Source organism: Tsukamurella sp. 8F (assembly GCF_029167375.1).
GTDB lineage: Bacteria > Actinomycetota > Actinomycetes > Mycobacteriales > Mycobacteriaceae > Tsukamurella.
Map to the genome: position 1 here is coordinate 1 of NZ_JARFTP010000027.1, position 55,836 is coordinate 55,836.

General features: G+C 69.2%; 55 protein-coding genes, 1 tRNA gene and 1 pseudogene (1 of these 57 only partly in view). 29 read left to right on the plus strand and 28 right to left on the minus strand.

What is annotated here, in order from left to right:
• Nucleotides 1-358: pseudogene (locus tag P0W64_RS17485) on the minus strand (4-(cytidine 5'-diphospho)-2-C-methyl-D-erythritol kinase); the annotation flags it as partial.
• Between the two features lie 44 nt (nt 359-402).
• Here P0W64_RS17485 and P0W64_RS17490 point away from each other — a divergent pair.
• Nucleotides 403-1,341, plus strand: a complete 939-nt coding sequence (locus P0W64_RS17490) for a WYL domain-containing protein (RefSeq protein WP_275481445.1) — start codon at nt 403-405, stop codon at nt 1,339-1,341.
• Here the strand turns inward: P0W64_RS17490 and rsmA are convergent.
• The 3 genes from rsmA to P0W64_RS17505 all read right to left on the minus strand — a co-directional run bounded on the left by rsmA (nt 1,326) and on the right by P0W64_RS17505 (nt 4,618).
• The gene (gene rsmA, locus P0W64_RS17495) at nt 1,326-2,255 is read right to left on the minus strand and encodes a 16S rRNA (adenine(1518)-N(6)/adenine(1519)-N(6))-dimethyltransferase RsmA (RefSeq protein WP_275481446.1); all 930 of its coding nucleotides are present in this window, start codon (nt 2,253-2,255) and stop codon (nt 1,326-1,328) included. The genes P0W64_RS17490 and rsmA overlap by 16 nt on opposite strands.
• Nucleotides 2,204-3,673, minus strand: a complete 1,470-nt coding sequence (locus tag P0W64_RS17500; RefSeq protein ID WP_275481447.1) for a resuscitation-promoting factor — start codon at nt 3,671-3,673, stop codon at nt 2,204-2,206. Before P0W64_RS17500 ends, rsmA begins: the two co-directional genes overlap by 52 nt.
• 108 nt (nt 3,674-3,781) lie before the next feature.
• A complete protein-coding gene (locus tag P0W64_RS17505; RefSeq protein WP_275481448.1) occupies nt 3,782-4,618 on the minus strand; it encodes a TatD family hydrolase in 837 nt (278 codons plus the stop codon).
• A 67-nt stretch (nt 4,619-4,685) separates the two neighbouring features.
• On the opposite strand from P0W64_RS17505, the gene P0W64_RS17510 reads away from it, so the two are divergent.
• The 4 genes from P0W64_RS17510 (at nt 4,686) to metG (ending at nt 10,310) form a co-directional block, all read left to right on the plus strand.
• Entirely contained in the window at nt 4,686-6,176 is a 1,491-nt protein-coding gene (locus P0W64_RS17510) for a TIGR03767 family metallophosphoesterase (RefSeq protein WP_275481449.1), read from the plus strand.
• Between the two features lie 79 nt (nt 6,177-6,255).
• Nucleotides 6,256-7,425 (plus strand): hypothetical protein, encoded by a 1,170-nt coding sequence (locus tag P0W64_RS17515; protein WP_275481450.1) that lies wholly within the window; start codon nt 6,256-6,258, stop codon nt 7,423-7,425.
• A gap of 64 nt (nt 7,426-7,489) precedes the next feature.
• Complete coding sequence (locus P0W64_RS17520) at nt 7,490-8,662, plus strand: hypothetical protein (RefSeq protein ID WP_275481451.1); 1,173 nt, start codon at nt 7,490-7,492, stop codon at nt 8,660-8,662.
• 103 nt (nt 8,663-8,765) lie between these two features.
• Nucleotides 8,766-10,310 carry a methionine--tRNA ligase gene (gene metG / locus P0W64_RS17525; protein ID WP_275481452.1) on the plus strand — a complete coding sequence of 515 codons (1,545 nt, stop codon included), beginning with the start codon at nt 8,766-8,768 and terminating at the stop codon, nt 10,308-10,310.
• Between the two features lie 33 nt (nt 10,311-10,343).
• Here metG and P0W64_RS17530 read toward each other — a convergent pair whose 3' ends face one another.
• Nucleotides 10,344-10,829 carry an LppP/LprE family lipoprotein gene (locus P0W64_RS17530; RefSeq protein WP_275481453.1) on the minus strand — a complete coding sequence of 162 codons (486 nt, stop codon included), beginning with the start codon at nt 10,827-10,829 and terminating at the stop codon, nt 10,344-10,346.
• A gap of 70 nt (nt 10,830-10,899) precedes the next feature.
• A complete protein-coding gene (locus tag P0W64_RS17535; protein WP_275481499.1) occupies nt 10,900-12,483 on the minus strand; it encodes an AMP-binding protein in 1,584 nt (527 codons plus the stop codon).
• A 113-nt stretch (nt 12,484-12,596) separates the two neighbouring features.
• Between P0W64_RS17535 and P0W64_RS17540 the strand changes: the two genes are divergently transcribed.
• Together P0W64_RS17540 and P0W64_RS17545 are read left to right on the plus strand one after the other, a co-directional pair.
• Nucleotides 12,597-13,682 (plus strand): aminodeoxychorismate synthase component I, encoded by a 1,086-nt coding sequence (locus P0W64_RS17540; protein ID WP_275481454.1) that lies wholly within the window; start codon nt 12,597-12,599, stop codon nt 13,680-13,682.
• A gap of 88 nt (nt 13,683-13,770) precedes the next feature.
• Entirely contained in the window at nt 13,771-14,277 is a 507-nt protein-coding gene (locus P0W64_RS17545) for a hypothetical protein (protein ID WP_275481455.1), read from the plus strand.
• On the opposite strand, the gene rsmI is transcribed toward P0W64_RS17545, so the two are convergent.
• Nucleotides 14,253-15,107, minus strand: coding sequence for a 16S rRNA (cytidine(1402)-2'-O)-methyltransferase (gene rsmI, locus P0W64_RS17550; protein ID WP_275481456.1), 855 nt, complete (start codon nt 15,105-15,107; stop codon nt 14,253-14,255). The two genes, P0W64_RS17545 and rsmI, sit on opposite strands and share 25 nt — an antisense overlap.
• A 16-nt stretch (nt 15,108-15,123) precedes the next feature.
• Here rsmI and P0W64_RS17555 point away from each other — a divergent pair, with 16 nt between their 5' ends.
• Together P0W64_RS17555 and P0W64_RS17560 are read left to right on the plus strand one after the other, a co-directional pair.
• A complete protein-coding gene (locus P0W64_RS17555; RefSeq protein ID WP_275481457.1) occupies nt 15,124-16,731 on the plus strand; it encodes a phospholipid carrier-dependent glycosyltransferase in 1,608 nt (535 codons plus the stop codon).
• 48 nt (nt 16,732-16,779) lie between these two features.
• The gene (locus P0W64_RS17560; protein ID WP_275481458.1) at nt 16,780-17,466 is read left to right on the plus strand and encodes a hypothetical protein; all 687 of its coding nucleotides are present in this window, start codon (nt 16,780-16,782) and stop codon (nt 17,464-17,466) included.
• A gap of 46 nt (nt 17,467-17,512) precedes the next feature.
• On the opposite strand, the gene P0W64_RS17565 is transcribed toward P0W64_RS17560, so the two are convergent.
• From P0W64_RS17565 to P0W64_RS17580, 4 genes are read right to left on the minus strand one after another with little or no spacing between them, the layout of a single operon-like run.
• A complete protein-coding gene (locus P0W64_RS17565) occupies nt 17,513-18,193 on the minus strand; it encodes a WYL domain-containing protein (protein ID WP_275481459.1) in 681 nt (226 codons plus the stop codon).
• On the minus strand, nt 18,190-19,044 hold the full coding sequence (locus P0W64_RS17570) for an alpha/beta hydrolase fold domain-containing protein (RefSeq protein WP_275481460.1): 855 nt from the start codon (nt 19,042-19,044) through the stop codon (nt 18,190-18,192). Before P0W64_RS17570 ends, P0W64_RS17565 begins: the two co-directional genes overlap by 4 nt.
• Before the next feature lie 52 nt (nt 19,045-19,096).
• Entirely contained in the window at nt 19,097-20,311 is a 1,215-nt protein-coding gene (locus P0W64_RS17575; protein WP_275481461.1) for an MFS transporter, read from the minus strand.
• A complete protein-coding gene (locus P0W64_RS17580; protein WP_275481462.1) occupies nt 20,268-21,545 on the minus strand; it encodes a chloride channel protein in 1,278 nt (425 codons plus the stop codon). The genes P0W64_RS17575 and P0W64_RS17580 overlap by 44 nt, the downstream gene beginning before the upstream one ends.
• A 105-nt stretch (nt 21,546-21,650) precedes the next feature.
• On the opposite strand from P0W64_RS17580, the gene P0W64_RS17585 reads away from it, so the two are divergent.
• From P0W64_RS17585 to P0W64_RS17610, 6 genes are read left to right on the plus strand one after another with little or no spacing between them, the layout of a single operon-like run.
• Complete coding sequence (locus tag P0W64_RS17585) at nt 21,651-21,743, plus strand: potassium-transporting ATPase subunit F (RefSeq protein ID WP_275481463.1); 93 nt, start codon at nt 21,651-21,653, stop codon at nt 21,741-21,743.
• Complete coding sequence (gene kdpA / locus P0W64_RS17590; RefSeq protein WP_275481464.1) at nt 21,740-23,398, plus strand: potassium-transporting ATPase subunit KdpA; 1,659 nt, start codon at nt 21,740-21,742, stop codon at nt 23,396-23,398. Before P0W64_RS17585 ends, kdpA begins: the two co-directional genes overlap by 4 nt.
• 11 nt (nt 23,399-23,409) lie before the next feature.
• Nucleotides 23,410-25,446: a potassium-transporting ATPase subunit KdpB gene (gene kdpB, locus P0W64_RS17595; protein WP_275481500.1), complete on the plus strand. Its 2,037-nt coding sequence runs from the start codon at nt 23,410-23,412 to the stop codon at nt 25,444-25,446.
• A 2-nt stretch (nt 25,447-25,448) separates the two neighbouring features.
• Nucleotides 25,449-26,033, plus strand: a complete 585-nt coding sequence (kdpC, locus tag P0W64_RS17600) for a potassium-transporting ATPase subunit KdpC (RefSeq protein WP_275481465.1) — start codon at nt 25,449-25,451, stop codon at nt 26,031-26,033.
• 27 nt (nt 26,034-26,060) lie between these two features.
• Entirely contained in the window at nt 26,061-28,640 is a 2,580-nt protein-coding gene (locus P0W64_RS17605; protein WP_275481466.1) for an ATP-binding protein, read from the plus strand.
• Entirely contained in the window at nt 28,637-29,311 is a 675-nt protein-coding gene (locus tag P0W64_RS17610) for a response regulator transcription factor (RefSeq protein WP_275481467.1), read from the plus strand. The genes P0W64_RS17605 and P0W64_RS17610 overlap by 4 nt, the downstream gene beginning before the upstream one ends.
• On the opposite strand, the gene P0W64_RS17615 is transcribed toward P0W64_RS17610, so the two are convergent.
• Both P0W64_RS17615 and P0W64_RS17620 read right to left on the minus strand, forming a co-directional pair.
• Nucleotides 29,293-30,579, minus strand: a complete 1,287-nt coding sequence (locus tag P0W64_RS17615) for an aspartate aminotransferase family protein (RefSeq protein WP_275481468.1) — start codon at nt 30,577-30,579, stop codon at nt 29,293-29,295. The genes P0W64_RS17610 and P0W64_RS17615 overlap by 19 nt on opposite strands.
• Nucleotides 30,580-30,670: 91 nt before the next feature.
• Entirely contained in the window at nt 30,671-31,636 is a 966-nt protein-coding gene (locus P0W64_RS17620) for a phosphotransferase (RefSeq protein ID WP_275481469.1), read from the minus strand.
• 36 nt (nt 31,637-31,672) lie between these two features.
• Between P0W64_RS17620 and P0W64_RS17625 the strand changes: the two genes are divergently transcribed.
• Nucleotides 31,673-32,656 (plus strand): glutathione S-transferase C-terminal domain-containing protein, encoded by a 984-nt coding sequence (locus P0W64_RS17625; RefSeq protein ID WP_275481470.1) that lies wholly within the window; start codon nt 31,673-31,675, stop codon nt 32,654-32,656.
• 160 nt (nt 32,657-32,816) lie between these two features.
• Here P0W64_RS17625 and P0W64_RS17630 read toward each other — a convergent pair whose 3' ends face one another.
• The 4 genes from P0W64_RS17630 to P0W64_RS17645 all read right to left on the minus strand — a co-directional run bounded on the left by P0W64_RS17630 (nt 32,817) and on the right by P0W64_RS17645 (nt 36,265).
• Nucleotides 32,817-34,286, minus strand: a complete 1,470-nt coding sequence (locus P0W64_RS17630) for a hypothetical protein (protein ID WP_275481471.1) — start codon at nt 34,284-34,286, stop codon at nt 32,817-32,819.
• A gap of 67 nt (nt 34,287-34,353) precedes the next feature.
• The gene (locus P0W64_RS17635) at nt 34,354-35,112 is read right to left on the minus strand and encodes a lysophospholipid acyltransferase family protein (RefSeq protein ID WP_275481472.1); all 759 of its coding nucleotides are present in this window, start codon (nt 35,110-35,112) and stop codon (nt 34,354-34,356) included.
• A 107-nt stretch (nt 35,113-35,219) separates the two neighbouring features.
• Nucleotides 35,220-35,843 carry an NAD(P)H-binding protein gene (locus P0W64_RS17640; protein ID WP_275481473.1) on the minus strand — a complete coding sequence of 208 codons (624 nt, stop codon included), beginning with the start codon at nt 35,841-35,843 and terminating at the stop codon, nt 35,220-35,222.
• Nucleotides 35,840-36,265: a DoxX family protein gene (locus tag P0W64_RS17645; protein WP_275481474.1), complete on the minus strand. Its 426-nt coding sequence runs from the start codon at nt 36,263-36,265 to the stop codon at nt 35,840-35,842. Before P0W64_RS17645 ends, P0W64_RS17640 begins: the two co-directional genes overlap by 4 nt.
• Before the next feature lie 99 nt (nt 36,266-36,364).
• Here P0W64_RS17645 and P0W64_RS17650 point away from each other — a divergent pair, with 99 nt between their 5' ends.
• On the plus strand, nt 36,365-36,694 hold the full coding sequence (locus tag P0W64_RS17650) for a helix-turn-helix domain-containing protein (protein WP_275481475.1): 330 nt from the start codon (nt 36,365-36,367) through the stop codon (nt 36,692-36,694).
• Nucleotides 36,695-36,718: 24 nt separating this feature from the next.
• On the opposite strand, the gene P0W64_RS17655 is transcribed toward P0W64_RS17650, so the two are convergent.
• Entirely contained in the window at nt 36,719-36,904 is a 186-nt protein-coding gene (locus P0W64_RS17655; RefSeq protein ID WP_275481476.1) for a hypothetical protein, read from the minus strand.
• A gap of 10 nt (nt 36,905-36,914) precedes the next feature.
• A complete protein-coding gene (locus P0W64_RS17660; RefSeq protein ID WP_275481477.1) occupies nt 36,915-37,445 on the minus strand; it encodes an NUDIX hydrolase in 531 nt (176 codons plus the stop codon).
• A gap of 55 nt (nt 37,446-37,500) precedes the next feature.
• On the opposite strand from P0W64_RS17660, the gene P0W64_RS17665 reads away from it, so the two are divergent.
• Entirely contained in the window at nt 37,501-37,629 is a 129-nt protein-coding gene (locus P0W64_RS17665) for a hypothetical protein (RefSeq protein ID WP_275481478.1), read from the plus strand.
• 47 nt (nt 37,630-37,676) lie between these two features.
• Here the strand turns inward: P0W64_RS17665 and P0W64_RS17670 are convergent, their stop codons facing one another.
• Both P0W64_RS17670 and P0W64_RS17675 read right to left on the minus strand, forming a co-directional pair.
• Complete coding sequence (locus P0W64_RS17670; protein ID WP_275481479.1) at nt 37,677-38,948, minus strand: alcohol dehydrogenase catalytic domain-containing protein; 1,272 nt, start codon at nt 38,946-38,948, stop codon at nt 37,677-37,679.
• An 11-nt stretch (nt 38,949-38,959) separates the two neighbouring features.
• Nucleotides 38,960-39,436 carry a DUF2867 domain-containing protein gene (locus P0W64_RS17675; RefSeq protein ID WP_275481480.1) on the minus strand — a complete coding sequence of 159 codons (477 nt, stop codon included), beginning with the start codon at nt 39,434-39,436 and terminating at the stop codon, nt 38,960-38,962.
• A gap of 60 nt (nt 39,437-39,496) precedes the next feature.
• Here P0W64_RS17675 and P0W64_RS17680 point away from each other — a divergent pair, with 60 nt between their 5' ends.
• From P0W64_RS17680 to P0W64_RS17715, 8 genes are all read left to right on the plus strand, one after another.
• A complete protein-coding gene (locus P0W64_RS17680; protein WP_275481481.1) occupies nt 39,497-40,108 on the plus strand; it encodes a TetR/AcrR family transcriptional regulator in 612 nt (203 codons plus the stop codon).
• Complete coding sequence (locus tag P0W64_RS17685) at nt 40,105-40,362, plus strand: hypothetical protein (protein WP_275481482.1); 258 nt, start codon at nt 40,105-40,107, stop codon at nt 40,360-40,362. The genes P0W64_RS17680 and P0W64_RS17685 overlap by 4 nt, the downstream gene beginning before the upstream one ends.
• Before the next feature lie 69 nt (nt 40,363-40,431).
• Nucleotides 40,432-41,283, plus strand: coding sequence for an AraC family transcriptional regulator (locus tag P0W64_RS17690; RefSeq protein ID WP_275481483.1), 852 nt, complete (start codon nt 40,432-40,434; stop codon nt 41,281-41,283).
• Between the two features lie 138 nt (nt 41,284-41,421).
• Entirely contained in the window at nt 41,422-43,182 is a 1,761-nt protein-coding gene (locus P0W64_RS17695; protein ID WP_275481484.1) for an ABC transporter ATP-binding protein, read from the plus strand.
• Complete coding sequence (locus P0W64_RS17700) at nt 43,179-44,933, plus strand: ABC transporter ATP-binding protein (protein WP_275481485.1); 1,755 nt, start codon at nt 43,179-43,181, stop codon at nt 44,931-44,933. The genes P0W64_RS17695 and P0W64_RS17700 overlap by 4 nt, the downstream gene beginning before the upstream one ends.
• Nucleotides 44,930-45,547: an ECF transporter S component gene (locus tag P0W64_RS17705; protein ID WP_275481486.1), complete on the plus strand. Its 618-nt coding sequence runs from the start codon at nt 44,930-44,932 to the stop codon at nt 45,545-45,547. Before P0W64_RS17700 ends, P0W64_RS17705 begins: the two co-directional genes overlap by 4 nt.
• Entirely contained in the window at nt 45,544-47,262 is a 1,719-nt protein-coding gene (locus tag P0W64_RS17710) for an ABC transporter ATP-binding protein (RefSeq protein ID WP_275481487.1), read from the plus strand. The genes P0W64_RS17705 and P0W64_RS17710 overlap by 4 nt, the downstream gene beginning before the upstream one ends.
• On the plus strand, nt 47,259-48,071 hold the full coding sequence (locus P0W64_RS17715; RefSeq protein ID WP_275481488.1) for an energy-coupling factor transporter transmembrane component T: 813 nt from the start codon (nt 47,259-47,261) through the stop codon (nt 48,069-48,071). Before P0W64_RS17710 ends, P0W64_RS17715 begins: the two co-directional genes overlap by 4 nt.
• Nucleotides 48,072-48,156: 85 nt before the next feature.
• Here the strand turns inward: P0W64_RS17715 and P0W64_RS17720 are convergent.
• From P0W64_RS17720 to P0W64_RS17740, 5 genes are all read right to left on the minus strand, one after another.
• Nucleotides 48,157-48,229 (minus strand) — tRNA-Ala (locus P0W64_RS17720).
• Nucleotides 48,230-48,275: 46 nt separating this feature from the next.
• Nucleotides 48,276-49,502: a gephyrin-like molybdotransferase receptor GlpR gene (gene glpR, locus P0W64_RS17725; protein ID WP_275481489.1), complete on the minus strand. Its 1,227-nt coding sequence runs from the start codon at nt 49,500-49,502 to the stop codon at nt 48,276-48,278.
• A gap of 177 nt (nt 49,503-49,679) precedes the next feature.
• Nucleotides 49,680-50,315, minus strand: coding sequence for a GNAT family protein (locus P0W64_RS17730; RefSeq protein ID WP_275481490.1), 636 nt, complete (start codon nt 50,313-50,315; stop codon nt 49,680-49,682).
• Nucleotides 50,315-51,562: a gephyrin-like molybdotransferase Glp gene (gene glp, locus P0W64_RS17735; RefSeq protein WP_275481491.1), complete on the minus strand. Its 1,248-nt coding sequence runs from the start codon at nt 51,560-51,562 to the stop codon at nt 50,315-50,317. Before glp ends, P0W64_RS17730 begins: the two co-directional genes overlap by 1 nt.
• A 73-nt stretch (nt 51,563-51,635) precedes the next feature.
• The gene (locus P0W64_RS17740; RefSeq protein ID WP_275481492.1) at nt 51,636-52,535 is read right to left on the minus strand and encodes a UTP--glucose-1-phosphate uridylyltransferase; all 900 of its coding nucleotides are present in this window, start codon (nt 52,533-52,535) and stop codon (nt 51,636-51,638) included.
• Nucleotides 52,536-52,562: 27 nt separating this feature from the next.
• On the opposite strand from P0W64_RS17740, the gene P0W64_RS17745 reads away from it, so the two are divergent.
• Nucleotides 52,563-53,162 (plus strand): 5-formyltetrahydrofolate cyclo-ligase, encoded by a 600-nt coding sequence (locus P0W64_RS17745; protein ID WP_275481493.1) that lies wholly within the window; start codon nt 52,563-52,565, stop codon nt 53,160-53,162.
• A 36-nt stretch (nt 53,163-53,198) separates the two neighbouring features.
• Here the strand turns inward: P0W64_RS17745 and P0W64_RS17750 are convergent, their stop codons facing one another.
• Nucleotides 53,199-53,786 carry a TetR/AcrR family transcriptional regulator gene (locus P0W64_RS17750; RefSeq protein WP_275481494.1) on the minus strand — a complete coding sequence of 196 codons (588 nt, stop codon included), beginning with the start codon at nt 53,784-53,786 and terminating at the stop codon, nt 53,199-53,201.
• 74 nt (nt 53,787-53,860) lie between these two features.
• On the opposite strand from P0W64_RS17750, the gene P0W64_RS17755 reads away from it, so the two are divergent.
• Nucleotides 53,861-54,145 (plus strand): FmdB family zinc ribbon protein, encoded by a 285-nt coding sequence (locus tag P0W64_RS17755; protein ID WP_275481495.1) that lies wholly within the window; start codon nt 53,861-53,863, stop codon nt 54,143-54,145.
• Between the two features lie 128 nt (nt 54,146-54,273).
• Nucleotides 54,274-54,906 carry an SAF domain-containing protein gene (locus tag P0W64_RS17760; RefSeq protein WP_275481496.1) on the plus strand — a complete coding sequence of 211 codons (633 nt, stop codon included), beginning with the start codon at nt 54,274-54,276 and terminating at the stop codon, nt 54,904-54,906.
• Nucleotides 54,907-54,921: 15 nt separating this feature from the next.
• Here P0W64_RS17760 and P0W64_RS17765 read toward each other — a convergent pair whose 3' ends face one another.
• Nucleotides 54,922-55,836: the 3' portion of a PrsW family intramembrane metalloprotease gene (locus tag P0W64_RS17765; RefSeq protein ID WP_275481497.1), read on the minus strand. Its footprint extends 114 nt past the window's final position; only the last 915 of its 1,029 coding nucleotides appear in the window; its start codon lies beyond the right edge, outside the window; it ends in the stop codon at nt 54,922-54,924.

Sequence of the window (55,836 nt, forward strand, 5' to 3'; positions counted from 1 at the left end):
CGGCCGCCACCAGCGCGGCGGCCGCATCGGCCGAACCGCCTGCCATCCCCCCGGCGACAGGGATACCCTTCGCGATCGTCACGTCGACGTCCGCGCCGACGCCGTGGCGTTCCGCGAGGGCGCGCACCGCACGCGCCGCCAGGTTGGTCGCATCAGCGGGCACGTCGGCCGCGCCCTCGCCTCCCACGGCGACGGCCCCTGCACCCGCCCGCAGTGTCACGTCGTCGTGCAGGGACAGGGACTGGAAGACCGTGGTGAGTTCGTGGTACCCGTCGGCCCGCAGGTCGCCGACAGCCAGGTGGAGGTTCACCTTGGCGTATGCGCGAGCGCTCACGGGCTCGGGGACGACGGACAACACGTGAGCAGCCTACTTGGACCTTTGCGACATGGAAGACTGGCGTCGTGCTCGACGCTTCCGCCCGCCTGCTCCAGCTGCTGTCCCTACTCCAGGTGCGGCGCGAGTGGTCGTCGGCCGACCTCGCCGGACGGCTCGACGTCACCGAGCGGACCGTGCGGCGCGATGTGGAGAAACTGCGCACTCTCGGCTATCCCGTGGATGCGACGCGCGGCGTCGGCGGCGGGTACCGGCTCGGGCGCGGCGCCGAGATGCCGCCGCTCCTGCTCGACGATGCCGAGGCTCTCGCCGTGGCCGTCGCGCTACAGTCCGGCGCGGCGGTCGCGGGCCTAGACGAGGCTTCGGCCAGTGCACTCGCGAAGCTGCGTCAGGTCATGCCGTCGCGGATCCGCCACCGCCTCGACGCGGTGCGCTTCTTCACGCCGGAGCGCCCCGACGACGGTGTCGACGCCGACGTGCTGCGGGCCGTGGGCGGCGCGTGCCGCGCACACGAGCGACTGCGCTTCGACTACATCCGCAACGACGGTGCCGAGGGCCGCCGCGAGTGCGAGCCGCATGCGGTGGTACGTCTCGGGAGGCGTTGGTACCTGGTTGGTTTCGACATAGCACGCGACGACTGGCGCACCTACCGCATCGATCGCATGCGGCCCGTGGTGCCGACGGGGCCGGGTTTCACGCCCCGCGAGCTGCCCGGCGGCTCCGGGGCCGCGGCGCACGTGCAGCGCTCCGTCGACCGGGCGTATCGGCAGGCGGCAGCGCGGATCGAGATCCTCGCACCGCTGGACGAGGTTGCCGAGATGGTCGACGACCGTTGGGGCGCAGTGGAATCCGGTGGCCCCGACTCATGCGTGGTGACGGTATGGTCGGCATCTGTCGAGCGGATCGCTCATGCGCTGTGCTACTTCGGCCTGCCGTTCCGCGTACTCGAACCCGATGAGCTGCGCGTCGCATGCCACCAGATCGGCCGCCGCTATCTCGCATCCTGAGCGGCCCGCGCGATCGCCGCGAAGCCGCCCACGTCGAGCTTCTCTCCGCGCTCCCGTGGATCTATGCCGGCCGCCGTGAGAATCTCCTCGGCGCGGGGCGCCGAACCCGCCCAGGGAGCCAGGGCGGCACGTAAGGTCTTGCGGCGCTGGGCGAATGCCGCGTCGATGACCGACCACAACGCGGCCCGATCGATATCGGCACGCTCGGCCGCGGGGCGCACGTCGATCCGCACCAGCCCGGACTCCACGTTGGGCTCCGGCCAGAAGACGTTGCGGCCCACCGTTCCGGCTTTCCGCACGTCGCCGTAGTAGGCCGCCTTCACCGAGGGCACACCGTATACGCGTGATCCCGGGCCGGCGGCGAGACGGTCTGCCACCTCCAGCTGCACCATTACGAGAACGGTACGGAGGGTGGGGATCTCGGCCAGCAGGTGCAGGAGAACCGGCACGGCCACGTTGTACGGCAGGTTGGCCACGAGCACCGTCGGGCTCCCGGCGGCGGCGACCTCACCCGCCGTCACGGCGAGCGCGTCAGCCTCGATCACGGTGAGATTCGCCGCGAGGTCGGGCGCGCGGTGTTCCGCGGTGACCGGGAGCTGCCGCGCCAGGACGGGATCGATCTCGATCGCGGTCACGGAAGCAGCGATATCGAGCAGCGCGAGGGTCAACGACCCCAGCCCGGGCCCGACCTCGAGAGCGATGTCCTCGGGGCGTACTCCGGCCGCCGCGACGATCTTGCGGACGGTGTTGGCGTCGTGAACGAAGTTCTGCCCCAGCGTCTTCGTGGGCCGAACCGACAACTGCCCGGCCAGACCGCGGATATCCGCGGGGCCGAGCAGTCGTGCGGGTCGGGACTCGCCGATCAGGGCTCCGAGTTCCCGGACAGACCCAGCTTCGACGAGCAGGCCGGCCATGCGGTCCATCCCTGCGCGTGGAGGGTCTTACGGGCGATCTCGATCTGCTCGTCGCGGGTGGCGAGATCGGCGCGCGGCGCGTACTTGCCGCCGCCCCAGCGGAGCCAGGTGCCGTAGTCGAACTGGATGCCGCCGTAGAAACCGTTGCCGGAGTTGATAGCCCAGTTGCCGGTGGACTCGCACTGCGCGAGCTGGTCCCAGACGGACCCCGAGGCGACCGAGGGTGCACCGGCCGCGGTGCCGACCGCGAGGACGCCGGGGGTGCCCTTGTCGGTGACGTTCGAGGAGAGCTTCTTGCGCGAGACCACGTCTCCGTTGCGGGTGGTGACCTCGTAGCGGACCTGCTGCGAACCGGGCTTACCGGGGTTCGTCAGGTTCGTCTTGCCCTTCTGCAGCTTCGGGTCGTCGACGCGCTTCGGCGGGGCCGTGTACTTCTCGGTCGCCGTGACGATCGAGGTACGCAGGCGCGTGACCGTGATGGTCATGTTCGCCTTGATCGGCGAGTTGGCGGCCGGGGTGACGGTGTCCTTCTGCTGCAGCGGCACGCCCATCTTGGCGAGGTACTCGCTGACGGTGCGGCCCGCCGCGTCGGCCTTGACGGTCTTGCCGCCGTCCACGAGCTTGACGGGCTGCGGGGTGACGACCGAGACGGCGCCCCCCTGCGTGGGCACAGGCGCGGTGCCGGGCAGCGAGGTGAAGTTGCGCGCGTCGCCGAGGCCGTTCTGTGCCAATGCACCCTCGACGTTCAGGGATGTCGTGGTGAGGTGACGGACCTTGCCGTCCACGTTGACCGTCAGCGGCCGGGCGTGGTTGACGGTGATGGTGCCGCCCTTGATGCTCGCACCGGCTTCGGGGCTCACCAGGTCGCCCCTGCCGGCGGACACGCCGGCGGCCGAGAGGATGGAGCGTACGGAGGTGCTCATGGTGTCTACGGTGCGCGCCTTGCCGTCCACGATGACCGTGACCGTCTGGTAGAGCGCGATCGCGATGCCGCCGCCGATCATCAGCAGGATCAGCAGCACGGCGAGGACGATACGAACGGTGCGGTTGTGCAGCGCGGCGAGGCGACGGGGCTTCACGGCTACGGGCGTCGCCTCGGCCTCGGTCTCGGCGGCCTCGGCCCGATGCTCGGCGGCGAGGGCGGCATCGCGCTCGGATTCGAGCTCGTGCACCTCGCCCTCGAGCCCGTGCACCTCGTCCTCGAGGTGGTGCAGCTCGGAGCGGAGCTCAGCGACCTCGCCTGCACCATCGGCGGACGCGGCCTCGTCGCCGGCGGAGCCGCCCGCGGCTCGCTCGGCGACCCGCTCGAGGTCGAATTCTGCGGTTCGCTCGGCCCCTACCGTGGGGGTTGCGAAGCGGTTCGAACGCTGCGTCTGGTGCACGTCCTGGTCGGCGTCGAGGGCGTCGAGTTCTGCCACGTCATTACTTCCCGGATCGGCTGCTCGGTAACCGGATGATCACCGCTTAAGTCACAGTACGGTAACGGGAAAGCGAGCTCTTGGCTACCCGTGACGGAAAGACGCAGGTCAGGACGTCACACCATACACTCGGCGGGCATTCTCCGTCGTAGCCGAAGCGAGATGTTCGGGTGTCATGCCGCGCAGGTCCGCAAGGAATCTGGCGGTGTACGGGACGCAATACGATTCATTGGGCGTGCCGCGGTAGGGATGAGGCGTCAGGAAGGGTGCGTCGGTCTCGACGAGGAGCTGCTCATCGGGCACCAGGCGCGCTGCCTCCTGCAGGTCCGTCGCATTATTGAACGTGACCGTGCCGGAGAAGCTGAGGACATACCCGCGGTCGACGCATTCACGCGCCATGGAGGCATCGCCGGAGAAGCAGTGGAAGATCACCACCTCGGGTGCGCCGAACCGGTCGAGGTCGGCGAGAACGTCCGCGTCCGCGTCGCGATTGTGGATCATCAGGGGCTTGCCGAGGCGTTTCGCGAGGTCGATGTGCCAACCGAACGACGTGTGCTGCTGCTCGGGCGTCGCCACGTCGTCCCGCTTGCCCAGCCAGTACCAGTCCAGGCCCGTCTCGCCGATCGCCACGCATCGCGGGTCCGCTGCGAGCGACTCCAGTTCTTCGGCGACGCCGTCGGCCTCGAGCTCGTGCGCCGACGTCGGATGCAGCGCCACCGCAGCCGACACCCGGGTGTCCCACCCCGCGGCATCGATCACGAACCGGGCCTCGCCGATGTCGCAGGCGACCGTCACGATCCGCGCGACGCCCACGGATGCCGCGCGATCGACGATCTCCCGCACCGCCTCGGGAGTCCGCGCGCCGCACGAATCCAAGTGCGTGTGCGCGTCCACGAGGCCCGGCAGCGGCTCCGGTAGCGGGGGCGGCGGCTTCCTCTTACCCATGTAGCCAGTGTTCCAAACCCGTTCACGCCGCCTCCCCTCGCCCGCCATCCACGCAGAGGACCTTGAGATGATGGAGACCCGCGACGACTTCTGCCCCGGTGCACCTGAGCATTCCGCCACCGTCGACGTTCTGCTGTCGGCCGTCCACCTGTCGGACCTGCACGTGTGCGACGCGCAGTCGCCCGCGCGGCTCGAGCTGCTGGACAGATTCGGGGATCCCGACGATCCGGCATACGACGCCGTCGGGCACGTCGGCTCGCACCGCCCGCAGGAGATCCTGACGACACAGGTGGCCACCGCCATGGTGCAGGCCGTCAACGCGATCGCCGCCGGTCCCGCGACGGGCGCGGCGCCGTCGATCGCACTGTCGACCGGCGACAACGTCGACAACGCTCAGCTCAACGAGTTGCAGTGGTATCTCGCAGTCCTCGACGGTGGCGAGGTCGCGCCGGACTCCGGCGATAGAGATCGGTTCGAAGGGGTCGCAGGGTCCGGCGACCCGCACTACTGGCAACCGGAGACCGGCGGCTGCCGGCCCACCTCGCTCTTCGGGCTCCCGACGGTGCCCGGCCTCCTCAGCGCCGCCCGGCGGCCGTTCCGTTCCCCGGGCCTGACGGTGCCGTGGCTGACGACGCATGGGAACCACGACAGGCTCGTGCAGGGCACGCTCGCGCTGCCCGACGGGCTCGGCGCGTTCGCGACGGGTCCACTCAAGCCGGTCGGCTTCCCATCGGACTGGACAGCGGGCGAACGCGTGGCGTTCGCCCTGGCACTGGGCGACCGGCGCCGAACGACAGGCGGCACCGGCTCGCCCCCGCTCGGCGATCTCAGGCGCCTGCGGTCCGTACAGGTGACGCCCGACCTCTCGCGCCGATTCGTCTCGCGCCGAGAGTTCATCGAGATGCACGGGGACGGCCACGGCTTCACGGCCGGCAACCGCGAGTCGGGGAACGCGTATTACGCGCATCCCCTGGACGGTGCCGACGAGATCGTCTTCCTGGTCCTCGACACCGTCAACCCGCACGGCTACTGGCAGGGCTCGATCGACCACGAGCAGTTCGACTGGCTGCGCGCAGAGCTGACCGCCGCCGACGATGCCGGGCGGTACGCCGTGGTCGCCTCGCACCATCCGGCGTCGGCGCTCACCAACGACCGCACATCGGACGAGCGCCGAGTCCTCGGCCCCGAAGTGCTGGCGGAGCTGACCGCGCACCCTTCCGCGGTGCTCTGGCTGAGTGGGCACACACACCGGCACGCCGTACAGGCACACCGCGGGCGCTTCCCGCTGTGGGAGGCCACGGCCGCGTCGCTGATCGACGCGCCGCAACAGGCGCGCACCGTCGAGGTCTCCCGCCGCGCCGACGGGCTGCTCGCGATCGACGTACGCGCGGTCGACCATCTCGGCGAAGCACCCTGGGGCGGTGGCACGGGTGATGTGCTCTCGCTCGCCGGCCTGTCTCGCGAGATCGCCGACCTCGACTGGCAGGAATCCGAGCCCCGACCGTCCGACGGCGAAGTGAACGCGACTCTGCTGCTGCCGGATCCGTTCGCGGGCTGACACGCCGCACGCGCACGGGTAGGTTCACGCGGTGACCGATTCCGCGCCACCCGCGATGCTCTGCCAGAAGGGACGACCGATGAGGAATGCCACGGCGGCGACATTGGCCTCGGTCGCGACGGCGGCGTTGCTCGCCGGCTGCTCCACCACCGTCACGGGGACGGCGACCGGCATCTCCGGGGCCGTGGGACATGGACCGGGAGCCTCGGCCGCGATACCGTCCGGCCTGCAGACCGGGAACTATCCGACGACGCCCCGCACGATCCCGGCCAACTCGAGCAACTCGGCCTGGGTGGCGGAGGGCAACCGGATGGGCGATGCGCTGATCCAGGTCAACGAGGTCGACCCACGCATGACCATCGGCGGGGCGGCCCTGCGTTCCTTCCCGGTACTCCGCGGCATGCAACTCAGTGAGCGCGTGCCCGACGACACGGCGTCGGCCTTCAGCAGCGCCTCGATGCGGGTCGGAATGACGACCACGCGCGGCGACCGCCTGGAGAACCCGACGGTCGCGGTGCGGATCGGCCTGTACCGCTTCGGCACCGACGCGGACGCGAAGAAGGCGGTCGACAGCATCAAGTCCGACAGCGCGGGCAAGCGGCAGATCCCCATCGCTTCGGCGCCGGGAGGCATCGCGACGGAGTTCAAGCCGGGCACCGTCGACAGCTATCTCGCGCGCGGACCCATCGTCATCAATGTGAGCGGTACCGGACCGACGACCGCCGCGGCGACCGGCTTCGTCGATAAGGCGTTCAAGCTGGAGATCCCCAAGCTGGACTCGTTCAAGCCGACTCCGGCGGCCGAGGTGAGCGGCCTACCGGCCGACGAGGACGGGATCATGTCCCGAACCCTGCCGTACGACTCCACCGAGGATCCGAATCCCGAACTGAGCCAGGGGTATCTGTCGTATACGGGACTACTGCACCGGATCCAGGACATCTCGACGGCCGATCGCTACCAGCGCGCGGGAGTCGACCTCGTCGGCCAGGCCGGTAGCGTCGTCTACCGCACCCGCGACGCGGGAGCCGCGAAGGACTTCGCGAAGGGCTTCTATTCCTCGGACAAGTACTCCCCGGCATCGGTACCGAAGCAGCCCGCCATGAGGTGCGCCCGTGAGACGAGCGCGTCCAGCAGCTACGTCTGCGTGGTCGTGGTGCAGCGATACGTGGCGACCGTGCTCGCCGATTCGCTGCCGGACGCGCAGAAGAAGGCCGCCGCCCAGTGGGTGATCCTCACGAAGGCGGGTTGACCGGGCGCCGTCGGGCAAACCCTCGTTAACCATCGGGCAAGCGCGCCCGCGCAGGATGCCCGACATGAGAAGAAGCCTCGGCCTCCCGGCCCTCATCCTGTCCGTCGCCGCTGCGACGGCCCTCGCCGCCTGCAGCACCGAGACCGCAGGCACCGCCACAGGATCGTCCGGCCACAAGTCCGGCTCCACCGCCTCGATCCCTGCGGGCCTCGACACCGGCTCCTACCCGACGACACCGCGTGCGATCCCGGCTTTCAGCAGTGACCAGGCCTGGGTCGCCGAGGGCAACCGGATGGGTGATGCACTGATCCAGGTGAACGAGATCGACTCTCGCATGACGCTGGGCGGCGCCGGGCTGCGTTCCTTCCCAGTGCTTTCCGGGATACAGCTCAGCAGCCGTGTCCCCGACGACACGTCCCTCGTCTTCGAGGCCAACGGGATGAAGGTCGGAATGACGACCACCCGCGGCGATTCGATGGACTCGCCGACGGTCGCGACCCGGATCGGGCTCTATCGGTTTCCGACCGACGCCGCCGCGCAGAAAGCCGTCACCCAGATCCGCGCAAAAGTGTCCGGTAAGGAGCAGGTCTCGATTTCCAGCGCCCCGGGGGCGGTCGCCACGGAGTTCAAACCAGGCACCGTAGACAGCTATCTGGCGCAGGGGCCGATCGTCGTCAACGTCAGCGGTACCGGTCCGACCACGTCGGACGCCGCCGGGTTCGTGACCAAGGCATACCAGCTCGAGATACCCCGGCTGAAATCGTTCACGCCGACTCCGGTCGCCGAGGTGACCAAGCTGCCGTCGGACAGGGACGGGATCATGTCGCGGATCCTCGGATTGAAGCAGTCGTCGTCCACATCCGTCGGAACGGAGCTGGCCACCGGCTACCTCTCGCAGACCGGCCTGTTCCACCGCATCAAAGACATCTCCAAGAAGGGGATCTACGTCACGGCGGGCGTCGACCTGGTCGGTCAATCCGACGGCGTCGTCTACCGCACCCGCGACGCCGGTGCCGCGAAGCAGTTCCTCACCGACCTGTACGCCATCGGCGACAAGAAGCCGGCCGACGCCGCTCCGGGCGTCCCCGGCATGAAATGCGTCCGCGACTACGACGCGACTCTGCTTCGATGCGGTGTCGCGGTGGGCCGCTACGTCGCCGACCTGACCGCGAGTTCGATCGGGGATGCACGCCAGAAGGCCTCCGCCGAGTACGCACTGCTGACCGAGGCGGGGTGAGTCCGACACGCTTTCCGGCGCGTCGTCGAGGTGCGGAACCTGGATTCGTGGCGGAGGTATTGCCTAGGGCCTTCCGGGCTCCACCGATAAGCTGGCCCCCATCATGGGCTCAGACAAGACCTTCTACATCACGACGGCGATCGCATACCCCAACGGTGCGCCGCATATCGGGCACGCCTACGAGTACATCGCGACGGACACCATCGCACGATTCAAGCGCCTCGACGGGTTCGACGTCTTCTACCTGACCGGGACCGACGAGCACGGCCTGAAGATGCAGCAGACCGCGGCGAAGGAGGGCATCGAGACCAAGGCTCTCGCGGATCGCAACGCCGCCGCCTTCGAGGCGATGCAGCGCGCGGTCGGCGCCACGTTCGACCGGTTCATCCGCACCACCGATCTCGACCACTACGCCGCCTCGCAGGCGATCTGGAAGAAGATGGCCGCGCGCGGCGACATCTACCTGGACACGTTCGCGGGCTGGTACTCGGTACGCGACGAGGCCTACTACGCCGAGAACGAGACGACGCTCCTCGAGGACGGCACCCGGGCAGCCATCGCGACCGGAACGCCGGTCGAGTGGACCGAGGAGGCCTCCTACTTCTTCCGCCTCTCCGCCTACCAGGACAGACTGCTGAAGCTGTTCGAGGAGAACCCCGGCTACCTGGAGCCGGCGACCCGCCGCAACGAGGTCGTCAGCTTCATCAAGAGCGGTCTCAAGGACCTGTCGATCAGCCGCACCACGTTCGACTGGGGCGTACCGGTACCCGGCGACGACGACCACGTGATGTACGTCTGGGTCGACGCACTCACCAACTACCTGACCGGCGCCGGCTACCCTGACACCGAGTCGGAGCGCTTCGGCAGATATTGGCCGCCGAACCTGCAGATGATCGGCAAGGACATCATCCGCTTCCACGCGGTCTACTGGCCCGCGTTCCTCATGAGTGCGGGCATCGAGCTGCCCGAGCGCGTGTTCGCCCACGGCTTCCTGTTCAACAGGGGCGAGAAGATGAGCAAGTCGGTCGGCAACGTCGTCGACCCCTACGCGCTCATCGAGGCCTACGGCCTCGACGCTGTGCGCTACTTCCTGCTGCGGGAGGTGAGTTTCGGCCAGGACGGCAGCTACAGCCACGAGGCGATCGTCGGCCGCATCAACGCGGACCTCGCCAACGAGCTGGGCAACCTGGCGCAGCGCTCGCTGTCGATGATCAACAAGAACTGCCACGGCACGGTCCCGGAGCCGGGCGAGTTCACGCCCGACGACGACGCCCTGCTCGCCAAGGCCTCGGGCCTCATCGACACCGTGCGCGGACACATCGACGAGCAGGCCCTGCACCTCTACCTCGAGGCGGTCTGGGAGGTGCTCGCCGATACGAACCGGTACTTCTCCGCGCAGGAACCGTGGAAGCTCAAGGCCAGCGACCCGAAGCGGATGGCGACGGTGCTGTACGTGACCGCCGAGGTGGTGCGCAAGGTCGCCCTGCTGGTTCAGCCGGTGATGCCGACGTCGGCCGAAGAACTGCTCACCCTGCTCGAACAGCCCGAGGAGGCCCGTACGTTCGCCGAACTCGCCGACGCGCTCGTACCGGGGACGCCGCTGCCGAAACCGCAGGGCGTGTTCCCCCGGTATGTCGAGCCCGAGTAGCCCCCGCCGGTCGCGGAGGGAGCGGGTCGCACGTCACCGCTGGGTCACCTGCGGCGGGATCGGGTCGATCGGGTGCACCGGGCCCTGCGGGCCGGACACGTAGCGGACGTCGGCGTGACCCTGCGGGTCTGCGTTGGGCTCGTCGCCGGCGATCCACCGGAACCGCACGGTCACCTGATCGGGGGCGGCACTGTCCACGACTGTCGTGAACCCCGTGCGCGGCGTCGCCACCGAGGAGTACTTCATGTGGTCGAAGAACAGCACCTGCGTCGGCGAGCTGCCGGTCGAGCCCTGCGGGAAGACCTGGATCCAGTTGAGGGTGCAGTCCTTCGACGCCCCGTGTGCCGTGACCACCCAGGCGCGATCCGGAAACGCGCGCGGCAGGCTGTTCACGGCATCGGCGACCCGGTCGGACGGAAGCTGAGGACAGCTCGACGGCGTCGCCGTGGCGGTGGCGGGCAGTGCCGCGACACCCGCGGCGACCAGCGCGGGGGCGAGCAGGGCGGATCGGATTCGCATGTTCGGCTCCTTTGCTTCTTCTATCGATGTCTCCTGATACATCGATAGAGGAAGCGGTCGCTGTTACCCGTCATCGCAGACGGTGCTTCTGGATCTTCCCCGTCGCCGTCTTCGGGAGGGCCGGGACGAATACGACCTTCTTGGGCACCTTGAAACCGGCGAGCCGCCCGCGGGCGAACTCGCGGATGTCCTCGGCAAGAGCGTCGTCGCCCTCCCCGACGGCTACGACGATCGCGGTCACGGCCTCGCCCCACCGCTCGTCCGGTAGGCCGACGACGGCGGCCTCGCCGACCCGGTCGTGCGCGAGGAGCACACGCTCGACCTCGACCGAGGAGACGTTCTCACCGCCCGATTTCACGATGTCCTTGGCGCGGTCGGTGAACCACACGACTCCGTCCTCATCGAGGTAGCCGATGTCGCCGCCATGGAACCAGCCGCCGGCGAACGCGGCCGTGTTGGCATCCCTGTTGTTCCAATAGCCTTCCATGAGTTGCGGTGTGCGGTAGACGATCTCGCCCTCCTGGCCGGCACCGAGCAGGCGGCCGTCACTGCCCATGATCGCGATGTCGGTGGTGGGCACGGCCGGGCCCCACGAGTCGTCCTTGACGCCCTGATGGCCGGGCCACTGCATCTCGGACACGGGGGTGGTCTCCGTCTGCCCGGATCCCAGGATGATCGCGGCGTTCGGGAACCGCTCGCGCAGCGCCGTCAGCAGGCTGGCGGGCATGGGCGCCATCGCGTAGAAGCCTGTCCGCAGCGAATCGGTGTCGGCATGTTCCAGGCCCGGCTCCCTCAGGATCGCGGCCCACATCATCGGCAGCAGAGCGATATTCGTGACAGCATGTGTCGCGAAGACCCCGACCACCTCGGCGGCGTCGAAACCGCGGAGCAGCACTGCGGTGCCTCCGACGACGAGGGTCGGCAGCAGCACCACGTCCAGCGCTGTCACGTGGAAGAGCGGCAGCACGATCGGCTGGACGGGCGGCACGACGTCGGGCCGCAGCCCGGCGGTGACGGCCGTCGTGAGCACGCCGATCTGCACGGCGACGTGGCTGGTGACGACACCCTTGGGACGAGACGTCGTACCCGACGTGTACAGACAGTGCAGTACATCCCGATCCTCCACCACGACCTCGACCGGGCTCGTCTCCGCGCCTGCGAGGTCACCGAAGGCGACCGTGTCGAGACCCCCCACCGGCTCGTTGCCGCCGACCCGGTACACGGCGCGTACCGCGGCGTGCGGTGCACTATCGAGGGCGGCTTCGAGGACCGGCACGAAGCCGTCCTCGGTGAACACCGCGGTCACGCCGGAATCCGTGAGCTGATAGGCGATATCGTCCGCAGAGAGAGCGAGGTTGATAGGCATCGCCACGACCCCGAGCTTGGCGCATGCGAAGAAGGCCACCGCGAACTCCCAGCGATTCTGGAGTTGCAGCGCGACGGCGTCGCCGCGCTCATGACCGCGCGCCGCCATCCCGCGGGCGATCGCGTTCGAGCGTGCCTCCAGCTCCGAATAGCTCAGTGCCACACCTCCGTCGACGATCGCGATCCGATCTCCGAACTGGTGCGCGGCGCGAGTCGGCAGGTCACCGATGCACACGCGGTGGGTGAGATTCGCTACGAGTGGGTCGACGCCACTCAGATCGGGACGCATTCCGGGCACGTTGGGGCCTCCTAGAGATTCCGCCGGGAACGCAAACACTAGGTGCCGATCGACGCGCGGGGTGCCCGATCGGCCCGATTCGGCGCGTGTGGAACGATGGGCGCGTGCAGCAGCCCGACGCCCCGTCCGCGCTGCGGGCGCTGCGTGACGACGGCGCGCGGCCGGCCGCATTACTCGGCTCGTGGGGCGGCCACGGCGCAGTACTCGCCCCCGAACCCGCACTCATCCGCGGCGTGGCCCCCGACGGCGCACCCTGGCTCGGCCTTATCGGCTACCCCGACGAGCATCCCGGCGACCGACGGCTGGTACCCGAGGTGATCGGCGGCCATCCCGGAGATCTCATGCTGGGGGACACGCTCGGAACCACGTCCGGAACGCGCCACGCCTGGCACGCTTCGTGGAATCCGCCCGACCAGTCGCCGCATCGCCGCGCAGTGGAGGCGTGCCGGGAAGCGATCCGTGCCGGAGACGTCTACCAGGTCAACGTATGCACCCGGTTCGAGGGTCGACTCGACGGCGATCCACTGGACATGTTCTGCGACATAGTAACTCGCACTTCACCGATGAAAGCGGCCTTTCTACAAGGCGATTGGGGCGCGATCATGTCGTTCTCACCGGAGACGTTCCTGGCAGGGCGTGGTCGCTCTATCGCCGAACACCCCATCAAGGGGACGCTGCCGCTCACTCAGGCGCCGGAGGCGTTGCGCGCCAGCGTGAAGGACGTCGCGGAGAACGTGATGATCGTGGACCTGGTGCGCAACGACCTGGGCCGGGTCGCTCAGGTGGGGAGCGTTCACACACCGACCCTGTTGCGGGTCGACCGGGCGCCGGGTGTGTGGCACCTCGTCAGCCACGTGACCGCGGAGCTGCGGCCTGAGATCACCCGCGAGCAGCTGCTGGACGCGACGTTCCCGCCCGCCTCGGTCACGGGCACCCCGAAGATCTCCGCGCGCGAACGCATCACCACGTGGGAACGACACACGCGCGGCACGTATTGCGGCGCCATCGGAATCGATCATCCGGCAACGGGTCTGGACCTGAACGTCGCCATCCGCACCATCGAGTGTGCCCCGGACGGGACGCTGCGCCTCGGGGTGGGCGGCGGCATCACCATCGATTCGGATCCGGATGCCGAGTTCGCCGAGTGCATGCACAAGGCCGCGTCGATCGTCTCGGTCACCAGCGGCTGAGACCGCGTCCAGTGAGTCGGCTGCGACCCGTCGAGATCACTCTCGAGTATGACGACGGCGAGCGCGCGCAGGGCGCAGTGTTGCAGGCATGACCGCCACGGAACCCACGATCCCGGTAACGCCCACGCCTCTGCGCCGAACGCCGGCGGTGCGGGCGCTGTGCGCCGCGCTGGCGGCTGCTTTCGCCGTGGGAGTCGCCATGGGCGGATGGATCTACTCGCAGCGCGACCCCGTGGTCGCCGGATACGTGCCGTGGACGTCGGCGTGGACACAGCACTTCATCGTTGCGCTGGTCGGTGCGGCGCTGGCCCTGGCGATCCTGCGGCTGCGTGACCCCCGGCCCCGGCTCGTGCGGCTGAGCCCGCTCCGGCTGGCAGCGGCCGCTCCCCTACTGCTGGTCCTGGCGTTCGCGGCGTTCCGCGCGGGCGTCCAGGTGCTGGCCGGACTGGACCCGAACTTCACCGTGAACGCGTGGGGCGGACCCACCTACATCGGTGCGATGGCATGCCACTATCTGGATCTCGCGGTCGGCGCCACCGTCGTCGTGATGCTGCTGCGCTGGCTACTGACTCAGCGCGCGCCGAGCGCGGCCTGATACAGCTCCCTTTTCGACGCTCCCGTCTCCCGGGCTACCGCGGCGCACGCATCCTTGAGCCGCTCCCCAGCGTCGACGCGCGCGCGCACCTCGCCTACCAGGTCCTCGGGGTTCGCGGCGCGCACCTGCGCACCCGCGACGACGACGGTGATCTCGCCCCGTACGCCGTCGGCGGCCCACGCGGCGAGCTCGCTCAGGGGGCCCCGTCGCACCTCTTCGTAGGTCTTGGTGAGCTCGCGGCACACGGCGGCGCGGCGGTCTGCTCCCAGCACCTCGGCGGCGTCGGCGAGGGTCTCGGCGAGCCGGTGGGGTGACTCGAAGAAGACACATGCGCGGCGCTCGGTCGTGAGCTCGGTCAGCCACGCGCGTCGCGCACCGGATCTGCGGGGCGCGAAACCGTCGAAGCAGAAGCGCTCGACTTCGAGGCCCGACAGCGCGAGGGCGGTCGTCACGGCCGATGGCCCGGGGAGACAGGTGACGGCGAGCCCGGCGTCGACCGCGCTCGCCACCAGCCGATACCCGGGGTCCGACACCGAAGGCATACCGGCGTCGGTGATCAGCAGGACCGTGGCCCCCGAGCGGATGTCGTCGAGTAGGCCTGGGATCCGGGCCCGCTCGTTGTGGTCGTAGAAGCTGACGACGCGCCCGGCGAGTTCGACGCGGAGCGACGACGCCAGCGACCGGGCACGGCGAGTGTCCTCGGCCGCGATCACGTCGGCCGTGGCCAGGGCCCTGACCAGGCGCTCGGTAGCGTCGCCGGGATTACCCATAGGCACTCCCGCGACCACCAACCGTCCCCCGTCGACGGGCGCATGCTCCACGGTGTCCACGACCAGACACCCTACGATGGGTCGCGTGACCGCCCAACCCGCCGGCTCGGTACTCGACGCGCCCGCGCCCGAGCGCCCGCTGCTGAGCCCCGGGCCGCCGCTGCCGCCCGTCTTCGGCGCGACCGACCGGCTGCGCGGGTGGGTCGTGACCATCGTCCTCACGGCGATCGCTGCGATCACCAGGTTCTGGGGGCTCGGCACCCCGACCAATGACGGCTTCAACGGGAACACGGCCGTCCACACCCCGGTATTCGACGAGAAGCACTACGTGCCGCAGGCGTGGCAGATGCTGACGAGCGGGCGGTGGATCGAGGACAACCCCGCATACGGCCTCGTCGTACACCCACCGGTGGGCAAATGGATGATCGCGGGCGGCGAGTGGCTGTTCGGCTACACGCCGTTCGGGTGGCGCTTCGCGTCGGCGGTGTGCGGGACGCTGCTGGTGTTCCTCACGATCCGGTCTGCGCGCCGGCTCTCCCGGTCGACCCTGATCGGCGCGCTCGCCGGGATCTTCCTGATCTGCGACGGGCTGACGTTCGTGTCCTCGCGCGTGGGGCTGCTCGACATATTCCTGGTGACGTTCGGATTCGCGGCGTTCTCGATGGTGATCGCGGACCGGGACCAGGTCCGGGCGCGGTTCGCGAAGGTGGCGGCCGAGGGCCGCATGGACGACTCGCCGTTCGGCCCGCGGATGGGCTTCCGGTGGTGGCGTTTCGGCGCAGCGGTGTGCATCGGGCTGGCGTGCGGCGTGAAGTGGTCTGGGCTGTACTACCTCCTCGGCCTGGCGGTACTGTCCATCGGCTTCGACCTCGCTGCACGGTATGCATACCGGGTGCGGCGCCCGGTGGTGGGCACACTGGTGCGCGACCTGATCCCGACGGGGCTCGTCCTCGGTGTGCTGCCGATCCTGATCTATCTGGGGACGTTCTGGGCGTGGTTCGCATCCGAGACGGCGGTGTTCCGCTACGAGGTCGGCAACGCCGTCGGCTCGGGCGGGCTGTTCGGGTGGGTGCCCGCCGCGCTGCGCTCGCTCGCCTACTACGAGGACACGGTGCTGCAGTTCCACGCGGGACTGACCAATTCCGCGGGCAATCACCACCCGTGGGAGTCCAAGCCGTGGACGTGGCCCATGGGCCTGCGCCCCATGCTGTACAGCTACACGTCCGATCAGCTGAGCGGCATGTGCAGCGGCGGCGACTGCGTGCGCGCCGTGATGGCGGTCGGGACGCCCGCATTCGCCTGGCTGTCGGTCCCCGTGATGCTGTGGGCGATATGGAAGTTCCTCGTCAAGCGGGACTGGGCGTATGCCGCCGTCACACTGATGTACGCCGCCACCTACCTGCCCTGGTTCACCGATCTCGACCGGCAGATGTACTACTTCTACGGCCTGACCCTGACGCCTTTCCTCGCGATAGCGATCGCACTCATATGCGCCGAGATACTCGGCACCGATGGACGCGCGAGGCGGTTCACGCGCGAGCGCGTCATGACGGGGCAGTTCGTGGTGATCGTCTACACCGCGATCGTGGTGCTGAACTTCGCGTGGCTCTGGCCGATACTCACCGGCGAGGCGATCTCCACTTGGTGGTGGCAGATGGAGATGTGGCTGCCCAGCTGGCGCTGAGGTGCGTGATGCAACCCGGCGTTAAGTGGCCGTCGCTACGCTCACCCGGTGAACGGACCGCAGGGCCCCGTCGGGCCGCACCAGGGGTGGAACCAGCCGCAGTGGCAGGCGGGATGGCAGATACCGCCCCCGCAACCGCCACGCAAGTCGCACACCGCCCTGATCGTGTCGCTCGTGGCAGCGGGTGTGGTACTGCTCGTCGTCCTCGGCATCGGCGTCTGGGCGCTGGCGGGCCCGGCACAACGGGCGCTGAACACGCAAGAGGCGACGTCCACCACGTCCTTCGACGCGGTCTGCGACGGCGGTGCGATCACGAACGCGGCCGCCTATGCGAAGCCGCACACCTTCCTCGCCTTCGGACCGTCCTCGTTCGCGATGATCGACTGGTCGGCCGTGACGCTGCCGACCGACCCCAAGGATGTCACGGACAAGGCCGCGATCGGTCGGGTGGACGCCGTAGCGTGCCTGACGGAGGTATCCGGCGCCGCGACCAAGTCGATGACCTGCGAGTTCGATGACAACGGCAGCAAGGTCACGGCCGACTACTACTCGACGCGCTACGACGTGACCGTCTACGAGGCGAAGACCGGACGGAAGGTCGGGCGCGCCGGCACCGTGGACGCGACCGCGTCGAGCTGCCCCATTTTCGCCTCCTTCAGCAGGAACGACCGCCGCTTCACCGCGACCGCGTCGGACAACGACGTGCAGCGACTCCTGGCGGCCTTCACGGGGTGAGGCCGCGGGGAGGCTGAGTCGGTGCTCGCCCACGCGACCGGGGTGCTCAGCGCAGCGTGCGCGCGCCGGCACCCGGTCCATCGGCGAGCGCCTCCGGCAGCAAGCGCGCAGGTACCCGTTCGGCGGTCGCACGGGCGGCCGAGATGCGGTCCATGCGGAACCCGCGCTCCGAACGCCGCTCGCGGCACCAGGCGATGAGGTACCAGTGCCCGCCCCCGGCCAGCAGGCCGATCGGCTCGACGGTACGCGTCGTCCGGGTTCCCGAGGCGTCGGCGTACTCGAGCTCGAGGGCGGTACGTCGCGTGATGGCGTCCCCGACCACGGCTGCCACGCGTTCGTTTCGGGGCAGCACGGCGACGGATGCGAGGGCGGCGTCGACTACGCCGTTGGTCTCGTCGGACAGCACCGCGCGGATCTTGTCCACGGCTGTACGCACGTCGATCCCGACCGGGGCGTCGCTCGCGGTCGCCGCGACGACGAGAGCCGTCGCCTCGCCCTCCGTGAGTTGCAGTGGCGGCAGCGTGTGGCGGCGGTCGATGGTCCACCCGCCGCCGGGACCGGACTCATAGCGCACGGGAACGCCTGCGGCCATGAGCGATTGGAGATCGCGCTGCACAGTTCGCGCCGACACCCCGAAACGCTCGGACAGCCGGGCGACGGTGACGAGGCGCGGACTCCCCGCGCGCAGTGCATCGACGAGGGCGTGTAGACGTTCGCGGCGGTTCATCGCCCACGATTGGACGCCATATCGCGCAGGAATGCACGCGACAGGCGCTCGGCCTCATGAGTGACGGCGATCGGTTCGAGCGTGAACGCGTGGTCGGCGGCCGCGGCGACGTGCAGGCGCGTGTCCGCGAAACCGCGCCAGCGGGCCTCCATCATGAGCGTGTCCGGCAGTAGTGGGTCGCGTGTTCCCACGACGAAACACGCGGGCGGAACCCCGGCGAGGTCCGCGAACAGCGGAGAGTACCGACGCAGGTCCACCCCGCCGAAGGCGATGCCGACCGGCCGCGCCACCGCGGGTGCGGCCAGGTCGAAGGCGCCGTAGGTGAGCAGCGCACCCCGGAACCGGCCGGGCCCGACTGCCAGCATCGTCAGGACCGCGAGGTGGGCGCCGGCGGATTCGCCCGCGATCAGCAGATCATCGAAGGCCGAGGCAACGGCCACACAGTCCGCCAGCGCTGCGGGCCAGGCGGATTCGGGCGCCATGCGGTAGCCCACGGAGACGACCGTACGCCCGGTCGCCTCCGCGACGGCGGCGAGCCGGCCGTCCTGCGTGCGGTGTGAGCCGAGGCACCAGCCGCCGCCGTGGACGTGTAATACGACGCCGTCGCGTGGCCGTTCGGGGCGGACGACACGGACCGGGACGCCGGCGACGGTCTCGTCGACCGCGCCGGCGTCGGCGCCGTCGCCCACGACGACGGTGTCGCGGTATTCGGCGAAGCTCATGCCGGGAGGTGGTGAGTAGATGCCCGCTGCGCGGGCTCGCCAGCGCTCTCCCGCGGCCGCGGTCTCCTGCACGGTCGTATACCCGAAGGTCGCGGTGCGCATCTCGTATCGAGTCAGCTGATCTGTCATGCCGACCACGGTGCACCGGCCACGCGACAACGGAATGTCACCGTTGCCGCGATCAGGGCACCGTGACGCGGCTCTCCCGGGCCGGTATCCAGGCGAATGCGGCGAGCACAGCGAGGACGGCGGTGACCGTGAACGCCCACGAGAAGCCCAGGGCCTGCGCGATAACGCCCGCGACCAGAGGGCCCGTTATGGTGCCCGCATCCTGCGCCATCTGGTAGGCGGACAGCGCTGTGCCGCTGCGCCCGCGGCCGTGCAGGACGTCCGCGAGCACGGCCTGGAGCGCAGGGCTGACCATGCCGGTTCCCAGGCCCGACAGGAATGTCACTACGAAGGCGACGAGCACCGACGATGTCAATGCGAGCGCCAGGGTGCCGACACCCAGGACCGCGAGGCCGACGATGAGGAAGGGCTTGCGCCCGAACCGATCCGACCCACGTCCGGACGGGAACATCGCCACGACGTCGCCCGCGGCGTATACGGCGAGCGCGTATCCGCCCATTGCCGCGGTCTGCCCCAGCTGTGCCGTGAAGAACAGCGGTAGCAGCGACACGCGCATCGCGTACACCCAACCGAACACCAGCACAGTGCAGAAGGCAGCGCGGTACGCGGAGTCCCGCATGGCCTCGCGCACCGTCATCGCCGCCACCGGCTCGGCGGCCGCGGGGCGCGCCAGGGTGGAGCCGCGCAGGGCGAGGTACACGACGGCGACGGCGATCACCAGCGCGACCGCATACACCACGAACGGCACGCGCAGACCGAAGCCGACGAGCGCACCGCCCAACAGGGGACCGCTGATGCTGCCCAGCACGAAGCTCGACGAGTACACACCGGAGATGCGGCCGCGGATCTCGGCCGGCGCGATCCGGATCATCAGTCCCATCGCGGAGACCGAGAACAGGACGGAACCGACGCCTCCCAGTCCGCGAAAGACTATGAGCTGCCAGTAGTTCTGTGCGAATGCGACCGCAAGCGTCGAGAGCGCGACCACCAACACGCCGATCATGTAGCCGTACCGCTCCCCCAGCCGCCGCACGATGGGACCGGTAGCCGGGGCGAACGCGAGTCGCATGATCGCGAAGGCGGAGACGACGGCGGACGCGGCCGCGATCCCGACGTCGAAACTGCGCGCGAACTCCGGCAGGGCCGGCGCTACGACGCCGTAGCCGAGCGCTATGACGAAACCCGCGGCGACGAGCACCCATACCTCGGCCGGGACCCTGCGGCTAGCCTCCGGCGTGTTCTCGAGGTTCTCCGGGGCTGGCGTCACGAGGCGTCATTATCGCACCCGCGCGACGCCGCCCATGGTGCACCGCCACCGCCACCGCCACCAGGACCGCGAGCAGCGCGAATTGCGGATGCGCCAGCTCCCACGCGAAGACGCCCGCGAACAGCGGCGCGTCCTCCGTGGTCGAGACCATCGCGGCCGCGCCGATCAGCGCGCACACCTGGACCGACGCGCCCGGCAGCCAGTGCGCGCAGACGAGCGCGACCACGGCACCCAGCGCGGCACCTGTCGCGAACGACGGTGTGAGCAGACCGCCGGACGCGCCCGAGCGCAGGTACAGCGCCGTCAGCGCGGGCTTGAGAACCAGTAGAACCACATACGCGCCGAGCGGCGCCCCGGTAACGAGCGCGAGCGTGGCGATCGACTTCCCGTTGCCCGCCACGGACGGGAGCCACAGTGACGACAGACCGACCGCGACACCCGCAACGCCCAGCATTCCCGGCAGCGCCCACCCCGGCGGATGGCGGCGATCCGCCCACCGCATCAAGCGCGTGAACAAGACACCCGCGAGCGCCGCCAGCGGCACGATCACCGCGGCCGCGACCCAGGTCGCGGCGCCGGCGTCGGTGATGACCCCGGGCCCGGTGGGGTGCCAGGCGTACGTCGACTCACCGCGGGTGACCGGCAGTGCGGTCAACGTCGCACACGCCGATGTGACCACGCAGGCGACGACCGCCCACGGTTCCCACGTCGCGAGCAGCACCCGCAGGGCGAACAGCGCGCCCGCGCCCGGCACGTTGTATACCGCCGCCAGACCTGCGCCCGCGGCCCCGGCGAGCACCAGCCTCCGCTCGGCGTCGCTCAGCGCGAAGCGCAGCGTCGCCGCGTCGGCGAACACGGCCGCGAGCTGGCGCGGGGCCTTCTCCCGGCCGATCGAACCGCCCGTCGCGACGGCGACGATCTGCAGCAGCGCGTCCGGCACGAGGGCACGCCACGGCAGCCGGCCGGGGAGCTCGACGACGGCGCGTAGGCGCGGCACCGTGGCCCGCCGCCGAAGGGCCCACCAGCCCAGACCGGCCACTATGCCGCCCACGGCCGGGACGACCACGCGCCGGGCCGGCCCGGCGCTGGTCACCCCGTCGAGCAGGGAGCCGGACGCGTAGTCGTACACGACGTGCTGGATGAGTCGGAGGACGACCGCACAGCCGCCGCCTGCGACCCCGGCGACGATGCCCGCGACCACCAGGGCGGTGACGAGACGCGCGGGCCGGATCACATTCGCATGGTAGCCCGCGGTGCGGGCGTCAAGAACGCGTCAAGACGTATACGGGCCCCGTCAACGACGGTGCCCCGCCGCCGTATCCGGTGGTCTGCTCGGGTCATGGATATCGCCGATCTGGTCGCGTTGATCGCGGCCGCCCTCGTGGTCGCGTACCTGCTGTACGCCCTCTTCCGCCCGGAGCGCTTCCGGTGAGCGACACCGTCGCCGGCCTGCTGACGGTAGCGACGGTGCTGCTCGCGCTCGCCATCTGTTATCGCCCGCTGGGCGACGCGATGGCGCACGCGTTCACGGCCGAGCGGCACTGGCGCGTGGAGCGATGGGTGTACCGCGCAGTCGGAGTGGACCCGGATGCCGAGCAGACCTACAGGACCTACGCGGTCGCGGCCCTGGCGTTCAGCGCCGTGTGCGTCGTCGTTCTCACTGCGCTGCTCATGCTGCAGGGGCTGCTGCCCGGTGTGCACCCATCGCAGTGGCGCTTCGACCAGGCCCTGAACACTGCGATCTCGTTCGTCACGAATACCAATTGGCAGTGGTACTCGGGCGAATCGGCCATGAACAACATCGCGCAGACCGCGGGCCTCGCGGTACAGAACTTCGTGTCGGCGGCGGTCGGGGTGGCGGTCGCCGTGGCGCTGGTGCGCGGCTTCGTGCGGCAGCACACGGATCGGCTGGGCAATTTCTGGGTCGACCTCACACGGTGCTGCGTGCGCGTGCTACTCCCACTCTCCGCGGTCGGCGCGATCGTCCTACTCAGCCAGGGCGTGGTGCAGACGCTGTGGCAGCACCGCGAGATCGCGACCGTCGCGGGCGGGCGCCAACTACTGACGGGCGGGCTGGTCGCTTCGCAGGAGGCGATCAAGCTGCTGGGCACCAACGGCGGCGGCTTCTTCAATGCGAACTCGGCGCACCCGTTCGAGAACCCGACGGCGTTCACCAACGCCTTCGAGGTCTTCCTCATCCTGCTGATCCCCGTGGCGATGCCGCGGGTGTTCGGGAACATGGTGGGAAACCACCGTCAGGGGTACGCGATCCTCGGCGCGATGACCGCGATCTTCACCGCCTCGCTCGCGGTCACGACGTGGGCGCAGCTCGCAGGGCAGGGCGCTGCATCCCGCGCCGCCGGCGCGGCACTCGAAGGCCAGGAATGGCAGTTCGGGCAGTGGGGCACATCCCTTTTCGCGACCGCGACCACGTCTACGTCGACGGGGGCCGTCAACGCCGCGCACGACAGTCTGACGCCCGGAGCGGGCGGTATGACGATCCTCAACATGGTGCTCGGCGAAGTCAGCCCCGGCGGGGTCGGCTCGGGTCTGTACGGGATGCTGGTGATCGCGGTGATCACCGTGTTCCTGTCCGGGCTCATGGTGGGCCGCACGCCCGAGTACCTGGGCAAGAAGATCCGCCGTCCTGAGATCACGCTGGCCGCGCTGTACGTCCTAGTGATGCCCGCGGTCGTCCTGGTCGGCACCGGCTTCGCCATAGGACAGAGCTGGGGGCGCGCCGCGATGACGGGCGATGGGCCGCACGGGTTGTCGGAACTGCTCTACGCGTATGCGTCGGCGGCCAACAACAACGGCAGCGCGTTCGCGGGCCTCGGCGTGAACACGCAGTGGTTCGACTACACGCTCGGCGGCGCGATGCTGCTAGGCCGATTCGTACCGCTGGTGCTGGTACTGATGCTCGCGGGATCGCTGGCGCAGCAACAGAAGGTCCCGGTGACCGACGGCACCATCCCAACCCACCGGCCCCTGTTCGTCACGATGACCGTCGGCGTCGTCCTGCTGGTAGCGGGCCTGACGTTCGTACCCGCCCTCGCACTGGGGCCGATCTCGGAGACCGCTCTGTGAACATCACCGATCTGCGCGCGGCCCTGCCCCGCGCCCTCGCGAAGCTCGACCCGCGCACCCAGATCCGGCAGCCCGTCGTGTTCGTCGTGTGGCTGTCGTCCGCGTACACGACCGTCCTCGCGGTCCTGCACCCTTCCACATTCGCATGGTGCGTGACATTCTTCCTCTGGGCCACAGTGCTGTTCGCGAATCTCGCCGAAGCCGTGGCCGAGGGTCGCGGCCGCGCACAGGCTTCCTCGCTGCGGCGGGCCAAGACCGAGACCGTAGCGCGACGGCGGCTCGCCGACGGCACGGTCGAGACCGTTCCCGGTTCGCAGCTGCACGTCGGCGACCGCGTCCTGGTCGCGGCCGGGGAGGTGATCCCGGGGGACGGCGACGTCGTCGAGGGTATGGCGACCGTCGACGAATCCGCTATCACAGGCGAATCCGCACCCGTCATAAGGGAATCCGGAGGCGACCGGTGCGCCGTCACGGGCGGAACCCGCGTGTTGTCGGACTCCGTGGTCGTAGAGATCCGCACCGAGCCTGGAAAGTCGTTCATCGACAGGATGATCGGCCTGGTCGAGGGTGCCGATCGGCAGCGCACGCCGAACGAGATCGCCCTCGGCATCCTGCTCGTCGTACTCACGCTGGTGTTCGTGCTCGCGGTCGCCACGCTGCAGCCCATGGCCGCATACTCCGGCGGCCGGGTGGACGTGCTGGTCCTGGTCGCCCTGCTGGTATGCCTGATCCCCACGACGATCGGCGCGCTGCTCTCAGCGATCGGCATCGCGGGTATGGACAGACTGGTGCAGCGCAACGTGATAGCGAAGTCGGGGCGCGCGGTCGAGGCGGCAGGTGACGTCTCGACGCTGCTGCTCGACAAGACGGGAACCATCACCTACGGTAACCGCCGCGCGACGGCGCTGCGTCCCGCGGGTGCGACCACCGTGGGCGAGCTGGCGGTGTATGCGCACGCCGCATCACTCGCAGACGAAACACCCGAGGGCCGGTCCATCGTCGATCTGTGCGCGGAACGCCACGGCGTATGCGAGTCCACCGCAGGCACTTTCGTCCCATTCACCGCCCAGACGCGGATGTCCGGCATCGACCTGCCCGATGGCACCCGCATCCGCAAGGGCGCGGCGACAGCGGTACTCGCTTGGGCGGCCACGGATGTGGCACCCGGCGAGGCCGCCGCCGGCGATGTCCCGGTCGGCGAGGCCGCCGTCGGCGAGGTCGCGGAGATAAGAGCCGTCGTCGACGAGATCTCCGCGGGTGGAGGCACGCCGCTCGTGGTGGCCCGCGCCACGCCCGGAGGAGCCCCACGTCCCGTCGGCGTCGTGCAGCTCGAGGACGTCGTGAAGGAGGGTATGGCCGAGCGCTTCGCTCAGCTGCGCGCGATGGGGATCCGCACCGTGATGATCACAGGCGACAACCCGCTGACCGCCAAGGCGATAGCGGCCGAGGCCGGCGTCGACGACTACCTCGCCGAGGCCACCCCGGAGGACAAGCTCGAGCTGATCAGGAAGGAGCAGGAGGGCGGCCGTCTCGTCGCCATGACGGGCGACGGCACCAACGACGCACCCGCGCTCGCGCAGGCGGACGTAGGCGTCGCCATGAACACCGGGACGTCGGCCGCGAAGGAGGCCGGCAACATGGTCGACCTCGACTCCGACCCGACGAAGCTCATCGACATCGTGCAGATCGGCAAGCAGTTGCTGATCACGCGCGGCGCACTGACGACGTTCTCCATCGCCAACGACGTGGCGAAGTACTTCGCGATCATCCCCGCGATGTTCATGGCGGTGGCCCCGCAACTCCACGTGCTCAACGTGATGGGGCTCTCCAGCCCGCGCTCGGCGATCCTGTCCGCGGTGGTCTTCAACGCGCTCGTCATCGTGGCGCTCATCCCGCTCGCGATGCGCGGCGTCAAGTACACAGCCGAGGCCGCCGACAGGCTGCTCGCCCGGAACCTGCTGATCTACGGACTGGGCGGCGTGATCGTGCCCTTCATCGGGATCAAGATCATCGACCTCCTCGTATCACTCATACCCGGGATCGGATAGCCATGAATACCAACATCTTCCGCCAGCTGATCGCGGGACTGCGCATGCTGCTCGTGCTCACCGTGGTGCTGGGCGCCGCCTACCCGCTCGTGGTCTGGGGCGTCGGCCGCGCAGCCTTCCGGGACGAGGCCGACGGCTCGGTGCTGCGCTCTTCGGGCGCGGTCGTGGGCTCGTCGCTCATCGGGCAGCCCTTCTCCGGGCCGAAGTGGTTCCACGGGCGCCCGTCGGCGTCGGACTACGACACGCTGACCACGGGCGGCACCAACCTCGGCCCGAACAGCCCGAAGCTGGTCGCGCAGATCCAGCAGCGGCGGGTCGCCATCGCGCGCGAGGACACCGTCCCGGGGTTTACGGTCGCGCCGGGGCAGGTGCCCGCCGACGCCGTCACCGCATCGTTCTCGGCGCTCGATCCCTACATCTCACCCGAGTACGCGCGACTGCAGATCGCGCGCGTCGCGTACGCGCGCAGTCTGCCCGTCCAGCGGGTCGAATCGCTGGTCGCCACGCATACTGCAGGGCGCGTCGCCGGGTATCTGGGGCGACCCCGTGTGAATGTGGTGGAGTTGAACCTGGCACTTCAGCACTGACCGACTTCAGCACCGAGAGGAGGCCCGATGGCCGGGTCGTCCCCCGCCGCATCGCCCGCACGACCGGGCATGTTGCGGGTCTACCTCGGCGCGGCCCCGGGGGTCGGCAAGACGTACGCCATGCTCGACGAGGGCGCACGCCGTGCCGCCCGCGGCACCACGGTGGCGATCGGTTATGTCGAGACACACGGGCGGCCGCAGACCGAGGCCATGGTCGCGTCCGCGCAAGGACGGGGCCTGCTCCTGGTGCCGCGCCGCACCATCGACTACCGGGGCGCATCTCTCGAGGAGATGGACGTCGATGCGGTGCTTGCCGCGGCGCCGTCGGTGGCGCTCGTGGACGAGCTCGCACACACCAACGCACCGGGCTCGCGGCACGAGAAGCGGTGGCAGGACGTGGCGGAGATCCTGGACGCCGGCATCACCGTGATCACCACGGTCAACATCCAGCACCTGGAATCACTGATCGACGTCGTGGAGTCGATAACCGGTGTGCGGCAGCGCGAGACGATCCCCGATGCGGTGGTGCGGCGGGCCGAACAGGTTCAGCTGGTGGACATGACGCCGGAGGCCCTGCGCCGTCGCATGGCGCACGGCAACGTGTACGCGCCGGACAAGGTCGACGCCGCGCTGGCCCACTACTTCCGCGTCGGGAACCTCACCGCCCTGCGAGAACTCGCGTTGCTGTGGCTGGCCGATCGCGTCGATGAGCGGCTCGAGCAGTACCGGACCGAGCAGGGGATCGCGCAGGTGTGGCCCGCACGGGATCGCACCGTCGTCGCCCTGACGGGCGGCCCCGAGGGCGAGACTCTGCTGCGCCGCGGAGCGCGACTGGCGGCGAAGGGCGCGGGCGGGGAACTGAAGGCACTGTATGTGACTCGCTCCGACGGCCTGACGTCCGCCTCCCCCGCCGCGATCGCGCGACTGCGGCGGCTCACCGAGGAGCTCGGCGGGGTGTTCCAGACGGTGACCGGCGAGGACGTCGCGGCATCGATCCTGCGGTACGCCGAGTCCGTCAACGCGGCGCGGATCGTCCTCGGCCAGTCGCGACACCGGCCGATCGCATCGCTGGTGCGGAAGTCGGTGTCGGACGCCGTGATCAGCGGCTCGGGCGATATGGACGTCCATGTGGTGTCGCACGAGCTGTCCGCATCGCGCGGCGGCCGGCGGTGGCGTCCGATCGACGAGCCCGTGCCGCTGGGTAGCCGCCGCAGGCTTCTGGGCTGGCTCCTCGCTCTGCTCGGCCCGTTCCTGCTGACCGGGGTGCTGTCGCAGACGCGGCACTGGGCGTCGCTCCCCACCGAGCTGATGCTGTTCCTGGTACTGACCGTGTGCGTGGCACTCGTGGGTGGGCTTCGTCCCGCAGTGCCGTCCGCGGTGCTGGGATCCGTTCTGCTGAACTACTTCTTTGCACCGCCTCTGTACACGCTCACCATCGCGTCGGGCGAGAACGTCTTCGCCTTGATGGTATTCGTGCTCACGGGCATCGCGGTCGCCTCGGTGGTGTCGGTCGCGGCCCGCCAGACCGTGGCCGCGGGGCAGGCGCAGGCCGAGGCGGATGTGCTGTCGTCCCTGGCCGATACGCTGCTGGCCGCGGAGGACGAACTGCCCGCCCTGCTGAGCGCCGCCGTCACGACGTTCGGCCTCCGCGGCGTGACGATCTACAAACGCGGCGACGAGGCCTGGCGCGCCGTGCGGTCAGCGGGTACTCCCGTCGCCCTCAACGATGCGACGGACGTCGCGGAGGCCGTTACCAGCGGATCCGAGGCCGTGGCCCTCGCGGTCTCGGGTCCGACGCTCACGGCGTCGGAACACGGACTGCTTCTCGCGTTCGCGGCGCACGCAGCGGCGCGACTGGACCGGGAAGCGCTCGGTGAAGCCGCACGCCAGGCGCGGCGTCTGGAAGAGGGGAACCGGGCACGGACTGCGTTGCTCAGTGCCGTGTCCCACGATCTGCGCACCCCGTTGGCCGGGATCAAAGCGGCGGTGTCATCGCTGCGCAGTGAGGACGTCGCGTGGTCCGACGAGGACAAGGCCGAGCTGTTGGAGACCATCGAGGAGTCGACGGATCGGCTCACCGGACTGGTTGGGAACCTCTTGGATCTCTCGCGATTGCAGTCGGATTCGCTGACACTACTCACCCGGGAGGTCGGCCTGGCGGAGGTGTTGCCCGCACTATTCGGCACCATCGACGAGAAACGACTCGTGCTGGACCTGCCCGACGACGCGCCGACCTTCGTCGCCGATCCCGGACTGCTGGAAAGGGTTCTGGCCAATCTCGTCGAGAACGCGATGCGGCACAGCGGATCCGAGGTGACGGTATCTGTCTCGGGGCTGCACACTGGTGCGGCGGACCGCGTCGAGATCCGCGTCCGGGATCACGGGCCGGGTGTCCCGGAGGCGCAGCGGGAGACCATGTTCGCACCGTTCCAGCGCATGGGCGACGCACCCGCGGGCAACGGCGTCGGGCTGGGCCTGGCGGTCGCGCGCGGGCTGACGGAAGCGATGGGCGGGACGCTGCGCGCCGAGGACACGCCTGGCGGAGGTCTCACGATGGTGGTGGATCTCCCTGCCGCCGAGCCGATCTCCGAGGGGGAGCCGATATGACCCTGATTCTCGTCGTCGACGACGAGCCCACAATCCGGCGCACGTTACGAATCAATCTGCGCGCGCGAGGGTACGAGGTCGAGGAGGCCGCCGACGGGCGCTCCGCCCTTGCGGCCGCGCAGGAGCACACGCCCGACGTCATCGTGCTGGACCTCGGTCTGCCCGACGTCGACGGCGTCGAGGTCCTGCGGCGGTTGCGCGGCTTCTGCTCGGCGCCCGTGGTGGTCCTGTCTGCGCGGCACGGCTCCGATGACAAGGTCGAGGCCCTAGACGAGGGCGCCGACGACTACGTCACGAAGCCGTTCGGGATGGACGAGTTCCTGGCCAGGGTGCGCGCGCAGCTACGGCGCGGCGGCGCCGACGACGCCCCGTCCACCGTGTGCACCGACGCGTTCGAGATCGACTTCGCGGCACGGACGGCGACCCGCGGTGGCGATCCCGTGCGCCTTACCCCGACGGAGTGGCGCATCGTGGAACTGTTGGTGCGCAACGCCGATCGCCTGGTCCCCCAGCAGACCATCCTGCACGAGGTGTGGGGGCCGTCGTATCACCGCGAGACGAACTATCTGCGCGTCTACCTCGCCCAGCTGCGGCGGAAGCTCGAGCCCGATCCCTCGAACCCGCGCTACCTCCTCACCGAACCCGGCATGGGCTATCGCTTCGTCCCCTGATCGAGGGCGCGGTCGAGGATCTCCAGACCGGTGTCGATCTCGGAGTCGCTCGCGGTGAGCGGCGGCGCGATGCGGAAGATGGACCCCATCCCTGGAAGCTGCACGACGTTCATGTGCAGCCCGAGCTCATAGCAGCTGGCCGTGACGGCGCGGCCGATCTCGTGCGCCGGCTCCTTCGTGGCACGGTCGGTCACCAGCTCGATGCCCTGCATCAGACCGCGGCCTCGGACGTCGCCGATCACGTCGTGGCGACGAACCAACTCGTCCAGCCCGGCGCGCAGGCGCGCGCCCTTCGCGGCGACTCCCGCGCCGACGCCGGACTCCAGCACGTCCAGCACCGTGCACGCGACCGCGGCTACCAACGGATCGGACACGTGGGTGGTGAAGAAGAGGAATCCCCTGTCGTGACAGACGGATTCGATCTCGGCGGAGGTGATCGTGGCGGCAATGGGCAGGCCGGCTCCAAGCGTCTTCGACAGCGTGAGGATGTCGGGTACGACGCCGTCGCGCTCGAATGCGTACTGCTCGCCGGTGCGCCACAGACCGGTCTGCGCCTCGTCGACGATGAGCAGCATCCCGCGCTCCTCGCATTTGCGCTTCAGCGCGGCGAGGTAGCCGACCGGCAGGTCGATGACCCCGCCCGAGGACAGGATCGGCTCGACCACGGCGGCCGCGAGCGAGCCCGTCGACTGCGCGTCGATCAGCTCGAACCCGAAGTCCAGCTCGGCCTGCCAGTCGTGCTTCCCGTCGGCGACGAAGCGCGTGCGGTACGGGTTGGGAGTGGGCAGCGCAAGATTGCCGGGCGCGACGGGCCCATAGCCACTGCGCCCCGACGAGTAGGTCGCGGCCACCGCGCCCGCGGTCATGCCGTGCCACGACTGGGAGAAGCTGACTATCTCGTGCTTCCCTGTGTACAGCTTGGCCAGTCGCAGCGCGGCCTCGTTGGACTCGGCGCCGGTGGTGAGTTGCAGGACGTGGCTCAGTGGATCCGGCAGACTCTCGGCGAGACGCCGCGCCAGGGTAGCCACCGACTCCGACAGCATTCCCGAGAACAGGTGGTCCAACCGCCCGATCTCGGCGCGCACGGTCGCGACGATGTCCGGGTGACAATGCCCCAGGATGGCGCTCATCTGGCCCGACGTGAAGTCCAGCCAGCCCCTGTCGCCGGCGTAGACGTATGAGCCCTCGGCCCGGTCGATCGGCTCGGGGAAGAACGTGCCGCCGTACCGCACCACGTGCCTGGAGACGTCGGAGGAGAAGCTGCTCATCCGGCCACGCTAACCGATGACGGAGTCTGCGGCCCGACGAGGCACCGACCGCGACCAGCGCACAGCCGCCCTGCTCAACCTGCAGTCTCGGTCACCACAGCCGCCCGGCGTCCAGGGCGACGTAGCGCGACGCCAGTTCTGCAGTACCCGAGGCGAAACCGGCGTCGGCGGCCTCCGCCGCGTGGTCGTGTCCGCCCAGCCACGCGGTGAGCTGCAGCCGGCGCAGCATCACCAGAGTCGGCAGCAGCTCCGCCTGCGCCGATGACAGCGCTAGCACCGAGCGGTACCCGTCGAGCCACGCCTGGGCCCAGTCTCCCAGTTCCGGATCTGTCTCGACGAACGACACGGACGCCGCGAAATCGTATAGATACCAACCGAATCCGCAGTCATCGAAATCGATCACCGTGAATCCGTGTGCGCCGGGCATGAGGTTCGACGCGCGCAGGTCCGCGTGGATGAGCCCGTACCGATCGGGCCCCGTCCCGAAGTCGGACAGGCGCCGTGCCACGAGCTCGCCTGCGCGTTCGACGGTCTGCCGCAGCCCCGGCGTCATCCCGGGGCCGCGCCGCCAGTCGCCCCAACGCGCCGAGACGCCGAGCGTCTCTTCGAGCCCCCACGAGAAGCGGGCGAAGCCGGGCGGGCGGCGCCAGCCGGCGACGTGCTCGTGCAACTGCGCGGCGATCCGGCCGAGCTCGCCGAAGTGCCCGCCGGCGAACCCCGTCACGTCGACGGGTTCACCGTCTAGTTCAGCGAACAGCACGCCGAGCCGCTCGCGTCCGGCACCGTCCACGGTGGACAGGATGCGGATGCCGTCGACGACGAGCGGCTCGACGACCGACAACCCGGACACCGACGCGAGCGCAGCGAGCCAGTCCAGCTCGGAGCCGACCGTGTCGCGGCTCTGATACCCCGCCCGGTGGACCCGCAGCACCGCCGGGCGCGGACCTCCCACCACGCGGAACGTGGCGTTCTCGCTCAGCATGAGCAACTCCGCCCGGGCCTCGGGCCATACGGCGGCAAGCATCTCGGCCGCGACGTCCTCATCGCCGTCTATCACGCGCACACACTATCGCGAGGCACCTACGCTGGAATCATGGCCGACACCGAGCAGGGCACGTACTCCATCCCGAACCAGCCGTACGAGCGGGACACCCGCTACATCGAATCGCGCATCACCAGGGACGGGAGCGACGGCTACCCAGTCGAACCCGGGCGGTATCGGCTCGTCGTCTCGTACGCGTGCCCGTGGGCGACACGGACGATCATCGTCCGACGCCTACTCGGCCTGGAGAACGCCATCTCGATGGGAGTCTGCGGCCCGACGCATGACAAACGTTCGTGGACATTCGATCTCGACCCGGGTGGGGTGGATCCGGTGCTCGGCATCCCCCGTGTGCAGGACGCATACTTCCGGCGCATCCCCGGCTACGAGAAGGGCATCACCGTGCCCGCGGTCGTGGACGTGCCGTCCGGCGCCGTGGTCACCAATGATTTCCCGCAGATCACCATCGACTTCTCGCTCGAGTGGGGTGAGTACCACCGCGACGGGGCGCCGCAGCTGTACCCCGACGATCTCCGGGAGGAGATCGACGCGGTGAACAAGGTGGTCTACAAGGACGTCAACAACGGCGTCTACCGGTGCGGATTCGCCGGCACTCAGGAGGCCTACGATGCGGCGTACGACCAGCTGTTCTCGCGGCTGGACTGGCTGAGCGACCGACTCGCCGAGCAGCGATATCTGGTGGGAGACACCATCACCGAGGCCGACGTACGGCTGTTCACGACGCTTGCCCGGTTCGATCCCGTCTATCACGGGCACTTCAAGTGCAACCGGGAGAAACTGTCCGAGATGCCGGTGCTGTGGGCCTATGCGCGTGACCTCTACCAGACACCGGGCTTCGGCGACTCGACGAACTTCGACCACATCAAGCGGCACTACTACGAGGTACACCGCGACCTCAACCCGCTGGGCATCGTGCCCAAGGGGCCGGACCTGGCGAACTGGGAGAGCCCGCACGGTCGGGAGTCCTTGGGCGGCAGCCCCTTCGGCTCAGGGACCGCTCCGGCTCCGCTGTAGGTCAGACGGCCACCGCTCAGGTTCACCGTGAAGCCCGGTAGCTGCTGGTAGACCGGCGTCGCTCCGCCGTTGTTGTGGGACACCGACTCCGATGCGAGTGCCACGACGACGGCGCCCCCCCCCCCGCACCGGGGGGGGGGCGCCTCGTACCAGTCGGAAACTACGGGGTCAGCGGTGCGATCTTGCCGCCGGAGAGTTTGCGGAAGGTGTAGACCAACAGCAGGCTGGACACGGGAACGGCGACGAGCAGGCCGATGCCGCATGCGCACAGGCCGACCACGCTGATCAGCCACGAGACGATGAGCACGAGAAGCACCTTGCCGAAGTTCGCACGGCCCAGTTCGATACTCGCCTTGACCGCCTCGACCGGAGACATCGAGCGATCCACCGCGAAGTAGATCGAGAAGGTCGTGAGGACGCTGACGATGATCGCGAGCACGATGCCGATCACCAGGCCGATCGCAAGCCCGACGCCCCCCAGTAACAGCGCGAGGACGATCACCGGGACATAGATCAGGATCATCGCGAGCAGGCCGACCAGCAGCGTCGTGAGAACAACGGCAGCGACGTTACGCGGTTTGAGGAACGAGCCGATCTCGACCTGCCGCCCATCGGCGATGTCGAACATGCCGCCCAGGTACGCACTCTGCACCGCGCCACCCACGATCAGCGCGACGATGCTCCCGATGATCGTGACGATCGTGCCCGCCGTGCCGTAGCTCGAACTGAAGTCGACGCTCGTCGACGTGGTCGTCGTGGTGGACGGTGAGATCGCCATCGCGATGAACTGGAAGATCGCCTGCACGACGACGACCGCCGCGACCAGGATCAACGACGCGACTATGACTGCGACGGCGTTCTTGGTGAACTTGTTCCACGCCCAGCTGAACGCGTCGCCGATGTTGAACGGTCCCTGGTCCGCGGCGCCGAACTGCTGCTCGAAGCCGCCACCCGGGTAGCCACCGGGAGGAGGGAAGCCACCTGGAGGCGGGAATCCGCCCTGGCCGCCCTCCTGTGGGGGCGGCGGGTAGGAACCCTGCCCGTATCCGCCCTGTCCGTAACCACCGGGTTGAAAACCACCGGGCTCGTGGCCGCCCTGCGAGCCACCCTGCGGCGGAAAGCCCTGCCCCTGCGGCGGATACGGCGGTGGGAAGCCCTCGCCCCCGCCCTGGGGTGGGAAGCCCTGACCGTGTCCACCCTGCCCCTGGGGTGGGAAGCCCTGCCCGTGTCCACCCTGCCCCTGGGGCGGGAAGCCCTGACCCGGCGGCGGGTACGACGGCGGCTGTCCGGGGGGCGGATATCCCTGTCCCTGAGGCGGCACTCCACCCTGCGGGGGCAGCCCGCCCTGCGGCGACCCGGGCGGAGGCGGCGGAAAGCCCTCACCCCCGGACTGGCCGCGCGGAGGTAGCCCGCCCTGCGGCGACCCCGGCGGAGGCGGTGGAAAGCCCTGCCCGTGAGGCGGCAGATCGCCGTGCGAGCCGCCGTCGGGCCCAGGCCTCCCGGACTGTGGGAACGCGGTGGTCTCGTCCGAGGACGGCACCCCGCCGGAGGGCGGTCCGGACCACGGGTCTTGCGGCTGTTCGGGGTTGTCGCCGGACGGTTCCCCCGGCCGGTTCGGCGGCTGGCTCATCGGACTCCTCATCGCTGTGGGTGTTCTCGAATGCCAGGTCAAGCTATCAATGTCCGCCCGGGAATGGCTAGCCTCCAGCTTGGCGCGCCTTCTTCGCGCGCCGCGCCTCCAGCTCCTTCTCCTCGAGGACACGGGCCTCCTCGAGGGTGGGCGCCGAGCCGCCGAGCCGCCGCGGCACCCATCGCGCGCCCTGCTTCATCGGATACTCGGCCTGGGCGCGGTCGAGCGCGTTCTGCAGACTCTCCCGGATCCGGCCGGTCAGAGTATCGACATCGCCCTCGGCCGGGACGGGCTCGCCGACGACGATCCGCACGGGATATCCACTGCGCCCCAGCTTCTTCGGCATGTCCTTGGTCCACACGCGCTGCACCCCCCAGATGGCGATCGGGACGATCGGCACGTCCGCGTCGAGGGCCATGCGCGCTGCGCCGGTCTTGAACTCCTTGAGCTCGAAGCTGCGGCTGATAGTCGCCTCGGGATAGACGACGACCACGTTGCCCGCCCGCAGCGAGTCGACGGCCTCGTGATAGCTCTCCGACCCGTGCGAGCGATCGACCCCGATGGCCTGGCAGTGATTCATGAGGAAGCCGACCACCTTGTTCTCCCGCAGCTCGGCCTTCATCATGTAGCGCGGATACCGCCCCGCCTTGCGTGCCACGAGCCCCACCTCCATGAAGTCGACATAGGAGGTGTGGTTGACCGCCAGGACGGCGCCGCCGCTCGCGGGAATCCGATCCGTCCCGTCGATCGTGATGTCGAGTCCCTGCGCCTTGAGCAGTCCCCGGACCGTCCACGTCAGAACGTCGAAAACCGGTTCGCGCTTCATATATCTCCCTTTCGCGCCCACTCCACCCTTTCGTCGGCAAGCTTACGACGGGGGTACGACAACCGCCCGGACCTCGACGAACGAGGGCCGGGCGGATGCGGGACGGGTCAGTATGCGACCGAGAAGCGAGCGTTGCGGTGCCGCGGGACGACGATCTCGTCGACGAGCGCGGCGGCGTAGTCGGCACCGGAGATCTCGGAGTCACCGTCGGCATCGGCGAGGAGGACCTCACCGCCGATGCGGTAGGCGCCCGTGCGCTCGCCGGGGTTGAACGAGCCGTAGGACGCCGCGGGACTCAGGTAGAACCAGTCGATCCCCTCGAGCTCGCGCAGGTAGTCCAGGGCGCGATCGTGCTCGAGCGCGATCGGCTTGACCTCGTCGGGGAACGACGGGGTGTCGACGAGGCGCGGGCCGTCCTCCGACCCGACGCGCAGGCTGCCGGCGCCGCCGACGACGGCGAGGCGGGCGCCGGTCGTACGGATTCCGGCCACCAGGGATGCGAGGGCGGTCGGCAGCTCGGGGCCGCTGCCGGCGGGGGCGCGGGTGGGCAGGGCGCTGACGACGACGTCGGCACCGTCGACGGCCTTCGCGACGAAGTCCGCGTCCGTGACGTCGCCGACCAGATCGCCACCGGACCGCGACACGGCGACGGTGTCGATGCCGCGTGAGCGGAGCTCGGCGACGATATTGCCGCCGCTGTAACCGGAAGCTCCGAAGACCACGACCTTCATCGGGCGTCCCCCTTCGCGAAGCGCTTCAGAACATGCGTGTCGGCGGCGAGCGGCCCCTGGTTCGCGAGGCCGACGGCGACGAGTCCGGCGATCAGCGCGAGCGGCAGCTCGTACCCGCCGATGAGGCCCTGCTCGCTGTGCGCGGTGAAGATGGCGCCGAGCATGTCGACGATCAGCACGACGGCGACCACGGGGATCGCGACGCCCACGATGAGTAGGACCCCGCCCGCGAGCTCCGCGATGCCCGAGAACCAGGCGGCCGCGTGCGGGGCGGGAACGCCCATCTTCTCGAAGCTGGCCCCGACGGCAGCGATGCCGTAGTCGCTGAACTTCTGCCAGCCGTGGGCGACGAACACGATGCCGATGATCACCCGCGCGACGGTGGTCGCGGTGTTCTGGCCGTGAGTGAGCAGTCTGGTCACTGAGGACTCCTGAGATCGATTGCTTGATGCTTCAACTCTCCTAGTTGAGCACAGACTTAGCGGAAGCGCAAATGAAAAGTAAGTGATAAATTGACGAGCATGTTCGACGTGTTCGCCAAGGAGTGCCCCTCACGGCAGGTGTTCGCCCACGTCACGGGGCGTTGGGGCGCGTTGGTGATGGGTCGCCTGTCCACGGATCCGCACCGCTTCTCAGAGATCCGCCGCTCGATCGAGGGCATCAGCGACCGCATGCTCGCGCAGACACTGCGAGACCTCGTCGACGACGGGCTCGTGGTCCGAATCGACTCCGGCACCAATCCGCCACACACCGTCTACCACCTGACGGAGCAGGGCGCGGTCGTCGCCGAGGCGGTGCGCGCACTCGTCGAGACCGTACAGTCGACGATGCCGACGCTGCCCGCGCACTAGAGGCTGCGCGCTACGGTCCGCGCGCTAGGGCTCGGGCAGAGCGGCGTCGAGGTACGCGAGCACCTCGGGGTCGCTGGTGCGGAGCCGGTCCGCGATCTCGCCACCGTCGCAGCGCCGCAGCGCGACCTCGGCCTCACCGGCGGCGCGCCACAGCACCGACCACGTTCCGCCCGAGTCCTCCCACCGCTGCAGAGTGCCGAGATCGCTCACTCCCGCAACGTTACTCGTGTCCATGCCCGGCCCAGCGGTTCGACCGGCCGTCACTGCCGAAGGCGGGTGATCGGCGTCGTTCGCCGTTGATCGACTCGATCAGCACGCCTTCGGATCGCGCCGCCAGCGCCATGCGAACCCGACCGGCGAGCCGCGCAGAGGTGATGGTGTCCAACTCGTCGGGATGGAAGTACGCGTAGCTGCGCAACTCGTCCGGGGCGAGGCGCACCATGACGCCGTCGGGCAGGCCGAGTTCGTAGACGAACATCACCGAGTCCCCACGTGGCGGCGGATCCTGCTGGTGATCGATCACCAGCAACCGTCCCAGGTCGAAGTCCGTCAGCCCCAGCTCTTCGCCGACCTCGCGGACGCAGGCAGCGGGTGCACCCTCACCGCGCTCGACGGCGCCGCCAGGTATCTCCCACGTCTGCTTGTACGTGGGTTCGACCATCAGCACCCGCCCGTCACCATCGGTGATCAATGCTCCGGCCCCGAGCCGTGTCCTGGCGAGCGAAGCGTAGAAGTCGTCGACGGCGGACATGCCAGCCACGATACCGACTGCCTGTGGCGCACCGGTGTCGAAGACGTTGCAGCACATGACGACACACCCGAAGAACGGCATCCGCCAACGACACATGCGCAGCCGAGTCAGCCGCATGGCGCGCGAGCGACGTGGTGACCGGACCGAGGCCGCGTTCGCGGCCGGACTCGGCCTCACTGTGTGACGTTCGGCTGTCCGGTGGACCCTGCGGCCATCGTCGCCGGGTCTGCGCTATTCGACAGCGATGGTCTTGGTGGCCTCGCCCAAGAGGTGGTCTCGTACCAGCGTGTCCGCTCGGTCCAGCGAACCGAGGTGCGTGGTCACGCGTTCGGGCCTCAGGGCGCCCGACGCCATGAGGTCGAGCACAGCGGGGATATTCGCGCGGGCGTGTGCACGGCCGAGATGGTGGGTGACGTTACGTCCGTACATCAAGGCCGTGGGGAGCTTGCTGCTGCGAGCGATCGACGAAAGCGAGACGCAGGTCCCGTCGGGTGCGGTGTGCTTGATCGCGGTGCCGATACCTGCCGATGTGCCGGTGCTGTCTACGACGAGCGGTACTCCGGGCAGCTTGCGAAGCTCTCGTGGCGTGAGCGGGTGCAGGCCTAGCGCCGCCGCGTGGCGACGGACATGTGGGCGACGGTCGACGAGATGTACGGTCCCCGCGCCCAAGGCCTTGGCGATGAGACCCGCGTACATCACCACGCTTGCGCTGAACGGCGGCCGCCGCCCGATCTCGGACAGGATCAGCACCTCGACGCTGGGCCCTCGCGTCAGCAGATCCGGAAGATGCGGGGCCACAGCGCGATATCCGTCGACCACGTTGTCGGCGACCGATGCCGCCGCTGCCGGGTCGACGCCGTTCGGGAGCGGGACCAGCATCCCATCGGCGTAAGGCACTGTCAGCAGGTCGGAGTACGCACCGCCCCAATGCCCGCCGGCCAACCCGAAGCCGTACATCGAGACCGGCGGAACGTCGACACAATTCGAGGTGAGACCGGAGCGACAAGGACCGCACGTGCCGCAGCTGATCTGGAACGGCACGACGACGCGGTCACCGGGGTGGACCGTGGTGACCCGCTCGCCTACCTCGACCACCTCGGCGACGCACTCGTGCCCGAAGTGCATGGGTAGCGGAAAGGGTGTCCGGCCCAGGCCCATGGGGCGGTCGATGTCACACGTGGCAACCGCGATCGGATGGACGAGCGCGGCGAGCGGACCGGGAGCGGGCGGTGCTGGAACGTCATGCCATCCCACGCGTCCACCCGCTCCTATGATCAGAGCCCGCATCGTCCCGCGGCCAACGCGCCGACGCGCCCGCACGGCGCTCTTCAGACGCTCGGCCCGCTGCCGTGCGGACCGCTCCAGCATGATCCTGGTCGCCGGGATGGCGGTGTCACCGGCGGCCACGCCGAGGAGGTGACGGACCCGCCCGAGCGGATGGTGCTGGGGCCCAACGGGGTAACCGTAGGCCAGCGCCGGGTCGATCGACGGGAGGTCGTCCATGAGCTGCCGCCTCACATCCCCTGCCGCGCTCGAGCTGCGCGCCGCAACCGCCAGGGGATCGTGAGGGAGTGAGCGGGCAACACCAGCGCCCACACCAGGCGCGCCAGCGGCCTCCGATAGTGCACCGACGTCGTCCAACCGACCGAGGCATCGTCGACTTCGACCACATTGGCAGCCGTGATCAACCAGGAGTCCTGGCGCAGCACCACCCGGTAGTCGCTGGAGCGGTCCAGACGCCAACCGAGAACGTGCTCACCGTCGCGGCGGGCCCCGAGTCTCAGACCGAGGACCGCGCGCCAGCCGATGACCAAGAACACCCGCATCGGCAAGGACGCCCCCTCGAAGACGTCCCGAGCCCACTCCTCCGCGGTCCGTCCGTCCCCTGCCGGCCGATCATGTCGGTGAACTCCCCGGAAGTCGTCGACGCACTCGCCGGCGCCGGCGATCCGTCCGTCACTCGGCCTCGGTGACGCGGGAGTTGGTTCCATGACATGACATTAAGATAATGAACGTTCATTATGCAAGCGATCTCTACTATCTTGGCTCTTGTGAGCCGACCAACCCGAACACAGCCTCAACGTCGCGAGGAGACACGTAAACGACTGCTCGATGCCGCCGCCCGGGTGTTCGCGCGCACAGGAGCCAACGCGTCGGTCGCCGAGATCGCCGCGGAGGCCGACTGCTCCACGGGCGCCATCTACACCCACTTCTCGGGTAAGCGAGATCTACTACTGTCCGTGTTCGATCAGCGGTTCTCAGGCTGGGAAGGCGCATACATCGCCGCGGTCTCAGACAGCGACACGCCTCTCGGAGCCGCCGACGCCGCAGCACACCAGTGGACGCATGAGCGAGAAACCGAGCCCGCGCTCACGCAGCTGTACATCGAGTTCTGGATGGCAGCTCAGCGGGACAGCGAACTGGCGCAGGCGTTTCGCGAACGCCAAGCTCGGATCATCGACGCGATGAGCTCCCTCATCGAGGACCGGCTCGAATCACTCGGCATGGAATCCGATGTCGCCAGCCCGGTACTGGGCGCCATCGCCACCGCGCTGGCCGACGGCTTCGCCCTTCAGCGTCTCGCCGGAACGAGCCCGGAAGCCGGCGAGATGCTGGCCACCGCGACGCGGCTCGTCGTGCAGGGCCTCACCAAGGATCCATGAGCGGTGCGCTACGTTCCCGCCCGCTCATCGATCCGGCCGTGAACCTGCGTCCACAGCCAGGCCGCGATGACGTCGTGCGTCGCACATCGGAACTGGCGATGCTCCACAGCGCAGCCGATCCAACGACACCGCCCATGCAGCACATGACGCAGCCGATGTTCGGACTCGCCGCGGCGCAGACTGAGTTCCCGCCCACTTCGTGGCGCTGGTGGCGTTCGGGCGCCGCACGCCCATGGCGAAAGGCTGTGGCCTGAGCTGGAGAACCGAACCCTGCATTAGACTAAGGATGTCCTTACTGCAGCCAGAGGAGTGGTTCAACGGGCATGACGAGCGGTTCTGACGGGCCTGACGCAGCGGCCCGGCGTCACTTCGCGGACGAGGACGTGGGGCCCGGTTGGGAAGTGGTCCGTGCTGCTCGTTCCCTTGAACGTCGCCTCGACATCTCGTTGACCGGCTTCCGCCAGATCGGGGCACGAGGTCTGGACATGCGGCCGCGTCCGCTGCCGGCCGTCACCGTCGGAATAGAGCTCGGTGCCGACACCCTGACGCTCGACACCGTGGACGATCGGCAGAAGCTGCGGAGCGCCGTCGCCGGATTAGCTCATACGTCTACCCGCATCACGGGAACCGGCGTGGATCACATCGAACTCCGGATGCCTCCCTTCACGGCATTCACTCTGTTGGGCGGCGCTTTGTCAGAACTGAACGGCAATATGGTCGGCTTGGTGGATGTGTGGGGTCCGTACGCGACGCAGCTAGGTGAGCAGTTGGCGCGCCGGACAAGCTGGAGTGAGCGATTTGCCGTCGTCGAGACGGCGCTCGCCGTTCGTCTGGAGTCGGGTGCAGTGCCGGACCCGGAGATTCGCGGCGCCTGGGCACGAATCCTGGCGACAGGCGGTTCGACGCGCATCGATCGACTGGCCGTCGAGTGCGGGTGGAGCCGGAAGCGATTGTGGACCCGATTCACGGCTCAGATCGGTGTGACCCCTAAACGAGCGGCGATGCTCGTTCGATTCGATGCGGCCGCTCGCCGTCTACAGGCCGGAGAAGACCCGGCCGAGGTAGCCGTGGCCTGCGGATACGCAGACCAGGCGCATCTGCATCGCGATGTGCGAGATTTCGCCCGGTGCACACCGCGTGAACTCGCAGCCGAGGCGCTGCGACCTGCTTCTTGATGCTGCGACAACTGGGTCGGGCTCGGGAACAATCGTTCAATACGCGGCCACGGGCGAGACGCCATCCTGAGCGGCATACAGTCCGTGCCCCGCTCCCAGCGCCATCCATGCGGAGCTGAACCCGTATGGAGGTGATCGATGGCGGAGGCGATCGAAGCGACTGCCAAGGAGCGCAAGGCGGCGCGGGCCGCGCTCGAGGAAGTCCGGGCACCGGTCGAGGGCTCGATCCGTCTTGGCTGCGTGATCGGCGCAGTGGGCGCGCTCGCCGGCCTGGCTCCGTTTGTCGGTCTGGTCGGGGTGATCCACGAACTGCTGGAGGAGCCGCTCGATCGGGGCGCGCTCATGGCGTGGTGCGTGTTCATCGTCATCTGCCTGGTCGCCAAGGCCGTGCTGAGCTTCGTCGCGTTGGGGATCACACATTTCGCGGATGTCCGTCTGCAGGCGATCCTGCGCCGGCGAATCGTGGCTCACCTCGGCCGCGTACCACTCGGGTGGTTTGGTGAGCAATCGTCGGGGCGGGTGCGAAAGGCCGCGATGGGGGACGTTCACGACCTGCACCAGATGGTGGCACATCACGCGGTCGAGATGACGGCCGCGATCACCATGCCCATCGGTGGCCTGGCCTACCTGCTCTTCCTCGACTGGCGGCTGGCGCTACTCGCGCTGGCATCGTTGCCGCTCTATGTCGCGCTCTACGCGTGGATGATGCGCGGATTCAGCGAGCAGATGCGGCGGATGGACGACGGCAACGCCCGGATCAGCGCTGCAGTCGCGGAGTTCGTCAGCGGGATAGCGGTGGTGAAGACCTTCGGACAGGCGAGGCAGGCCCACCAGGCCTACCGGAGCGCGGCCGAGGACTTCGTGTCCTTCTTCTCCGCGTGGGCACGCCCGATGCTGCGACTCGAGTCAGTCGCGGGGATGGCGATCTCGGCACCTGTTGTCGGGCTGCTGACCACCGCCGGGGTGGCCTGGTTCGTCGACCAGGGCTGGGTGGAGGTCTCCGAAGGCTTGGCTTGCGTACTGGTCGCCCTCGTGCTGCCGAGCACGATCCAGCCGTTGGTATACGCCGCGCAGAATCGCCGTACCGCGGAAGCAGCGGCCGTGCGCATCCACGACCTGTTGGGCACGCCCGAACTGGCGGTCGCTGCGAACCCGGGAATCCCGTCCGGTCATCGGGTCGAGTTCGACGGGGTCCGATTCACCTATGACGGTGTCACCGACGTCCTGCACGCGGTGACGCTGACGTGTGCACCTGGCACAGTTACCGCCCTGGTCGGCCCCTCGGGATCGGGCAAGTCGACCCTCGCGGCGTTGCTACTTCGCTTCCACGACGTGTCCGGTGGGGCGATCCGGATCGGTGGTGTCCCGGTCGACGAGGTGGACCCGGTCGGGCTCTACCACAGGGTCGGGTTCGTGCTCCAAGACGTGCAGCTCCTGCACGCTTCGGTGCGGGACAACGTCCGGCTGGGACGACCCGACGCTCACGATGACGACATCGAGCGGGCCTGCGTCGCCGCGCGGATACATGACCGCATTCTGGCCCTGCCCCGCGCGTACGACAGCGTGATCGGTGAGGACGCGCTGCTCTCCGGAGGCGAGGCGCAACGGGTGTCGATCGCCCGGGCACTGCTGGCCGACGCCCCGGTGCTGGTGCTGGACGAGGCCACGGCCTTCGCAGACCCGGAGTCGGAGTCGGCCATCCAGGACGCGCTCTCGGAGCTTGCGCAGGGGCGCACAGTGCTGGTGATCGCCCACCGGTTGCGAACGATCGCGGGAGTCGACCTGATCGCCGTCCTCGACCGGGGCCAAGCGGTCGAGACGGGTCGCCACGACGAGCTGCTGGCCGCCGGCGGGCTCTACGCCCGGATGTGGGCCGCTCGCGAGGGGGAAGATCGATGATCTCCGATCTCGAGTTGTTGCTGGGTCCAGAGCGCCGCGGAGTGTTGCGGACCCTACTGGGATGGACCGTGCTGTGCGGGGTGCTCAGTGGGTTGGCCGGCGTGGCGCTGGTGCCGGCATTCGCGCACCTGGCCGCGGGCGAGCTCGGCGAATTGCCCGGCGACGTGCTTCTCATCGCTGCGGCAACGCTGGCCGCGTGTGTCGTGCAGTACATCCAGTCGATGAAGCGTTTCAGGGTCTCGCTGGAAGTAATGGGCACGGTGCATCGACGCCTCGGTGACCACCTGGTGACGCTTCCCTTGGGGTGGTACGACGAAGAGCGGACCGGGAAGCTGTCGAAGTCCGCGACCCAGGGTGCGTTCATGATCTCGGGGCTGTTCTCGGAACTGCTCACCCCGGTGATCGTCGGTACCACCGCTCCGGCCACGGTGACGGCGGCCATGCTGTTCTACGACTGGCGTCTCGGCGTGGTCGCCCTGGTCTGCATCCCGGTGCTCGCGCTCGCCTTCAGCTTCAGCGCCCGCTGCCTCGGCCGCGGGGAGAGGCTTGATCATGCCGCAGCCGCGGCGGCCGGCAGCCGGGTGATCGAGTTCGCTCGCAGCCAAGCGGCGCTGCGGGCGTTCGGCCGCGGCATCGAGGGCTATCAGCCGCTGGACGACGCGATCGAGCGGCAGCAGCGCAACGGCCGACGCTCGCTGTGGCTGTCCGGGGCGGGGATCCTCACCGGCGGAGTCACCGTGCAGTTCGTACTGACTGCGCTGCTGATCGCGAGCGTCTGGCTGGCCGCCGACGGGCAGGTCACCGCGACCTCGGCCGTCGCTCTGCTCGCTCTGGCCTTCCGCTTCGCCGGTCCGCTGGCCCAAGCGGGCGAGTTGGCCGGTGTGTTGCGGATGGCAGGCAACGATCTGCGGCGGGTTGCCCAGGTGCTCCGCGAACCCGCGATGCCAGAGCCGCAGACGCCGACGAAGCCGGTCCGACCCGGTGCGATCGAGCTCGACGGAGTCGGATTCGGTTATCGAGCCGACGAGCCGGTACTGCGAGAGGTGTCCTTCTCCGTACCCCCGCGGTCGATGACCGCGCTGGTCGGTGCGTCCGGCTCCGGAAAGACTACGATCACGCGACTGATCGCCCGATTCTGGGACGCGGACACGGGAGTCGTGCGAGTCGGTGGTGTGGACGTCCGGGATCAGAGCACCGAAGACCTGATGGCGCAGCTCGCCGTGGTCTTCCAGGACGTCTACCTCTTCGATGACACGCTCGAGGCCAACATCCGATTGGGCCGGCCCGGCGCCACAGACGACGAGGTGCGCGAGGCCGCCCACTTGGCGGGCGTGGACGAGATCATCGATCGGTTGCCCGATGGCTGGTCGACCCGCGTCGGCGAGGCCGGGGCCCGGCTTTCGGGCGGCGAGCGCCAGCGAGTCTCGGTCGCCCGGGCGCTGTTGAAGGACGCACCGATCGTGCTCCTCGACGAGGCCACTGCCGCCCTCGACCCGGAGAACGAGCGTTTCGTCCAACGGTCGCTGCATCGTCTGGCGCAGCGGAGCACATTGCTCGTGATCGCTCATCATCTCGACACCGTGGTGACGGCGGACCAGATCGTCGTGCTCGATGAGGGTCAGGTGGCCGAGATCGGGACGCACAGCGAACTGTTCGCCCGCGGCGGCCGCTATGCCGCGTTCTGGGAATCGCGCCGCAGCGCGCGGGGTTGGCGGTTGGACAGCGCAGCAAAGAGGAGATCACGAGCGTGAGCCAGGAACAGACGTCTCCGGAGGAGGCCGATCCGACCCACCGCGACCGTCCATTGGTGACGGCGAGCGGAGAGCGGCTGCTCAGTACTCGCACACTGATGACATGCGCTGCGATCGCTGTCGGTGCCAGTGTCTTCTCCATCCCGGTGGCGTGGGCCGAGGCTGCCGTCGGCGCCTCGCTGCCGGTGCTGTACGCGGCGATGGCGGGCGCCTGGGTGTTCGGCTCAGTCCTGGCGCAGGCGTTGCTGCGACAGGGCGGCGTTGCCCTCGTCACCGCGGTGCTGATGGGTCTGATCAGCGCGATCACCACTCCGCTGGGCTGGTCAACGGGGGCCGGCTTCGTGCTCATCGGGTTGCTGCTGGAGCTGCCGTTCCTGTGCGTGCGCTATCGACGCTGGCCGACCTGGCTGTTCCTGCCCGGTCCGCTGCTGGTCGGATTCCTTTTCAACGCTCTTCCGCTCGCGTTCGTGCTCCGCGCCGGCGCGCTACAGCCGATCGCGTTCGCGCTGGTGCTGACCCTGCCCTTGGTGTCGTGCGTACTGGCGACCGTCCTCGCAATCGTGATCGCACGCAGGCTGCGTCGTGCAGGTCTGGGACCGCAGCAGGCCCCGTGAGTCCCGCCGATGGCGTGGGGGAGGTACTGCGGGTTACCGATGTCGGGGTGCGCTTCCACAACGCACAACGCGATCTGCCTTCCCACGCGACCCTGCGGATCGCGCCGGGCGAGTTGGTGTTGCTGCTCGGGCCATCCGGCTGCGGCAAGTCCTCGTTGTCGCTGACGTTCAACGGTCTGGTTCCGCACTCGGTGCCAGCCGGCTACCGGGGGCAGGTGATGGTGTGCGATCTCGACGTCGCGGCCACTCCGGTCGCCGAGCTGGCCAGGCGGGTCGGCATGGTGTTCCAAGATCCCGATGCCCAGATCGTCAGCACGTCGGTGCTCGACGAGGTCTGCTTCGGCTTAGAGAACCTCTGCACGCCCGTCGACCTGATCGAGCCTCGGGCCAGGGACGCTTTGGGCCGGGTCGGGCTGGAGCATCTGGAGAACGCCGACCCACACCTGATGTCCGGAGGGGAGAAGCAGCGTGTGGCACTGGCGTGCGCGCTTGCGTTGGAGCCCGCTTTGCTCCTGCTCGACGAGCCGACCGCGAACCTCGACCCCGCCGGCCGTGCAGCGTTCTACGACCTGCTCCCGGACCTGCTCGCAGCCGGGACCGCGGCAGTGCTGATCGAACACGAGCTCGACGACGTGATCGACAAGGTCGATCGCGTGGTGGTGTTCTCCGCCGCCGGGGACACGATCGTGGCCGGCACACCCGAAGAGGTCATGGAGGTTCACGGCGATGTCATGGTCGCCGAGGGTGTGTGGCTGCCGACCGCCGTCCGCTTGCACCGAGCGCTCGCCGCATCGGGAAAGGCCGGTAGTAGCCTCCCGCTGACCCGCGCCGATCTGCGACCCGAGGGCTACGGCGCTCGGCTCGGCCGGCTCGGCGTCACGCCGCCTGTTCCACGACCAACGGAGCGGGTTCCCGAGACCACCGGCGTCGAGGTCGTCGATCTCGTGGTCGAGCGAGACCGTCGACGGATCATCGACGGAATGTCGTTCCGGGCACCCGGTGGGGCGATCACTGCGCTCGTCGGGGTCAACGGCGCAGGAAAGTCCACCGTGCTGCACGCGATCGCCGGCCTCCTGCCCTCGTCCGGCACCATCGTCATCCCAACAGGGCGGACCGCGGTGCGGCCGGGCTACGTGTTCCAGAATCCCGAGCATCAGTTCCTCACCGACCGGGTCTCCGACGAACTGGCGTTCGGGCCGCGCCGGTTGGGGTGGCCGAAGGAGCGCGTCCGTTCCGCGGTCGAAGATCAGCTCGCGCGTTTCGGGCTTACCGACCTGGCCGATCGCAACCCGTTCCTGCTCTCCGGCGGCCAGAAACGCCGTCTGTCCGTCGCCTCCGCGCTGATCACCCAGCCACCGCTGTTGCTGTTGGACGAACCGACGTACGGCCAAGACCACCGCAACGCCACCGAGATGATGCGACTGCTACAGGAGCTGAGTAACGACGGCACGACCGTGCTGCTGGTCAGCCACGACCTGCAGCTGGTCGCCGAGCACGCTGAACGTGTCGTCGTGCTTCACGGCGGTCGGGCGGCCGTCGCGGGGACGGCGCACGAGGTACTCGGCAACCCGCGCGTCGTCGCATCGGCCGGATTGCGTCTGCCGCCGATGGCCCGGATCGCGGCCCGCGCCGCGCAGGAAGTCACGGGGTGGACCGGTTTGCTACGTGAGCGGGACCTCGACTGCCCTAGCACCGATGGCTCGGATCCGCGATGACCCCGCGTGTCCGCGGCATGCTGCGTAGGCGCAACCCGCTCGCGAAGATGCTCGCCACGCTGCCGGCGTTCGTCCTGGTCGTGCTGACCTCGAGCATTCCGGTGACGACGGCGGTCCTCGTGATCGCCGTCGCCGCGCTCGCCCTCTGGGGTGGACTCGGCGCCCGCCGCATAGTGGGCGTGTCGGCGTTGCTCGTCGCCGCGACCGCCGTAATGACGCTGTCGCTGTCGCTGATCGTGCGCCCGGACCTCGTTGCCGAGACCCCGGTCCTGTTGCGGATCGGCGGCTGGGAGTACCGCACGGGGCCGCTCGAGATCGGGCTGACCGCCGGGTCCCGGGTCAGCGCGATGATCGCCGTGATGCTGGTCAGCGGACTGACCACGTCTGGTCAGGACGTGGTCCTGGCCTGCGTGCAGCAGCTACGCCTGCCTTACCAGGTCGGGTATGTCGCGCTCGCCGCGGCCGAGTTCATTCCCCGGCTACGGCGGGAGCTGGACGTGATCCGCGCCGCGCACACCGTTCGTGGGGCACCGGCCGGCCATGGTCTGGTGGCGGCGCTGCGTCGCACGGCCGGGTATGCGGTCCCGTTGCTGGCGAGCAGCGTGCGTCACGCCGAGAGGGTGTCGATGTCGATGGACGCACGGGGTTTCGGGTCTGCGCAGCACCGCACCGAACGGCGAACCGTATCCTGGCATCGCACGGACCGGCTGTTCGTCCTCGCTTGCTGGGTCGTCACCGGCCTCGGATACGGCACGGCCGCCGTACTCGGCATGCTCGGCCCGCTTGGATTCTGGGTGGCACCTGGATAAGCAGACCTACTCTCGACCGGCCTCACCCGGATACAAACCTGCCCCGCGTGATCACGCGGGGCAGGTTTCGAGTTCTGAACTTCAGTGGAGCTAAGGGGAATCGAACCCCTGACCTCCTCGATGCGAACGAGGCGCGCTACCAACTGCGCTATAGCCCCTCGGTACGGAACCTCGAATACTGTAGCAAGGGTCCGTCCGTACCTGCTAACCGACCCGTCGGGCAGGGTATTCACGCAGTTCAGAGGCCTCTTCCTGCTCCCGGCGGAGAAAGTCGAACTCTTCCGCCCGGTAGCGCGGGAGATGATCGAACGCGGGGTCCTCGTCGTCGGCCTCCATGACGATGCAGCCGTACCTGCGGAGGTACGCGGGCACACCATCGACGACCTCGCCCTCGCGTTCCCGCTCGCGCCGGGCTCGCGCCAGGCGGGCCATGCGCCGTCGGCGGATCTCGCTCTCGATACGCACCGTGCGGCGCAGGTACGCCAGGTAGACGACGAGAGCGACGACGGCCGCGCCGAATCCGTACCAGGCGAACGGCACCTTCGCGACGGATGCCACCAGGCCGACGACCGCCAGCAACCCCAGCACGAACGTCACGCGCTGCCGGAAACGGTACTTCGCCGCGGAGATGCGGGCATCGTTCTCGGGATCGAAACCGCCACGGCGGCGCGGAGATTCGTCCCCGTCGATCGGCTCGACCGGCGCATCGTGAGCCTCGTCCTCGAAAGTCTCGTCCTCGTAGGCCTCGTCTTCATACGCCTCGTCCTCGTAGGCGTCGTCGGCATCCAGCTCGTCGGAGTCCGTCGCCTCGTCCGTCTCGACGTGCTCGGCGACGGGCTCATCGTCGGTGTCCTCTGATGTCTCCGACTCCGCGACCGGGGCGGAGACCTCCACGGGTTCCATCTCGAGTGTCGGCCCGTCGATCTGAAGCGTGGGCGGGTTGAGGCGCCCGGAGTCCAGACCGGAGCGTGCGGGCTCGGACGGTTCGTCGGTCACCGTCGGCATCTCCTGCGTGGGCGAGTCGAGGTCGCGGCCGGGCTCGTCGACGTCGTAGTCGACGTAGGCGTGGGCCTCCTGCTCGACGCCGTCTCGGGCTACGACGGTGTTCGGCCGGTCCAGGTCCTCGACCACGTCGATGTCGTCCGCGCCGGTCTCGCGAAGATCGGGGTCGTCCAGCTCGGCATCGTCCAGCTCGGCGTCCGGCTCCGTATCGCTGCGATCGGGCCGGTACTGATACGGAGCCAGGTCGTCCGGCATCGGGCGCACCTTGCGCTTGAGCTGCAGACGCGCAGAGCCGCCGCGGTGCAGCAGACGCGTCTTGAGCGTGGCGTCGCTGACGGCGTTGACCTTCGGGTGGCGGGCGACGAACATCGGGACGAGCACCACCAGCCAGGCGACGATCAACCCCACCCACAGCACGGATGTCGGCATCGGCGTACTCCCTACTTGACGACCGGAGAGGAACTACACGAGTGTAGTTTCGTTGAGCCCAGGCTAGGCCGGGGAGCGGCCGCGGTCCCGCCGACGCGCCGAGCAAAGTCTCAGAAATCACACCAGTCCCACCCGTGTCAACGTCCCGGCGGACAGTCGCCGAATCGCACCGGAACGTCAATACCAGGCGCGTCCGGAGCGCACGACGCGTGCAACGACCGAGTCCGAGACCTCTTCGGTGGTCATGCCGACGAGCAGGTGATCGCGCCAGGCCCCGTCCACGTGCAGGTATCGCTGCAGCAGCCCCTCCTCCCGGAACCCGACACGGGCCAGGACCGCACGGGACGCGACGTTCTCGGGCCGCACCGTCGCCTCGAGGCGGTGCAGGCCCAGCTTTCGGTAGGCGTGATCGGCCGCCAGCGCCACGGCGGTGCTCGCCACACCGTGACCGGTGAACGACGAGTCCACCCAGTACCCGACCCACGCGTTCATGAGCTGTCCGCGCATGATGTTGCCCACGGTCAGCTGCCCGGCGTAGTCGCCGCCGACCAGGACGACCATCGGCAGCAGCGTGCCCGAGCGGGCCTGGCTGCGCATCGACGAGCACATGCCCGGCCACGCCGACGGGGCGTGCCGCCGCTCCCAGTCGACGTCGCCCGTCGGCTCCCACGGTTCCAGCAACTCCCGGTTCTTCAACCTGAGGCGCGACCACGTCGCTGCGTCTCGCGCGCGGACCGGCCGCAACCGCACCTCCCCCGCCGCTGTCTGAAGCGGCCCCAGAGTGACCTGCCACGGGCCACCGAACAGCGGCATCAGCCGCGCTGCGCGAGGAAGGCGACCACCACGTCGTCGCCGGCCCGGACCTGCGTGGTGTCCGGGTCGATCACGATGAGGCAGTTCGCCTCGGCGAGAGTCACCAGCAGGTGGGATCCGTTGTCGGGTATGGGCGCGACCATGAACTCGCCGGTCTCCTCGTCGCGCATGAGCTGCCCGCGGACGTAACCCTTGCGGCCGGCCGGGGACGCGATCGCGGCGGCGGCGCGCGCCGTCACCAGACGCCGCATAGGCTGCCGCTTACCCAGCGCGATGCGCACGAGAGGCCGGACCATGACCTCGAACGCGACCAGAGCGCTCATCGGGTTCGCGGGCAGCAGGAAGGTGGGCACCCGGTCCTGCCCCAGGGTGCCGAAACCCTGGACGGACGCGGGGTGCATGGCGACCCGGTCGATGGTCAGTTCGCCCAGGTCGGCCAGGGCGGCGACGACCTCGTCGGACGCGGCGCCGCCGATCGACGCCGTGATCACCACGATCTCGGAGCGGATCAGCTGGGCCTCGACGGCATCCTTGAGCCGCCCCGGCTCGCCGGAGACGATGCCTACGCGGTTGACCTCTGCCCCGCAGTCACGCGCGGCGGCGGCGAGGGCGTAGGAGGCCACGTCGTACACCTGGCCCGCGCCCGTCTGCCGATCGATATCCACCAGCTCGCGCCCGACGGAGATGACGGACACCCGCGGGCGCGGGTGCACCGAGACCTTGTCCCTGCCGACCGCAGCGAGCAGGCCCACCTGGGCGGGACCGACGACGGTGCCACGCCGCACAGCGACGTCACCGGGCTGGACGTCGTCGCCGGTCCGCCGCACGTACTGACCGGACCGCACAGCGTGGCCGACGCGCACCTTGGACAGCCCGCCGTCGGTCCACTTCTCGGGGAGCACCGCATCGGCGAGCGTGGGCAGGGGCGCGCCGGTCTCGACCTTGACGGCCTGCCCGGGCTGTAGCCGGATCGGCTGACGCGAGCCGGCACGCACCTCGCCGACGACGGGCAGCCCGAGGATGATCTGCTCGCCGGTCTCCTCATCGGTGCCGCCGGCGTCGGCCACGTCCACGGACCGCACCGCGTAGCCGTCGATCGCCGCCTGGTCGAACGCGGGGAGAGCCGCCTCGACGACGACCTCCTCGGCACACATCAGGCCCTGCGCCTCCGAGATCCCCACGCGGACGGGCCGCGGCGCCACCGCCGCCGCCGTCACCCGCGCCAGTTGGTCCTCTACGGAGCGCATACGCCTGCCATCCTCTCTGAGCTCTGCACCCGCCCGAGCCCTACGCCCGCACGGGAACCGCGCCGAGGATCGCTCAGCGGGTCAGCCGCTTCTCCAGCCAGACCCTCAGCTCGGGCCCGTAGTCGTCACGGTCCAAGGCCAAGTCAACCGCAGCCTTGAGGTAGCCCCCGGGATTTCCGAGGTCGTGTCGGGTACCCCTGTGTACCACCACATGTACGGGGTGCCCTTCGGAGATCATCAGCGCGATGGCGTCGGTCAGCTGGATCTCGCCGCCCGCCCCCTTGCCGACGCGACGGATCGCGTCGAAGACGGCGCGGTCGAGCAGGTAGCGCCCTGCGGCGGCGTAGTTCGACGGCGCGTCCTCCGCCTTGGGCTTCTCGACCATGCCGTTGACCTTGAGCACGTCGGGATTCACCGCGTCCGGCACGATCTCGACGTCGAACACGCCGTAGGCGCTGATCCGGTCCTCGGGCACCTCGATCGCACACAGCACGCTGCCTCCGCGCTTCGCCCGCACCTTGGCCATGGTGGTGAGGACCCCGTTGGGCAGCACCAGGTCGTCCGGGAGGAGTACGGAGATCGCGTCCTCGTCGTCGTCGAGGTGCGACTCGACGCACGCGACGGCGTGCCCGAGACCCAGCGGCTTCTCCTGCACGACGGCCTCGGCCTTGATGAGGCTGGGGGCGCGCCGGACCTTGTCGAGCATCGCCTGCTTACCGCGCTTCTCCAGCGTCCCTTCGAGCACGAGGTCCTCGACGAAATGCGCCACGACGCCGTCCTTGCCCGGGCTCGTGATGATGCACAGACGCTCGGCGCCGGCGGCCGCCGCCTCCTCCGCGACCAGCTCGATACCCGGCGTGTCCACGACGGGGAGCAGTTCCTTGGGCACCGTCTTGGTTGCCGGTAGGAAGCGCGTTCCGAGCCCGGCGGCAGGCACCACGGCGGTCTTCGGAATGGACGGCGTGTCAGTCATGCACCCACCATAAGGGTATGTGGCTGAATGAGATCGGCCAGCGGGCTGGGAGGGACCATGGACTCGATCACCGACGCGAAGAAGGAATGGCGCGCACGCCTTCGCGCTGGACGCTCCGCATTGTCGGAAAGTCGAATCACCGATGGATCGTCCCGAATAACGGTCGTCGCCGCAACCCTCGCGCTCGGCCCGACGGTCGCCGCATACATTCCCGTCGGGCGCGAACCCGGCGGATCGGGCCTGATCGACGCCCTTGCGGCGCGAGCACGCGTGCTCCTGCCTGTCACCCCAGTCGAACCCGGGCCCCTCGACTGGGCCGAATACGACGGCGCCCTCGCTGAGGGCGCATACCGCCTTCTCGAGCCGACCGGGCCACGGCTCGGCCCGGACGCGGTGCTCCGGGCGACGACGGTGCTCCTCCCCGCGCTGGGAGTCTCCCGCACCGGCGTGCGGATCGGCCGTGGCGCCGGCTACTACGACCGTTCACTGGGCGCCTTCACGGGTCGCCGCGTGGCGGTGGTGTACGACGACGAGGTGGTCGACTCCCTGCCCGCCGAGCCGACGGACGTGCCGGTGGACGCCGCGCTCACGCCGTCGGGGCTGATCGAGTTCTCTGTCGCGCCCTGAACGGCCCTGCTCTTTGCACGCGCTTCTTGAAGGGGCCTAGTCGACCAGCAGCCGGGAGATGTACTTCTCGCCGTAGGCGCGCAACGCCGCGTGATCCGAGATATCAAGCGCTGCAGTGGGATTCGAAAGCAGAGAGCCGGCAATACGGAGCATCAGGTCGGTCACGGCGCACAGCTCCGCGTACGGCTGCTCGGCGCCGCTGTTCCGCAGCCGGATCACGACACCCTGGATCAGGATGTCCCAGACCCACGGCGGGAGACGCAGGAAGTACTCGGGCTCGGCGGCGAGCACCTTGGACACCGCCAGATTGGCCTCCGCCTGCTCGAGGCCGAGAACGAACACCTCGACGAGGGCCTGCCGCGGCGTGAACCCGACGATGGCCTTGTCCAATCGCCGGCGCAGCGTGCGGATCTCGATGGTCACGACGCGGGCTATGAGCTGGTCGCGGTTGGGGAAGATCCGATACAGCGTGCTGCGTGAGACGTGGGCCTGCTTGGCGATGAGATCCATGCTGGTGCCCGGGATGCCGTGCACCGCGATGACCTCCCTCGCGGCGTCGACGATGCGGCGCGAAGGAGACGGGCGGCGCGCGGCCGGCTTGCCCGTCTCGGCGGGGTTCGGCATGCCGAGCAGTCTATCCACCACAGCTCTTAGCACTCGTATGGCATGAGTGCTAAGAGGAGGAGTACCATCGGTCCGTGCCTACCTACTCGTACAAGTGCACGGAGTGCGACAACCAGTTCGACATCGTGCAGTCCTTCAGCGATGACGCGCTGACCGTCTGCCCCGAGTGCGGCGGGAAGCTGCGTAAGGTCTTCAACTCCGTCGGCGTCGTCTTCAAGGGCAGCGGCTTCTACCGCACCGATTCTCGCAGCAAGGCGGATACATCGGCCAAGCCTGCCAAGGAGTCGAACAGCTCGTCCGACAGCTCGTCGAAGCCCGCGGCGAAGACGGAGAAGGCCGCCTCGAGCACGGCAGGTTAGCACCGCCCTCCGACAGACTCGCCGCGTTACCCACAAGTAATCCACAACTCGCGAGTAACCCACAGGCCCGCTGTGCATACGCGCTGGTAGCGCGTATCAGGGTTGGCTCACGAACTAGCGTTCCGGGCATGAACCGGTCACTGCATCCCCGCGGCGCAGAGCGTGTCCGAGCCGCTCTGCGTCCGGGCTGGGCCCGCACCGTCGCCGCCCGCCGCGCGCTCGCCGCGGCGCTCGCTCTGCTCGCACTTGCCGTGGCCGTGACGTCGCGGCCGGGCGGGCCGACGGCCAGTGTCGTCGCCGCAGCGCGTGCGCTCGCCCCGGGCCGGCCCATCACCGAGGCGGATCTGACCAGTGTGACCGTGCCCGCCGCACTCATACCCGACGGCGTCCTGCGCACCCCCGGCGCGGCGCTGGGACACGCGGTGACGGGGCCGGTCGCAGCCGGCGAATTGCTCACTTCCCGGCGCCTGCTCACCGACCGCACGGCGGGCCACCTGCGCGAGGGCGGGCGGCTCGTCCCGGTCTCGCTCGCCGACGCCGCGGTCATGGACCTGCTGCGGCCGGGCGACAGTGTCGACGTGGTCGCGCAGCCCGCGCGGGGTGACGACGAGCCCGTCGTCCTCGCGCGTGGTGCGGTCGTAGCGGTAGCGCCTGCGCCAGGCGCGAAACAGCGGGCAGCGATGCTCGCGATGGCCGAGGACGAGGCGCATGCGGTTGCGGCCGCGGCGCTCGTGTCGCCGCTGTCGGTGGTGTTCCGGTGACGCCGCTGCAGATCGCTAGGCTCGCCGGGTCAGCTCACGTAGCAGCCAGCGCTGTCGCTCACGGGTCACCGCCGCGTACTGCGGACCCCAGTAGTGCCCCATGTATGCGACGGCTGCCCGCCGCCGGGCGCCGGTGGGCAGAGTCGCCAGCTCAGCGGGCGGCGCCAGGGACAGCGCTGCCGGGTCGACAGGCATCGATTCGAGCCACAGCCGCTGGTTGCGCACGGCGAGCAGCCACACCACCACCGCGATGGTCACCGTGACCATCCCCTTGACCACGATGAGCCCGAACGCCGCTGCCGGCGACGCGGGGCCGGGCGCATTCCACCAGAAGTGCAGCAGGTATGCGATGGCACCGCACTCGGCGGTCAGCAGCAGGGCGGCGGCGCGCGAGCCGCCCACCGGGTAGAGCAGCCGGGTCAGCCCGGCCGCGAACACGGCGGTGTACACCCAGTGCGACTGCAGACCAGTGACCGCGCGCAGGGCGGACACAGTCAGCGCGCCGGTCACGTCGGACTGCGGGTCGCGCAGCGCGAAAGTGGAGGCATACGTGATGTTCTCGACCATCTGGAAGCCGAGCCCGACGAAGCCGCCTACGACGAAGCCCTGCAGCGGGCGCCGGACCTCGCTGCGGAACAGAACGAGAATCAGCAGTACGCCGAGTATCTTGAGGGACTCCTCGTCGATCGGGCCCGCGATCGCCGCGCCCCAATCCGCCGCCGTGGGGTCGTTCAGCAGCGCGGCTAGGCCGCGGGTCGCGAACCCGTTGGCCACGATGGCCAGTCCCGTGGCGGCGAGCCCACCCCACAGCAGGGCCGGCAGGATCACCGCGGGCACACGCGCCCCGGACACATCGAGGGCCAGCAGGATGCCCGCGACCACGAGCCCGCCCACGACGATGACGGGCAGCGCAGCCAGTACCCCGCTAGC

What these genes read in the sequence shown, in the direction of transcription:
- P0W64_RS17530 (WP_275481453.1), bottom strand. Translation starts at nt 10,829, where the DNA reads ATGCGAATCCGATCCGCCCTGCTCGCCCCCGCGCTGGTCGCCGCGGGT.
- P0W64_RS17630 (WP_275481471.1), bottom strand. Translation starts at nt 34,286, where the DNA reads ATGAGCCAGCCGCCGAACCGGCCGGGGGAACCGTCCGGCGACAACCCC.
- P0W64_RS17610 (WP_275481467.1), top strand. Translation starts at nt 28,637, where the DNA reads ATGACCCTGATTCTCGTCGTCGACGACGAGCCCACAATCCGGCGCACG.
- P0W64_RS17615 (WP_275481468.1), bottom strand. Translation starts at nt 30,579, where the DNA reads ATGAGCAGCTTCTCCTCCGACGTCTCCAGGCACGTGGTGCGGTACGGC.
- P0W64_RS17570 (WP_275481460.1), bottom strand. Translation starts at nt 19,044, where the DNA reads ATGACAGATCAGCTGACTCGATACGAGATGCGCACCGCGACCTTCGGG.
- P0W64_RS17700 (WP_275481485.1), top strand. Translation starts at nt 43,179, where the DNA reads ATGATCTCCGATCTCGAGTTGTTGCTGGGTCCAGAGCGCCGCGGAGTG.
- P0W64_RS17750 (WP_275481494.1), bottom strand. Translation starts at nt 53,786, where the DNA reads ATGCCGAACCCCGCCGAGACGGGCAAGCCGGCCGCGCGCCGCCCGTCT.
- kdpC (WP_275481465.1), top strand. Translation starts at nt 25,449, where the DNA reads ATGAATACCAACATCTTCCGCCAGCTGATCGCGGGACTGCGCATGCTG.
- P0W64_RS17535 (WP_275481499.1), bottom strand. Translation starts at nt 12,483, where the DNA reads ATGCGTCCCGATCTGAGTGGCGTCGACCCACTCGTAGCGAATCTCACC.
- P0W64_RS17670 (WP_275481479.1), bottom strand. Translation starts at nt 38,948, where the DNA reads ATGGACGACCTCCCGTCGATCGACCCGGCGCTGGCCTACGGTTACCCC.
- P0W64_RS17715 (WP_275481488.1), top strand. Translation starts at nt 47,259, where the DNA reads ATGACCCCGCGTGTCCGCGGCATGCTGCGTAGGCGCAACCCGCTCGCG.
- P0W64_RS17565 (WP_275481459.1), bottom strand. Translation starts at nt 18,193, where the DNA reads ATGAACCGCCGCGAACGTCTACACGCCCTCGTCGATGCACTGCGCGCG.
- P0W64_RS17740 (WP_275481492.1), bottom strand. Translation starts at nt 52,535, where the DNA reads ATGACTGACACGCCGTCCATTCCGAAGACCGCCGTGGTGCCTGCCGCC.
- P0W64_RS17510 (WP_275481449.1), top strand. Translation starts at nt 4,686, where the DNA reads ATGATGGAGACCCGCGACGACTTCTGCCCCGGTGCACCTGAGCATTCC.
- P0W64_RS17555 (WP_275481457.1), top strand. Translation starts at nt 15,124, where the DNA reads ATGGGTCGCGTGACCGCCCAACCCGCCGGCTCGGTACTCGACGCGCCC.
- P0W64_RS17660 (WP_275481477.1), bottom strand. Translation starts at nt 37,445, where the DNA reads ATGTCCGCCGTCGACGACTTCTACGCTTCGCTCGCCAGGACACGGCTC.
- P0W64_RS17650 (WP_275481475.1), top strand. Translation starts at nt 36,365, where the DNA reads ATGTTCGACGTGTTCGCCAAGGAGTGCCCCTCACGGCAGGTGTTCGCC.
- P0W64_RS17625 (WP_275481470.1), top strand. Translation starts at nt 31,673, where the DNA reads ATGGCCGACACCGAGCAGGGCACGTACTCCATCCCGAACCAGCCGTAC.
- P0W64_RS17515 (WP_275481450.1), top strand. Translation starts at nt 6,256, where the DNA reads ATGAGGAATGCCACGGCGGCGACATTGGCCTCGGTCGCGACGGCGGCG.
- metG (WP_275481452.1), top strand. Translation starts at nt 8,766, where the DNA reads ATGGGCTCAGACAAGACCTTCTACATCACGACGGCGATCGCATACCCC.
- P0W64_RS17695 (WP_275481484.1), top strand. Translation starts at nt 41,422, where the DNA reads ATGGCGGAGGCGATCGAAGCGACTGCCAAGGAGCGCAAGGCGGCGCGG.
- P0W64_RS17545 (WP_275481455.1), top strand. Translation starts at nt 13,771, where the DNA reads ATGACCGCCACGGAACCCACGATCCCGGTAACGCCCACGCCTCTGCGC.
- P0W64_RS17505 (WP_275481448.1), bottom strand. Translation starts at nt 4,618, where the DNA reads ATGGGTAAGAGGAAGCCGCCGCCCCCGCTACCGGAGCCGCTGCCGGGC.
- P0W64_RS17585 (WP_275481463.1), top strand. Translation starts at nt 21,651, where the DNA reads ATGGATATCGCCGATCTGGTCGCGTTGATCGCGGCCGCCCTCGTGGTC.
- glpR (WP_275481489.1), bottom strand. Translation starts at nt 49,502, where the DNA reads ATGCCGACATCCGTGCTGTGGGTGGGGTTGATCGTCGCCTGGCTGGTG.
- P0W64_RS17690 (WP_275481483.1), top strand. Translation starts at nt 40,432, where the DNA reads ATGACGAGCGGTTCTGACGGGCCTGACGCAGCGGCCCGGCGTCACTTC.
- P0W64_RS17745 (WP_275481493.1), top strand. Translation starts at nt 52,563, where the DNA reads ATGAGATCGGCCAGCGGGCTGGGAGGGACCATGGACTCGATCACCGAC.
- P0W64_RS17685 (WP_275481482.1), top strand. Translation starts at nt 40,105, where the DNA reads ATGAGCGGTGCGCTACGTTCCCGCCCGCTCATCGATCCGGCCGTGAAC.
- P0W64_RS17675 (WP_275481480.1), bottom strand. Translation starts at nt 39,436, where the DNA reads ATGGAACCAACTCCCGCGTCACCGAGGCCGAGTGACGGACGGATCGCC.
- P0W64_RS17640 (WP_275481473.1), bottom strand. Translation starts at nt 35,843, where the DNA reads ATGAAGGTCGTGGTCTTCGGAGCTTCCGGTTACAGCGGCGGCAATATC.
- P0W64_RS17760 (WP_275481496.1), top strand. Translation starts at nt 54,274, where the DNA reads ATGAACCGGTCACTGCATCCCCGCGGCGCAGAGCGTGTCCGAGCCGCT.
- P0W64_RS17605 (WP_275481466.1), top strand. Translation starts at nt 26,061, where the DNA reads ATGGCCGGGTCGTCCCCCGCCGCATCGCCCGCACGACCGGGCATGTTG.
- P0W64_RS17665 (WP_275481478.1), top strand. Translation starts at nt 37,501, where the DNA reads ATGACGACACACCCGAAGAACGGCATCCGCCAACGACACATGCGCAGC.
- glp (WP_275481491.1), bottom strand. Translation starts at nt 51,562, where the DNA reads ATGCGCTCCGTAGAGGACCAACTGGCGCGGGTGACGGCGGCGGCGGTG.
- P0W64_RS17635 (WP_275481472.1), bottom strand. Translation starts at nt 35,112, where the DNA reads ATGAAGCGCGAACCGGTTTTCGACGTTCTGACGTGGACGGTCCGGGGA.
- P0W64_RS17520 (WP_275481451.1), top strand. Translation starts at nt 7,490, where the DNA reads ATGAGAAGAAGCCTCGGCCTCCCGGCCCTCATCCTGTCCGTCGCCGCT.
- P0W64_RS17730 (WP_275481490.1), bottom strand. Translation starts at nt 50,315, where the DNA reads ATGCCGCTGTTCGGTGGCCCGTGGCAGGTCACTCTGGGGCCGCTTCAG.
- rsmA (WP_275481446.1), bottom strand. Translation starts at nt 2,255, where the DNA reads ATGGCCGGCCTGCTCGTCGAAGCTGGGTCTGTCCGGGAACTCGGAGCC.